Here is a 57,671-nt window from a genome sequence, read left to right as displayed (position 1 = left end):
ATCTGTCGACAAGTTCGACGGCTGCTCGCTCCACGATCCGGCAGCAGTTATAGCCTGTACCCATCCGCAACTGTTCACGACCCTTTCCACTCCTTTGCGGGTATCATGCGAAGGCGAAACATCAGGCGCAACTCTCGCGGCACCTGACAATAAACGCCCCCCGGTTGACGTCTGTATCAACGTGCAGTCAAGTGAAGTAAAATATTTATTTCTCAACCGCTTGGCTCTCCTGCCTTAATTCCGCCGCCTGGCCGTGTTGTTGATTTCTGGGTCCGAGCACATCCAAGAATTTCACTTTGTTGGCGCGCCCTCACATGGCCATTGTTCGGCCCGCAAGAAAAATCAAAAAATGGGCTTTTTTCCCTTGTTCTCGGAGCCACTGCGCGGATATACCGATCAACGGAGACGTGGCCGAGTGGTCGAAGGCGCTCCCCTGCTAAGGGAGTAACGTGCAAGCGTTCGAGGGTTCGAATCCCTTCGTCTCCGCCATCTTACATTTTTGTTTGATTTGAATGGGCCGCTTTAAGCGGCCCTTTTCTTTTGCCTGCTTAGACTTAAGTCCTTTCACTGTTTGCATTGAGTTTCTTTCGCTTACCTCTATATTCACTCCTTGAGTGGTATAGAATGTGGTATTTCTCAGATGGCTCTTTCTGGCAAGCTAACCAAAAAACTGGTTGAGAACCTCAGCGCTGGGCGTCACGGTGACGGCAACGGCCTTTATCTTGTTGTGGACCCGTCTGGCGCGCGGCGTTGGATTGTGCGTGTGGTGGTTAAGGGTCAGAAGAACAAGAAAGGCGCTCCGCTACGAACAGATTTTGGTTTGGGCGGTGCTGGCATCGTCACACTGAATCAGGCGCGGGAGCGCGCACTAGAATATCGACGAATGGCCAAGCAAGGGCTGAACCCGCGCTTTAGTGCCCGTCAAGAAGTCCCGACTTTTGAAGAGGTGGCGCAACAGGTCCATATTGATCGTATGCCGACATGGAAGAATGCCAAACACGGGACGCAGTGGATCAATACATTGCGTGATTACGCTTTTCCCAAGATTGGCCTCATGCCCATCGATCGTATTGATCAGCCAGAAGTGATGATGTGCCTTGAGCCGATTTGGACGGAAAAGCACGAGACCGCCCGACGGTTGTCACAACGCATCAAGATTGTTTTGGATGTGGCCAAATCAAAGGGCTTTCGATCCGGTGAAAACCCTGTGACGGCCATTAAAAACGCACAGGTGCTTCCAAAGGTAAAAGCCAAGCCCAAGCACCATTTGGCGATGCGCTGGCAGAAAGTACCTGCCTTCTATGCGGATCTCAAAACCAAAAACGCGATGTCGGCCAGGGCTTTGATGTTTACCTGTTTGACAGGATCAAGAACCGGCGAAGTTTTGGGTTTGCGTTGGGAAGAGCTGGATCTGACAGATCAGCTGTGGATCTGCCCTGCTGAACGGATGAAGACCAGCGAGGAGCACCGCGTTCCCCTCACTGGCGAGATGCTCTCCATTATTGAACCACTAAAAGACATGCAGTCAAAGTACGTGTTTGAAGGGCAGAAGCGCCACCACCCTCTGTCCAATATGTCTATGCTTATGCTTCTGCGCCGCATGAAGGTTGAAGGCGTCACCGTGCATGGCTTTCGCTCAACCTTCCGCGATTGGGCCGCTGAGGAAGCCAATGCGCCGCGAGAGGTTGCCGAAAAGAGCCTGGCCCATACCGTGGGCTCAGATGTTGAACGGGCCTATGCACGCTCGGATCTGTTAGAGAAACGCCGTGAGTTGATGCACATGTGGTCGCAATACGTAACATCACGGAACATCTAGAAAGATTAAGCATGAACACGGTCCCCATCAATGAACCGGAACTGAACTGCCTTGAACTGTTCCGGATGGCATTGAGCGAAGACACGCAAGAAGCTAGGATGCGCGCGATTGCAGTCATGAGGCACGAAGTGGTGAGTTTGGGCCTGGAAAGCTTCTCTATTGGGGCTGGAAAGTCTTCGGGTGGGAAAGTCCGCCCGGAGTTTGTTCAATGGGTCGCCGAAACATCGAAGGATCGATACGAGGCGGCTCACGGTTTTTCTGAGATAGCACGGCGGTATGAAGCCAAGAACGAACGAAAGCTCAACGTTGCTGAGCACGTTGGAAAGCTGGTGTGGCATTCCATTCAGGAGCAGGAGTTCAAGGGTCTTCATGTCGCCGGTGGAATATTGGAGAAAGTTCGGGATGTGGCCAAACAAGAAGGAATCCACGGGGCTCGAGACAAAGACGTTGTGAGCAAAACCTGGGTTACTTACCGAGGGGTCGTTCATTTGGGTATGGCAATGGACTACTGCGAAGATAATCCAGACCCTGGCCTAAATGTGCTGCATGTGGCGGAACGAATCCGCCAAGGTCTGAGCCAAAATTTTCCCAAAAAGACACGGGAGCCTTATGTGGCTCCGGATGGTCAAATTTCTTTTCATTATATATCAAACACTTAACGTATCCGACTTGCAAATCGGAGACTATTTCTCTTCTTAGCTTGGGCTCACTTGATGCGTCGTAATTCAAAACGACGAAAGGAGCACCAACAGTGCCCAACATCTTTGATAACGACCGAAGCTACCTCTTGGGTGATCCAGAACTCGACATCCTTGGGGACCGCGAGAAGCTTGCCCAGTGGCGACATAAAAATCTTGGTCCACCCTACTATAAGCTCGGGCGTAAGGTGATTTATCGCGGCTTTGATCTAAATGCTTGGGCGGAAGCAAATCGGGTCGACCCAAGCAAGGGTGGAGATCACTGATGCCAAGCTTGTTTGGAAATTTTTGCCTTGAAGGCAATATCCAAGGCGCTGGGCGCTATTGCGTTCCACGATTTGCGTGGAGGCCAATTCGTGGAAGGGAGTATGCCAGTGGCTCTCAAACTACGCGCCTTAATCCACCTGTCGAAACCTTGCGCATTAGCGGCAATCAAGCCACCCAACAAAGCGGGGTGAAATGATGTCCCGAAAGAGTGACAAACACTCAGATACTTTAGATTTCTTCGGAGACCTTGAGCCTGAACCACTAAGGTCATCAAAGCTGCCGGGCACTCAAAGGAAGCAAGAACCAATTTCTGGAAAATCGACAACTCAGAGACCCGTTTTAAAAGACGCGGTCGCACTACCACCAGCGCAGGAGAGCTATCTCACCGACAAACAGGTCGCCAAACGATTTAGTGTGTGTCGTCAGACCGTGTGGCGCTGGGTGGAGGCTGGCACATTCCCCAAGGCAAAAAAGTTGTCCTCAAAGGTCACGAGGTGGCGGCTGTCTGACCTCCTCGCCTATGAGACCTCACTCACAACCAGATCAAAACCAAAAGGAACTGCCCCTGGCGGTCGTCAAATTGCCAAGAAGGAGAGGCAGCCATGAGTCGTTCGTATCGCAAAGTCCGTTCCAATGCGTCGATGGTCTACTCAGTCGGTGAAATTCAAGAGCTCTACGATGTGTGTCGCAATACGGTGTCAAATTGGGTTGGGGGCGGATTGAACTCTTCTGACTGTGTCTTCCCGCAGCTGTTCCGAGGGGCCGAGCTCAAGCGCTTTCACGCAGAACGCACAGCTCGGAGACGGGAAAATCTCCGGCATGGGGAGTTCAAGTGTCTGGGGTGCGGGCAAGCGGTTTTTCCAGACGTTGGTTCGGTCTCACTAAACGAACAAGTAGGGCGCGCGACCCAAGCTTATGCGATCTGCTGCGACTGTGGCGGTACAGTTATTAAGTTACTAGGGGCGACAGAAAGCGACAAAGTCAAAGACTGCCTCGCGACCAACACCAGCCTTGCTCGAATAGACGAAGGTAAAGAGCAGGCTCCGGCCTGTATTGGGAAAGATTCGAGATCTCAGGATAGTAGATGGTTCACAATCAACGACCGCATCGTCCATGACTGGCAAGCTTATGCGAGGCGCTACAACTCCAAAACCGTGCAGGCTCACCTCATCAGCATCCGCGATTTCGAGCGGTTCTTGGAGGGTCGGTCTTTTGAGAAAGTGACGCCGAAAGATGCTGGTGCGTATCGCGACCACTTAGTGAAGCTTCGGACTTTGCCAAAAGAGAAAGGTGGTCTGAGTAATTCGACGGTGCGCCACAGGGCGTCCCACTTGGCAGCCTTTTTCACGTGGTTGAGAGGGCAGTCGGGGTATCGCCGTCTTAGCACAAGCATTCCAGATTATTTTGCGCTGCCTCGCAGTGCATCAGCACGACCATTAGCAGTAGAGAAGCGTGCTTTCCCATCAATGGAGGAGGCTTGGCGCATGGTGGAGCTGATGCCGAGTCAGAAAGTTGCGCAACGCCGGGATCGTGCTATGGTCTCTTTTGCATTTGTCTGTGGGTTCAGGGCTGGGGCGCTGACTTCGCTGCGCTTCAAACATTTGGATCTGGAACAGCAAACTGTCGTACAGGATGCCAGTGAGATGCGCGCCAAGAACGACAAAAGCTATCGTGCAACATGGTTTCCCAGAACCTATGAGTTCCGCGATGTGTTTCTGGGTTGGGTGCAGGAGCTAACGCATCTGGGCTTTCAGCAGCAAGATGCCGTTTTCCCTGAGATCAAAGATCTTGGGCCGCGTTTTCCGGGTGCCTCCGCTGTCACCCCCTTAGCGACAAGCAGAGCACTACAAGCTGCCTTTGCACGCGCTTCAGAGCCTCTTGGTGCACACTACTCGCCGCATTCCGCCAGGCACGCCCTAAAGGCGCTGGGCGCACGAATTTGCCGCACGCATGAAGAACGCAAGGCGTGGTCGATGAACCTAGGTCATTCCGATGAGCAAATCACCGAAAGGCATTATGGCAAAATGTCACCAGCCCGTAGCGGTAAGATCATCGAGGCATTGAACTCGACGGTGGCGTTCACAGAAGACGAAAGGGAGATGATCCTTGATTTCCACGAAGGCCGCTTTGTAAGAGGAACGGACGAATACCGGATCGCACGCAAGCTCGCTGAAAAACGGGAGCAAGCTCGAGGGGACGACGATGTCATCGAGTGAGGGAGTGTCGCCCAAAACACAAAAAACTGCCGCGGTTTGGGCTTTCACTTTCACTGCAAATCCTGCATCAATACTGTCCTTCGACAGAGTTTGGGGGGCCACTCGATGACCTCCAGATAGGTGAAACCCGTCTGCCAAGGTTGATTGATGGGCGTCGTCTTATCATTGAACTCGTTTGCCGCCTTGATCACAATGAAGGCGGGGCTGGTGATCAGATCATGCGCCTTCGATACGCGATAGACTGAAGCCTCTGATACAAAATAACTTTCTGCATCGGTGAGCGTCACCGCCAACTCCTGTGGCGATAGGTCGGTCTCCTTCAATGCCAGCTTGATGTCGTTGACGATCTTCTCGGGCGACTTACAACCCGTTCCAAATGCTTGTTTTATGTCCCACTCCCTGGTGGTTACGATGAGCCAACAACACTCTCATAACAAATATCGCTATTTGGACCCGTAAGTACCGACGTTAGACACTCCGTTGATGCGCTGTTGATGAAACAAGGGCCTGAGCATCAGAGAAATACTAAGATCTAAAATACTAAAAAGAGGCATTCGATGAAGAATTCATAAAATTTGGAGAGACGAATATCGCAACCAAACTTGAGATCATGCGCTTCAAGCACCGCTTACAGCTCGCATATTTAGAATGATGAAGGTGTGCACGCGGAAATAACTTTGCACATTACATCGCCAACATTTCGAAACTGGTGTGGAAGAACGCTTGTAAAGTAATAGGAATCTCCCTCCCGCAGTACTCTGGATTGCCCGTCGACAGTTACTTCCAAACTACCTTCAATAATGACACCGCATTCTTCACCTTCGTGGGAAAATGGAGTTCTACCAGAGTCAGCACCCGGCTCATACTCTTCGATAAGCATCTGAAGTTTTCGCCCCGTGCGTTCACCCGCAACCAGAAGGTATGAAACACCAGGTGCCCCCAAATCGCGCAAATCATCTTTAGTAAAAAAAATTCGCTCGTTATCTTTGAGCTCGAAACTAAAGAAGAAAGCCAGGCTTACATCCACCCCGGCAAGAATTTTTTTGAGTAGCGCTACAGATGGCTGAGTAGAGCCAGACTCAATTTGAGAAATTGTCCCACTGCCCACTTCGGCCTTCTTAGCCATCTGTCTTTGGCTTAAACCCTTCACCGTTCGAACCATGCGAAGACGCCGAGCAACATCAAAATCTGTGGTAGTTGATTGAGCCATATTGATTTTCCGCTTCCGATTTGAAGCACTTTACGAAACTAGTTAACTGAATTCAAGGACTTAGAATACTCTAAAAAACCGGCTTTCCAAGACACCTCCACTCTGCAACTTATTGAATAACAGAGAATATTTCTTGATGAGGTGGTTGAATTGTTAGACAATGAAAACAGCGCGGCATCCTTTTGGATGCCCTTTACGGCCAATCGTGATTTCCTTAGGAAGCCCCGCATGATCACTTCGGCTGAGGGCATGTATTACACCAGTTCCGATGGGCGAAAAATTATGGACGGCACGGCTGGTCTATGGTGTGTGAATGCCGGGCACCGTGATCCGCATATTGTCGAAGCCGTGAAACATCAGGTGAATAAACTCGACTATGCACCTAGTTTTCAGTTTTCACACCCTCAGGCCTTCGAACTGTCATCAAAACTCGTTTCGATGATGCCCGAAGGTATGGACCATGTTTTCTTTACAAACTCGGGATCTGAGTCGGTCGATACCGCACTGAAAATTGCTCTGCATTACCACAGGATGCGTGGCGACGGATCAAGAACACGTCTAATTGGCCGTGAGCGCGGCTATCATGGTACAGGGTTTGGTGGAATTTCCGTCGGCGGAATCCTTCCCAACCGTAAGCATTTTGGGACTTTGCTCACAGGTGTCGACCATCTGCGCCATACACATGACCTAGATCGCAACGCTTTCTCTCGCGGTTGCCCCAAATATGGCGCGGAACTGGCCGACGACCTTGAACGTCTCGTTGCGCTGCACGACGCATCAACTATTGCTGCAGTGATTGTTGAACCACTCGCAGGGTCAACAGGTGTTCTCCTCCCGCCCGTCGGCTATCTGAAACGCCTGCGCGAGATTTGCGACAAATATGGCATCTTGCTTATTTTTGACGAAGTAATCACCGCATTTGGCCGACTGGGTACAGCAACGGCTGCCGAGTATTTCGATGTAACTCCCGACATTATTACCACGGCAAAGGGTTTGACCAACGGGGTAATTCCAATGGGAGCGGTGATTGTAAGTGACAAAATTTATAAATCTGCAATGGCGAACGCCGACGCCCCAATCGAACTTTTTCACGGCTACACCTATTCGGCCAACCCAATGTCATGTGCTGCAGCACTAGCGTCGCTTGAATCTTACGCTTCAAACGATTTGTTCCAGCGAGCTGCTTTGTTGTCGCCCACCTGGGAAAAACACCTGCATGCACTCAGCGAACTACCTAATGTCGTCGATATCCGTAACTTGGGTCTTGTTGGCGCAATTGAATTAGCTCCTCGGCAAGGCGAAGCTCCTGGGGCTCGTGCCTATGAGGCAATGCTACGTGCATGGGATGCAGGACTGATGATCCGAGTTACTGGCGACATCATTGCGTTGTCTCCCCCGCTGATCATCACAGAGATCCAAGTCGAAACGCTGTTCGAACAGCTCACAAAAATTCTCAAAGATCTTCCCTAATAAACTCTCGTTCGAGGAATACCCCGATGACTAGCACATCTCAGATCGGTCACTACATTGCAGGTCAGGTCACTGCTCCCGCAAATGAAACTACACAACCGGTTTTCAACCCCGCAACTGGAAAACAAACGGGCAAGGTTTCGTTGGCAACAAAACAGACTGTTGATCTAGCGGTCGCAGCTGCAAAAGCAGCCTTCCCAGCCTGGTCAAATATGCCACCAATCCGCCGCGCACGCCTGATGAACAACTTTTTAGGGCTCGTTCGCGCCAATAAAGACAAAATTGCACGTGCGATCACACTGGAACACGGCAAGGTTTTCACCGACGCCCAGGGCGAGGTTGAACGCGGTATCGACATCATAGAATTCTCCTGTGGAATTCCTCAATTGTTAAAGGGTGACTACACCGAGCAGGTTTCGACCGGTATGGATAACTGGACCACCCGCCAGGCACTGGGAGTTGTTGCAGGTATCACGCCGTTCAATTTTCCCGTCATGGTTCCGATGTGGATGTTTCCTGTGGCAATTGCGAGCGGCAATACATTCATCCTCAAACCATCGCCAACTGACCCATCAGCTTCGCTCCTATATGCGGACCTGATTAAGGAAGCTGGGTTTCCAGATGGTGTCTTCAATGTCGTACAAGGCGACAAAGTGGCTGTGGATGCATTGCTTGAAAATGACGATGTTGAGGCGGTTTCGTTTGTTGGTTCGACACCAATCGCGAACTACATTTACGAAACTGGCGCACACCATGGCAAACGTGTTCAAGCCCTTGGCGGGGCAAAAAACCATATGTTAGTGATGCCCGACGCAGACATGGACAAAACTGCAGACGCCCTGATTGGCGCGGCATATGGGTCCGCCGGTGAGCGGTGCATGGCAATTTCTGTAGCGCTCATGGTTGGTGACGCCGCTGACAAATTGATGCCTGTTCTGCAAGAGAGAGCTGCGTCGCTTAAAGTTAAGAATGGACTCGAACCAGATGCGGAAATGGGACCGATTGTGTCGGCATCCGCTCGAGATCGTATTGAGAGTTACATTCAGTCGGGTGTGGATGAGGGCGCAGAGCTGCTCGTTGATGGGCGTGGACACTTTGTAGAGGGCCATGAAGACGGTTTTTTCTTGGGTGGAACACTGTTCGACAACGTAACTTCAGACATGACCATCTACAAAGAAGAGATTTTTGGCCCTGTTTTAGCCTGCTTGAGAATTAGTAGTTTCTCCGAAGGTCTAAAACTCATCAACGATCACGAATTCGGAAATGGCGTATCGATTTTCACCCGAGACGGGAATGTCGCACGTGAGTTTGGAAAACAGGTTCAGGTTGGAATGGTTGGCGTAAACGTTCCAATTCCGGTTCCAATGGCATGGCACGGATTTGGCGGTTGGAAGAAAAGCCTGTTTGGCGACATGCATGCCTACGGCGAGGAAGGTGTCCGTTTCTACACAAAGCAAAAATCAATCATGCAGCGTTGGCCAGAAAGCATTTCAGAGGGTGCTGAATTCGACATGCCAGTAGCAAAATAGACACCATCAATTGTGGATGACTTCATGTTGTTTGGCGGCTGATAAACCAGACAACATGAGCCCCCCGTTGGACCTAGAGAGTCCAACGGAATAAATCCGCGTGGCCTGGGAAAACGCCTGCTTGGAACTGGCCGCGCAAATCAAAAACGATCTAACTACCGGGCTCAATTTTGCCCATGAAACGGGCGCTCAGAACGCATTGCTCAATGAACTTTAAATGAGTTCGTTGGTCCAAAATTTTGCTGCCCAAATCAATACCGATTGCGCTGAAAACCAGCCGGTCACCAACCTTAGGAGGAAACTATGATTTCGAAAATTACGCGCTGTACTATGGGTGTATTGAGCACCGCAGCGCTTATTGCGTCTGCAGCGTTGGTGACACCAGCCTTCGCAAAAGAACGCTTTATCCTAGCACACGCGATGACTTCGGACCACATTTTCCACGCTATGTCTGAAAAGTTCCAAAGCGAGCTGGGCGAAGATTCAAATTTTGGAGTTGCCTATCACCCTGGTGGAGATTTGGGAGATTGGACCTCCCTTTTTGAACAATCGATGCAAGGTGTGGTGCCTATGACATTGACCTGGGGCGCATCCGAGTTTGACCAACGACTTGACTTGTCTTGGTTGGGATACGTCGTTTCCAACTGGGAAGATGCTCGAAAAGTATACGGCCCAGGTGGCGGCATGCTCGACATCTACAACGATATTTTGCACGACCTTGATGTACATGCCATCGGCATTGTTCCCACCGATTTTGGGTCTGTTGTGATCCGAAAAGGCGTTGGCGCAAAGCCTTTGAACCTTCCTGAAGATGCCGGAAATCTAAAAATTCGTGTTCCACCAGTGTCCATTGCAGTTGATCGTTTCAACAACTTTGGTTTTGGTGCGGTCCCTATTCCCTTAGCCGAAGTTTACACCGCTTTGCAGCTGGGAACAGTTGATGCACGAGCATTCTCGACCGCGGTTGAAACCTACAACACCCGGGATGTTCTTGAAGCCAACATCCTGACCAATGACTACTTCGAAACCGCATTCTGGTTGGTGAATAAGAGCTGGTGGGAAGGTTTATCGCAAGAAAACCGAGTCGCCTTGCAAAGTGCCGCTGACGAAACCGTCCTGTGGTCCTGGGACGAAGCCGAAAGCAAGAGCGAAGAGTTCCTGCAGAAAGTTCGCGATGCCGGTGTTGAAGTAATTGAATTGTCGGACGAACAAATCGCCGCGGCCGCAAAAATTGTCCACGAAACCGAATGGCCAATGATGGAGAAAGTTGTTGGTCAAAGCATTATGGACAAATTGAAAAAGGCCGCGGGCCTTAACTAAATTTCGCAAAAAATTTGGGCCTGCACTTTAGCGGGCCCATTTCAATTCAGGAAAGACAGTATGGCAGAAGACTTAGAACAGGCCCTAGATAACAGCCCATATCCCGGCTCACCGCTCAATCATAAATCAGGATTGACTTCAGCCGATCCACTCAAATATGTGACTGCGGTTCCAGAAGGAAATGTTGGTTTAGCATACCAGTTTTTTCTAAAGTTCGAAGATGTTTACGCTAAAATCTTGTCTCACGGGCTTGCATTTTTCAGTGTGAGTTTAGCGGTACTAATGTTCGCTCAGGTGATTTTAAGATACGGCTTGAACTCGCCGTTCGTCGGTATCGAAGAAATGGCAATCCTATTTGGCGCTTGGGTGTATTTCCCATCAATGGCATATGTTTCCCGTCAGGGTGAACACATTCACGGTGGAATTTTGACACTTGTCGTGAAATCGCCAAGAGCTGTTCAGAAAGTTCGCCTGCTGATGACGGTTTTCAGCATCGCAGCCTGTACTGTCTTTGGATACTTCGCGATCAAGTATGCCTTTTTCGAAATTGAAAAAGGAAGGCTCAGCTCCTACCTGCGTTGGCCAAAAGGCATATGGTCCTTTTCACTGGTGGTTGGATTTAGTGGCACAATCCTTGCTCTAATCATGCAGTGTATCAACCAGCTTGCCGCAATAAAATATAGGGAAATCACGGAGATCAGACCATGACGATCTTCGCTCTAGCCCTCGTTCTAATCGTTGTTCTATTGCTTCTGGAAATGCCAATTGCGTTTGCTTTTGGGATTGGCGCATTGGCCTTTGGCGTTGGTACCGGATCAGATGTTTCGTTTCTAATTCCCTACGCCTATCAAACCACAACAAGTTTTGCCCTGCTTGCCTTACCGCTATTTGTTTTGGCTGGCACGATTATGGCAGAAGGAGGAATTTCAGACAGGTTACTGGACTTCGTAAACGCCTTTGTTGGTCGAATAAAGGGTGGTCTTGGCGCCGTAACAATCCTCACTTGTGCTTTGTTTGGTGCCATTTCAGGGTCATCGTCTGCGGCGATTGCAGCGGTTGGTCAAATTATGATCCCGCGGATGGTAAAAGAAGGATACCCGGTTGGCCACGCAACAGCACTGGTTGCCTGCTCTTCAATCCTGGCCCTGATGATCCCCCCATCAATCCCAATGATTGTCTTTGCCATAACCGGCGGTTTGTCAGTCGGGGCCGCTTTCCTGTCAACCGTGATCCCAGGCATACTGCTTGCATTGATCTACATCTTCCTAAATTTTGTTTTTCTCCGAAAAAACGAGGACGTACAGGTCGAACCCAAGCTTCCGATGCGCGAAGTAAGAACTAAAATCTACCGTTCGGGGAAAGAGGCCTTTTGGGCATTGCTCATGCCGCTCATCATTTTGGGGACAATATACGGTGGTGTTGCGACGCCGACAGAGGCTGCCGCCATCGCTCTCATTTACGCTACCGTGGTCGGTTTCTTTATCTACCGAGGCCTAACACCGGCAAGTTTTTGGAACGGTGCAATACAGGCATCCATAACGACCGGTTCCATCATAACAGTACTGTTCTTTCTCTTCATGATGAGCAGGTCCATGGTGTTGCAACAAGTTCCCGGACAAATTTCAGATTTGCTTCTTGGGCTGTCTGACAACAAAATTCTTTTGCTACTTTTGATCAACCTCGTCCTACTGCTTATGGGTATGATCGTAGACGACATTTCAGGAAGTGTTCTTGCTGCCGTCGTCTTGCTCCCTGTAGTTACGGAACTGGGCGTTCACCCTATACATTTTGCGGCCATTGTTGGGACAAATCTTGGATTGGGAAATGTTTCTCCACCATGTGCGCCAATGCTCTATATGGCGGCCGGTGTCAGCAAAATATCTTTGGATAAATACATTGTTATTACGCTCAAGTTTTTGTGCCTGGGTCATTTGCCGATGGTTTTCCTAGTAACTTTTCTTCCGGAATTGTCTCTTTTCCTTCCCAAAATCCTCATGGGGATTCAGTAACCGGGGGGCAGAAAACTACAAATTTCGCCCGCGCGTAGTTGTGGGGAAATACGAGAACACCTCCCAAATTTATGCATTGGTAAGTTCATGGTCAGCCCACTATTTATTACTAAATTTGAAAGCAGTCACTTGTTCAGCACTCTCAACATAGATGAGTTGGATGAGGTCCATAAAAAAAGAATACTATTGGAGAAACTGGAAGCCAGTGCGCCAAGTGCTCTGATTGCGCGCGCTGGCCAACAATCTTTGATTGGGCAAATTGACCCCAAAATTCTGCCCGAAATTGTGATTTTCCTGGAAGACAGTAAGAACATTGTTTGCGACCAGATCGCAAACATGCCGAGCGTTAGCGTCATTCATGGTTCAACGCCCTCTGAAACCGAACAACAAGCCTTAATTGAATTGGAGCGGCGTCTTCGCCCCAACTCATCCCCACGCATCAACAGTGGATCCGGGCATGGGAGTGTGGTTTTGGTAGGAGCTGGCGTTGTTAACTTGATCACGGCGCTAGAATTAAGACGGGCGAACTATGACGTTACAGTCCTCGACCGTATGCCAGATCCACTTAGCACTGACAGCTTCAACCAATTCGCTACAGGTGCAACATTTGCTGGCATGGATGCCAGAATTTTTTCTCTAAACGAATCCCGCCACCACCTTTTTCGAGGTCTCACATCACCTTCGAAAAACACAAATCCCTTCAGCAAACGAGTGTCCGATCATGGATGGCTCTCACGCGATCTGGATGTGATGGACCAACAGGAAAAATCCTGGGTTAGTCGGCTGGAAAGTGTCCCCAGTTGGTTGGCCTCGATCTATAATAATGACACGATTGCATATAACCGCACCAGTGCTGAAGCCTGGTCAGTACTGTTCTCGCTCTATCCGCAAATCTTGCGGGGGGTCAACTACAACACCACGTTGTTACGCGTTTATCAAACACCCGAGAATTTTGAGAAAGCTCAGAGGTTAGAACGTAATCTTGGAGCCTGCATTGAAGTGATATCGAAGGACCAGCTGGCAAAACGGCAGCCGAGCTTTGCCTCAGCGGCAAACTCAGGTGCCATTGCCGGAGCGCTTCACGTTGAAGGGTTTTCCCTTAACATCAAAAGCTTTTCACGAAACCTAATTAGGCTGCTACTTGCACTCGATGTTGAGTTTCACTGGAACTGCTCACTTAATACCTTGCGAACCGACGCTCAAGGCCGGGTTAGTGGTCTGATGACAGACGACGAAGTCGTGATGGCTGACAATGTTGTTCTTTGCCCGGGTGCCTATGCAGGCCTTTCCTCTAGCGCGCTACCCGCGTTATCAGAAATTGCGTCAATGGCGGGAATGTGGATTACTCTCCCCAACGAAGAAACTCCCTTAACCGCACCGCTTAAAGTACGCAGGCGTGGTTTTGCCGCCTCCGAGGCCGCAGAGGGTGCGAACATCATTCCCGGCCACGATGCACAGTCACGCCCAGTGATTTACTGTAGTTCGGGTCATGGCTTTGTCGGAAGCTCGCCCGAAGCAGCGCGCCAGTCCAATTTGTACGAACTGTTAGAGTGCATAAAGGAAACAACCGCTGAACTCTTTCCCGACAAGTTCAGAGAAGCTGAACGGCGTGGACTGCTTAGCTCCGAGCCCGAATATTGCATTCGCCCTTGGACCTCATCAGGATTGGGGGTGTTCGACACGCGAGAGCTGGCTAATGGCGGTCAGTTAATCCTGACTGGTGGCCACAATACAGGCGGTTTTGCGCAGGCCCCTGCGGTTGCCCGGTCAGTTCTCGCGGCATTAGATGGCACCCCTCATTGCATGGCCAGTATTTATCACCCCGAGCGGGCAAGCGCCCTTCTTGCCTGATCCAATTATTGCGAGAACTCAAATGACTTTGCAGGGAACTTTTCCAACCACGTTATCGAGCCTCATTGACGACGGCCTTACCAAGAGTAGCAGCCCGCTATGGGTTTGCGGTACGCATGTTTTTCAGCGTGATGAAGCGCGTGCAATGATCAATCAATTCAAGAATGCGTTGATCCAAGGTGGACTAAGTCCACAAGACAGGGTCGTCATTCATGGCGTTCCTTCGCCCCATAGCATTGCGTTTACAATCGCCGCGATCCTTGAGGGTTTGGTTGTGGTGCCATTGGATATGTCCATGACGCCATCCCGAAAAACTCAGGCGCTTGCCTTGGCCAACCCAGATGTGATCGTGGATTTTGCACCTGACCAATCGCTTGCCCCCGGCATAAAACGATTTGACCCAGAGCAGACACTGTTGCGCGCGTACGATACGCCGAACGTAACGACACGAGAGCAAGTGGCCGAGACAGAGGCCTGCTATATTTTCTTCACATCAGGTACAACCGGTACGCCCAAAGCCGTTTTAGGACAACGCAACGGCCTTACCCATTTCCTGAAGTGGCAGCGGGACATGTTACTTTTGTCTCCAACAGATCGCGTTGGCTTGCTAACTCGGTTTTCCTTTGATGTTGTACTACGCGACATTCTGCTTCCACTGGTATCTGGATGTACTAGCGTCATACCGGAAACTGACCGGCAAATGGATGCCCGGTCCATGATCGAATGGATTAGAGATAACCGCATCTCCCTCATGCACTCTGTTCCTTCGGTTGCCAATGCAATGTTGTCATCTTCTCCACAAATGGATTCAGTGACCACTCTCAGACACACGCTTTTTGCGGGAGAACCACTTAATAATGGACTTGTCGAACGGTGGCGTGAGCGGTTTCCCCAAACTGAAATTCACAACCTTTACGGCCCTACAGAAACGACTCTCGCAAAGTTCCATGCCCGTGTCCAACAACCAGCTCGACAGGGAATTCAAGCATGCGGTCATCCCTTGCCCGGAACTGAAGTGTCAATTTTGTCTGAGAGAGGTCAGCGTCTGCAACCGGGAGAGCTAGGCGAAGTTGCAATCCGCACACCGCACGCGAGCCTTGGCTATTTAGACAATCAACATAGCTCTGGGCTCCGCAGCATTATGACCGAAATCGACAGTAAACAGTTCTATTTAACTGGTGATTTGGGCTTTCTTGACGAAAATAGCACCCTGCACCTGCGTGGGCGAAAAGATGATCAGGTCAAGGTAATGGGCGTTCGACTTGAATTGGCGGGAATTGCCGCCTCTATCGAACTTCACCCTGCAATAGATAAAGCCATCGTCTTGGCAGAAGAAGACGGTTCAGGACACAAGCGCCTATTGGCATGGTATCAGGCAAACACCAAAGCACACTTACCCCCATCTGATCTCCGCGCTTTTCTAACTGACCACCTTCCACCCGCAGGAATTCCGGGTCGGTTGATCGCCTGCACAGACATTCCTCTCAATTCAAATGGAAAAGTTGACAGAGCGCGATTACCAACACCATGCGAGGACTCCTACGTTTTACCAGCCAGCGGCACCGAAACAATAATCGCAGAAGCCATTGCTCTAGAATTAGGAGTGTCACCTGTTGGTGCGATAACCGATTTTTTCGCCTTGGGTGGCGACTCCTTAATGGCTGCGGCAATCAGTGCCAAAATTTCGGTAACCACCAAGCGACATGTGACACCTAGCATGTTCCTTGAAGCCCCTACCCCAAGAGAGTTGGCGCAACTAATAGATAGCCGTGACGCTGATGTTTCAACTGTTCTCCCGACAGCGCCAGCCACACGTACGTTCGCCTTAACACCACAACAGACACGTTACTTACGCACCTTTGTGGCGGCCGGAAATCGCAACTGGTGCAACATGGTCGCCGTCTTTGAACTCCCAGATCACGTTACAGGTTTTGAGGTTTACAACGCCCTTCACGATATTTCTCTGCATCATGACAGTCTCCGGCTGGCATTCGAAATAGATGAACATGGTGTCACTCAGCAAAGTATCCGCCCCAATTCCTGTTTTGCGCTGAACGAACAGGATCTATCCAATCAACGGGAAGCGGATGTTGAGGCTCAAATTTTCAGACTCAAGATTGAGGAAGCCGAAAAGCCAATTGATATCTATTCCGAACAAGCACTTTTTCGCGCCCAATTACTGCACTTACCGCATGGACGACGGAAGCTTTTGTGGAACGTCCATCATTTAGTTTGCGACGGCACAAGCCAGGGTATTTTGGCCAAACTGTTAAACGAATGGCTAACTAACAGCCGCAGCTTTCGCGATCAGCATGCAGATCTACCTTCGTTTCGCGACCTAGCCTACACGGTGAACAAGAATGCGAAAATGCAAATTTCGGACCACTTTCCAAACTTGCTAAAGCAGCCCTCTCTGTATCGGCACATCTATTTCCCGAACACTCAATCGGCTACTGACACACAGAGATGTCAGGCATTTGAAGCCTCCATTTCCGCCGAAACAATGGGCGCTGTGCGCAGCACTGCAAAATCATTCAAGTGCACTCCATATGTGGTTCTACTGGCGGGCTATTTTCAGGCCCTGTCCTCTCTGACAAAGCAGAACGATCTAGCCATTGTTACGCCCTTGTCAGGAAGAGAGCACCCTCAGGCTCGTGATATGATCGCCGACCTCATTAATCTCATCCCTCACAGAATTGCTGATATCGACAAGTTGGATACGCCAGTGCTTCTCCAACGTGTTCGAAATCTTGTTGCCAGTGGTGCTTGCCATCAAGCTGAACAATTTGACCAGGTCGTGGATGCATTAGCCTTACCTTTTCCAGCCGACCGCAACCCATTGACCGGCCTCTCATTGAATTACATGCCGCAGCGAGGTGAAGGCCTCCCTGCAAGCCGGGTTCATGAAGATCGCGGATACAAACTGAAATACGACGTTCTGTTCCTGATGAGGGATTACAAGAACTGTCTGAATATCGAGATACAATATCGCGCGGGCCTATTTGATCGCGCCGATATTGAAGAGTTTTTTGACCTTTACGAACATACTCTTAGGGAGATTTCCAATGACGCATGATACCGGCGAAGGTGCGCCAATTACCGAATACATACTTCTGCTTACCCTTGCCGCGCTTTGGGGTGGATCGTTCACCTTGATCAAGGTGGCGTTAGAAAACTACCCGCCGATGACAATCGTATCCTCGCGCTTACTCATCGGTGGATTTGTCCTTGTCTTAATCGCAATGATAAGGCGGGACGTCTTTCCTAGCACAGGCAAGCGCTGGCTGGAACTGCTCATACAAGGAACCTTGCAAGGTGGCCTTCCTTTTTTCCTGATCACATGGGCGGAAAAATACGTAGCTTCGAGCGTCGCCGGGATCGTGAACTCGACTCCACCTATGTTCGTGTTTTTGATCACAGTGTTTATCCTTCGCACTGTAAAATTCGACGGCTTTAAACTGCTTGGCATTCTTTTTGGAATGGCTGGAGTTGCCATAATAGCAACGTCTCGTGCAATCAGCGTTGAAGACAGCAGCGTTCTTGCGGTCCTTGCGGTCCTTGCTGCCAGTTGCTCATATGCGGTCGGAGCGATCTATGGCCGTCGCTTTGGGGACCAATCTGCATTCATCACCGGCGGGGTCTCTCTACTGCTTGCAGCAGTGTTGACAACACCTGCTGCCATGTTCTTCGAGGCTCCGCTTTCAATAACCCCCGAATTGAAACCAACGCTTGCGCTTCTTGCTTTGGCCTTTTTCTCCACCGCATTGGCGAGTTTGATTTTTTTCCGCCTCATAAAAACCCTCGGGTCCCTTGCCACGACGTCCAATGCCTATTTACGAGCTTTATTCAGTATGGCCCTTGGGGCGGTTTTTCTGGGCGAAGAGCTGGGCACATCAGTTCTTCTAGCATCACTTTCAATTTTCCTAGGTGTGTTTTTGGTCACCGGTCAGTTTCGCAAAAACATTTATGACCGCATGTTCGGAAAGGCCCTAAAAAATGTCTAGCTTTGATTTCTATTTCGCCCGCTCAGGCAATAGTCTGCGGGCCGCCATTGCGCTTGAACTTGCGGAAGTACCAGTTCGACGCCACCTGCTCGACTTAAGCACGGCAGAACACAACAATGACTGGTTTAAAAAAATCACTCCTGCTGGTCATGTGCCGGTTTTGCATATCCATCAAAAGGATGGACGAGATTTAGTCCTGACACAGTCAGGAGCCATCATGGACCACGTTCTGGGGGAGAGGCGACCAGAGCTCTGGCCTGAGAATACCCTGGATCGGGCGAACTGTACTGCAATGGTTCATAACGCTATCAGCGATATCGCAGTTCAAAACACTCTCGCACGTTACCTTGCGCACGAACCAAACGCCGCAAATCTCGTGCTGGAGCGAATGTGGACCTCTCTCTATGCAGCCTTTGGACCTCTACAGAACGCGCCCTATCTGTGCGGCGATACCCCCACTATCGCTGACTTCGCCCATTTTCCGGTGGTTTATATGCGAGCACCACACCTGCGGTCCATTCCACGGGCGGCACATGTGATCAAATGGCTTGATCGAATGGCGCAAACCGATCCGGTCGCAACAGCGATTGAATACGCTGGCGTTCAGATAAAGGGGTAGTTTTGTCATGAAACCAATAAGAATAGCGATCATCGGCGCTGGCCCATGGGGTTTGGCAGTGCTCGACCGTTTGATAACACACGCACGTGCTGACCAGACGATATCGTTCCGGGTTAAAATCTATGATCCCAGTCAGCCAGGCCCAGGTATGCATGACCGCAGCCAGCCAAATCACCTGCTTTTGAATACTGTCACCGAGCAAGTGGACAGTTTTTCCGCCAAACATTTTGGCACACCCGCGTTGCCTGGGGCTATGACATTTCTGGAATGGGTTCGCTCCCAATCCGACCCAGATTGCCCAGCGCAAGGATTTTTACCCCGGCGCATTTTTGGAGCCTATTTACGCTTTGTCTATGACACCCTGAAAAACTGCATGCCAGCCAACATAGATCTGGAAGAACACCGTTCGGCAGTCACACGCATCGACACACAGGCTGACAGTCTTTTTTGGTTGTACGACACCGAAAGCAGTGTTGGCGAATTTGATCATGTCTTTGTTTGCACCGGTCATGGAATAGAAACCAAAGAGGCAATTGAGTTTCGCGACGGCAGCTTAGCCCCCTACCCTATTGCAGATTTTTCGAAACAGGTTTCATCAGCAAAAATAGTTGGCATTCAGGGAATGGGTTTGACTGCAGTCGATATCGTTTCCACGCTAACGGAAGGCCGTGGCGGACGGTTTCATGAAAAAGATGACGCCAAACTTGTATATGAACCCTCAGGAACAGAACCCATAATGTACTGCTTCTCACGAAGCGGTACGCCTTTTAGCTGTCGACCGGCAAGCTCCCCTGATCTTACCAGCAGCTCCGTCCCGCTTTTTTGCCGGTCAGAAATGTTGCCCAAAAATCGCGCGTTGGACTTTACCCAAGATGTGTTGCCGCTGTTGGTTGCAGAGATGTGGTCCGCTTTTGCACTACGGCATGTATCCCTAACGAGTGGCGTTGTTTTAGCCACCACCCTGCAATATCAATTGTCCAAACACCTACCAGAGTTTGCAACTGCAATGGCACGAGAAATCGTAGGCGAAGCCGGGCGTAACTTTGATCCGGAAGCTTTGCTTCTGGGGGCCGGTCCTTCAGAAAATGACATCGGCGCACCAACCGCTGTATCGATCAAAAATCACCTAAAACACGACGTTGCAGAGGCCCAAAAAGGGGAAAGCAACAGCCCCTATAAGTATGCAATCGAAATGCTGCGAGTGAACCGTGACTTTATACGTGATGCCGTCAGCCATGGCCGTTTGACCTCTGGATCTCGTGTTATGTTCTTCTCCCGTATAGCACCACGAATTACACAGCTTATTGTTGGCCCTCCCCTTTCTAGAGGACGCGAATGGCTCGCACTCGCCGAAGCTGGTTTCTTGCGATTTGACCTAGCAATGAACCCCGTGTTGGAGCGCGACAACTGGTATGGACATTGGATTGCACGCTCTGACGGGAATAACGGTAAGCGTGTTGTACATCTACACAAACTCATACGAGCTCATATGACAGCAGCGGCCCACCCAAACGATTTATTGCAAAATCTAGCGGCCAGTGGGCTCTGTGCACGTACAAATACATTGGGACTACGATACTTCCATACTGATATGAATGACTGTCCAATCGACTCTACAGGCCGCCGGGTATCTGGGATCACAATGCTTGGGGTGCCCACAGAAGGCTCGACATATTTCAACAGTTACCTTCCTTCGCCTCGTAGTCGTGCAAGAGCCTTCGACCAAGCAGATAGAGCTATCGAGATGCTCTTGCGCAACGCAGCAATGAATGAGTCGGTCGCTGCGTAACCAATACCGGGCGTGACTGTGCATTTTCCTGAAGTTACGACACGGAATTTCAACGAACACGGCGCGAGAGAAATCTTCAGGCGCCGTGTTCCTAGCTTGATCTGTATTGAATGGCTGCTAGCCACACCCAGTGAGCTGGCCCAAATTACAGCGAAGGCGTTTAACGAGAGATGGTCATCGTGACTGATCGGGACATACGAAGGTTAGTGCGGAGGTTCTTGTGGTCGCGCTCGAAGCAAATTTTGCTGAAGCAAAGTCAATGTTTTAGAAATATTGACTTCTCTGGACTTCAGCTTGTTGATCATTTCGAGGGCAACACTGTGTTCGCATTGGTCGGCTTTAAGAATAGCCAGCATCTCCAGCGCTTTTGGGTTTCCAGGAGAAATGAAGCAGACCAGCTCTAGTATATTGGTAGCCTTTTCTGTCTGGCCGTAAATATACTGAAGCGATGCCAACGCTACCAACAATTCAGCCTCTAACAACCTATCGCCAGTATTGAATTCTGAAGTGGAAATAGCAGTAGAGTTCATCTCGCTACCTGATGCCTCAACATGATTTCACTATAGGAAAATTGTGTGCTGAATTTTTTGATTTCTTCGAATCCTTGTACCGCAGAGGGCAATCCAGAGCTTTCTAATTCGACATTCCAACGACCTATGATCAATTGCAGTGCGTCAATAACACTTTCAGGAGAATTTGACTTTAGAATCTCTATATTGGCGATTGCTTGCTCCAAGTAACGTGGCTCACTAACTGCAAAACTACGTTCGAGCTGCAATTCCGGAGGGCGCAAGCCTGGGCCATCGTAATATGCGGTGAACACTGTGGAAGTGTTCACCGGCTCCTGCGCAGCACGGACGTCCCTATCTATTTTCCGATCAGCACTCGAAAAATTCGGATGATGTGAAATGCTCTCGGTGGTTTTATTGATCGGCATTACTTTTGTTCCCAAATGAAACTTCTATCAGCTCGTCAACATTCTGTAAAATAAGTGATTTTTCACGAATGTCACTGAGCTTCCAGTTTTCAACGATGGTATCCCCCATTTCAACTTTTTGGCCATCAAGGAGGATTACAAATTTCTGAGGCGCCTGCGTTACGAGGCTGATCGCGGGAAAATTTGTTAGGACAGGAACACTTCTAACGTTGTAGATCACCGGGAAATCCGCCAGCACGATTTCAATTTCGCTGCGCGCGGTCTGCCACTCCCCCAAGTCATTTCGGCTAATTGTCCCTGAAATCTCAACAACTGAATCCGCGCGCGAAGTAACCTCTACTCTCTCCGAAAGCCCCGCCTTAGCGAGAACGGCCTCCACTATAGCAGAGGCATCCTGAAAACCACCATCCGAACTCGCATCGCCTTGAACAAACTGGGATGTAGAAAACCGTTCTGTGGGAACCAAATACATCCAACCTACGATGAGGGTCATGACCATCAACAAACTTGCCATCAAAACGACAGGTACGCTCGCTTCAGTGTCGGTTTCAGAAAACTCTGAAGACCGAGATACACAAAGCACATCCCCATCAATTTTCAACTTGCATGGAAGCCGTTTGGTCGCGGCTTCGGATGTTACCAGTAGATCATCAAGGTACACATCCTTGCGATCCGTCGATGCGGAAACGAGTGTTACATTTGCCACCTGTCCAAACGAAACATCAACAGAACCTTTTTCTCCGTCCTTAGGTAAAAGAAAAAGTTCGTCTGTGACACTGTCCCCAATGCGAAAGGCCTGCTTTGTGAGCTCGACTTCACTCCCTGCCTGCAAACCAGAGACGACACTAATTGTAATTTGTGGTGGCGGTTGCACACTTAGCGAGGTGCGAATGCGGCCAAGTCTTTCTTGCGCATATACCGCCAACATCTTTAGGCCGTCTAACATTCAATTAGCCTGACTTCAGAATATGTGTCAGGTCTTTTTGAGCAGTCTGTGCGACCCCCCAAGTGATCTGCCATTCGGTCAGGTCTTTTACGACAGACATCATTTCATTTGCGGTCTGCGAAATTTCATTCGCCTTTCCATCAACCGGACCTGAAGCTGGCCCATCGGAAGGTCCTGAAATAAAGTCATTTTGTATGTCCATCACTTCCCGTTGGGCAGCACCTGAAATCGGATCCGAAGGTGCGCTCTGTTCAACGGGACTAGATGAAAGGCTATGTATCGCAACATTCATGGCATCACTCATATCCCGCGCAATCCCCTGATTTCGCGAAGCATCATCAACAAGACTCTCAATAGAAACAGCCGTCACCTGCTTCTCTGCCAGTTGGTCGCCTATTGCGCTGACTTCATCTGCCATGAAATCCCTTTCCTCTTACGAAATGTAAATTATTCGTCTTTGGCGAGCTCTCGCGCCTTACTAACGAGCTTGAACATTGACTGCTGCATGAAGACCTCGAGTATTTCATCAAGTTGCTCTTGCAAGCCGGCATCATCCACTACCGGGAGACTGCTCGTCGGCGTTTCCGTTACTCCATCACTTTCCACATGCTTTCCTTCGATTGTTTGCAGCAAAGTAAAGAACCCGGCTGAAAGAAGATGCGCCCGAAAGTTCTCCAAATTTGTCATCATTGTCTGAGTAGCGTTTTCACCCTCAATAGTTAAATGCCAACCATTTCGAAGAAAGCATTCTCATCTACCTAGGTTCATAGGCACTACGTACCACCTTCCGAGACCTTCACTCATCATCATCCGGGTGAGAAAAAGCCATCCAAGGTAGTCGTTGCAATTTATCGCAACCGAAAAATTGTGAACATTTTAAACAACGTTTCAAAAGTATTAAGAGGATGAGGAATATTGTTGTTCCGCTTTGCTTGCCGCTCCAAGGTTACAAAAGTTGTCGCACTCGGAATTTCATTGTCCATGGGCACTTCTGTAGCTGCCATTACGTCACAAGAAGAATTGCGCGGCGCCACGGTGCAAATCAAAGTCATAGACTCGCGCGTTCAGGAACTTTTGCAGTTAGTTTCGACACTTACCGAAGAACAGGTAGAAATCTCTTCGGCTGTAAACACACGCCTGACATCGACAAATTACCACGGAACCATCCGCGATGTTCTCACGCAGCTGTCGCGCGAGGCCAAGATCGAATGGTTCCAGTTTAACGGAATTTACTATGTTTCAGACACCTCTGAAACCACTTCACGCATCATTCGGCTTTCCAAGATGTCATATGACGAGGCCGCCAGATTATTGAGCGAGGCGGGAATCACGGCCAGTAGTCTGAGAAAAATTGAAGTCGCCGACGGCGCTGCGATTGTTCTAACCGGACCACCAAAACTAATCGCGTTTGGCGAGGCCATTATTCAAAGTCTACCAGCGGACACCGTCCCTCTCAAAAAACAGTCTCTAATTCGAATTCGCCGAGGGACCGAAATTGAAATTGAACCCACTCCAGCACAAGGGACTGACGCCACCAATGATCAACATCTGGTGAATGGCGGCGATAGTTAGAAATGTAGCCATATCGAATTCTGACAACAAAAGTCAGATCTTGCGCCGTAAGGCGCAGGCGGCCTGCACAAAACAGGCCTTACTAACCTCTTACGAGGAGCATCAATAATGACATGTATGAAAGGAATAAATATGCCCGCACCAGTAACTGCAGACACTTCATCAGTGACGTCCTCAGCCCAAGAACTCAAGGACGTGACCGAAGCGATGAGTAGAGCTCTAATTGACGCAGAAAAAATTATGCAGCCAGCTAAAACAGAGAAACAGGTCGCTGGTAAAGGCGCCTAATTCTCAAAAATGCGCGGCGATGTTTTCACCGCGCATTTTGCCCAGATGTAGCATCTCGTAGACGACCAAAGGCAAGCATAGATAATGAGACGAGATCTGTACCTGGTAACCATCTTGATTGCGACCCTTTCGCTTATTGTAGTGCCGATTCATCAGTCAGTGATTGATGGGTTGCTTGCTCTAAATCTTTCACTTTCGGTTGTTTTGCTAATTGTTGCGATCTATCTGAAACAACCATCCGATTTTTCTACATTTCCGTCGGTTATCTTGATTGGTACGGCATTTCGGCTAGCGCTTTCTATCGGAACTACGCGCCTCATATTATCTGAGGCAGACGCAGGCTCCATCATCGAAACCTTTGGCAATTTTGTTGTTGCTGGTTCGATTATGATTGGGCTTGTCATTTTTCTTATCATTACCGCGGTGCAATTTCTGGTTATCACCAAAGGCGCTGAGCGGGTAGCCGAGGTGGGCGCTCGGTTCACGCTGGATGCCCTGCCCGGCAAGCAGATGACAATCGATGCCATGGTCAAGGCTGGTGACATCGAACCAGAAGAAGGCAGCCGTCTAAGGGCCCAATTGGATAAAAACAGTCAGTTCTTCGGCGCGATGGACGGCGCGATGAAGTTTATTAAGGGAGACGCAATTGCCGGCATCGTGATCATTTGCATCAATCTGATCGGCGGCATTGCTGTTGGCATGAATGTTCATGGCCTCAGCTTTTCAGATGCAGCCGCGACATTCTCCTTGCTTACTATTGGCGATGGTCTGGTCGCACAGATCCCCGCCTTGCTCATGGCGATGAGTGCAGGGATTATTGTTACTCGCGTTACCGACAGTGAAAACATAGATCTTGGTTCCGACATATCACGAGAGCTGTTTTCAGACCACAGAGTGCCAGCCATGTCTGGTGCTATAATTCTTTTACTTGGTTTGATCCCCGGCTTTCCTCTCGCAATTTTTTCAAGCTTTTCAGTAGTTTTGCTGACCATGGCGCTGTACATGAGGCGGCGCGCAGCGAAAGAAGAAAAACCATTGGAAGAAAGTCGGGAAGAAATTTCCGAAGATGTTGAAGGTCGTCCTGAGGAGAATAATGAACCCCTGCGAGAGCTGCCTCAAAGCAATCGCTTCCAGGTGCTTCTTGGTTCTGAGATCACCTCAGGTCTCAATATTGACTTGCTAAACGAGTCCTTGCTTGATCTCTTTTGGACGTTGTTTTCGACACGTGGCGTTCAATTTCCCATTCCAAAATTAGTGCCAAATGCTGCGGTGGCAGGGAATACCTGGGTTCTCCAATTGGATGAAGTCCCAATCCAAAAAGGAACCCTTGATACGGCCGATATTCTAGTCGGGACCTCTGATAGGCAACTGTTAGAAGACAGTCTGAACCTTTCAGAGTTACAGAGCGCGCCCGAAGAAGTCCTTACGGGAATTTGGGTGCCGCGCAGGCATTCGCAACAGATTGAAAGCATGGGCCTGAGCTACATGGAGCCAGAAGCTGTGTTATCCTTAATTGCCTTTCGCAAGTTTGAGCAAAACTTGGGAACACTGTTTACGCTGGATGATTTTTACACATACCAAAAATCACTACGGGCCGCGGATCCAGAAACGATGTCGGTCATTGAAGGTGATATTCTGCAACCACAACTGTTCAAGATGTTAAGTTACCTGGTTGAAGATGGGGTTCCTCTTAGGCCGTTAGAGTTGGTAATTTCATCCCTTCACTATTGGATCCATACGCTCGATTCCCCGACCCCAATCATGCTTGCCGAATGCCTGCGCGGATCCTTGAGACGTCAGCTTTGCTATCGATTAGCGGGTAAGGTGGGGGCTATTGGTATGGTAATTGTCTCGCCAGAGTTGGAAAAAAGAGCGCGTCGCGCAATCCAACAGGACGCCGACCAATTCTCAGAGCTATCAAGCAAAAGTTTGGTCTTTGACGCAGAAACGACCGAGGCCGTTATTCCGCAACTAAAGGATATCGCCAGCGGTAGCAAAGACGGTGCTGCTCAACCTACTGTCATGGTGGCCGCTGATCTGCGAAGACGTATGCGAAATTTTCTAGCCGAGAACAACATACACTTACCTGTACTGGCTCCTCATGAACTAGCCAACGAGGTTCCGTCATTTCCAATCGGCATTATAGAGGCCGAAATACCCGTAGAACGCCTGATAAACACCTAAAGTCCGGCAGTTTGCACAGGTGTCTTATCAACACACGCTCAAATACTAAATCCATACCGCTCAGCCCAAAGCATGATCCTGCCTAGCTCGGTGTTTCAGTCCGAAAAGGTACGGAGCCGTCTACGTAAATGAGGGATAGTTCAGTGTTCGCCACCGAGTGACTGGAAGCACATTTTAATGAATTCTTAACACCGGGGGAGAAATTGTGCGAATCTACAAAATAGCAAAATTAGCTTTGGGAATACTCTTCTTGATTTCCGTAATGGGATGTAAAGAGACGATTTTTTCCAAACTTGAGGAACGCGAAGCAAGCGAAATGATTGCTGTGCTGTTCGGGAGTGGTGTGGAAGCCACCCGGATTCAGGATAAAGACGGCGCTTATTCCGTTCAGGTGAACTCTACACTGGTTCCGCAGGCAATAACACTCCTTCTTGAACGCGGTTTACCCCGCGAAAAGTTCGATTCACTTGGTGATATTTTCGGGGCAGGAAACATCCTAGGAACCCCTTTCGAACAGCAAGCGCGTTTTGTTCATGCAATGAACCAAGAGCTGTCAAACACAATCAGCAGCATTTCTGGAGTTCGTTCAGCAAGGGTTATGCTTGCTATCCCGCAACCCAAACGTTTTGAGAAGACAGCAAGGGAAGCAAATGCTTCGGTGACAGTCGAATATGAGGAATTTGCCGCGTCCGAAGAGCTTATTGGTAAGATAAAACTGATTGTAGCAAACAGCACGCCAGATCTTCATTATGAAAGCGTCGTGGTCGTAATGTTCCCCTATGGCGGAGCGTCGAGACAAGCCGTCGCTCTCTCACCAGAGAACGAACAAACAACCGCAAGTGTGGTTAGTGCCGACATCTTAGGCATCAAGAATATTCAAGATTTTGTCGACCGGCAGGTCGCGCTCTTTATCTTGCTTAGCCTTCTCACAGGAACGTTAGTTTGGGTATGTGGTGCAAAATTCATCTCCAGAAGAGCTAGGCGTTCCCCACCAGTTGTCCGCGTACGCAACGATCCAACGGGCCGTAATTCATGATGCCCATTGCCGAAAACTCTTTCGCCGTTCATCCTGAATGGCTGGTGACCATGGTACCTGGGATCACGGACAAACGCCTGCGTTCAGAAATATTTGAAGATGAAGCCTTCTTCAAAAGGTTGCTGTCAGAGCAGCACCCTCTTCTTGCCTTTCCTGACTTGCAAACTGAAGAAAAGGTAAAGCAGATTACTGATGTCGTCAGTTCGGCTATTACCGAAAAAAACCTACGACGTATCGGTCTCTCCTGGCTGGCTCCTCGACTAATCCTCTGCCTGTTCACCCGCGAAACGAGAACAATCTGTGGGAACTTGTCAGTACAAGATCTAGATTTGGTCAGGAAATTCCATGACCACGTCGATCCCTCAGTTATTCCAACAATCCCGGATGTTCAAAGCATTGAGCGTGAAGGCGTTCATTGCTTTTTAGCCTGGGCAAAAGGTTTTCCGGCGCCGGTTGCTGAACACTTGAAACTGCTGGTCTCGCCAATTTCACCCCAATTTTCTTCGAATATTGAAAAACGCAAAATGCTGTTCGAGCGGTTTTTGCGCGCAGTACCGGAGGATGACTTATCATGAAGAATTGGAGCGAGACTAAACCGCGTGCAGAGTTGTTGAACGCCCAGGATTTTGATGAAGCTTTGAGCATTGAAACAAAGCTCAAAGAAAGGGTCACCTCAATCTTGTATGCGGCACACCTGAAGGCTGATCAAATTCTCGAACAGGTCGACGATGAAAGGCATCAACAACTAAGAGAGCTTCAGGAAACCACAGCCGGGTATAAGACTGCCGCTCTGGAAAACCAAAAAGCAGATGCGTTTGCTGAATTGCTCAGCGTTTCTGCTGACATCAGGTCGGAGTTTGAGGCTATGACCCCCTGGTTGATCGACTTGGTTGGAACTTGCTTGCGACGTTTGATCGGAGAATTGGATGATGCGGAGTTGATTTCCCGCATGGTTCATGAGGCTTTGAAAGTAACAAGTACCACATATGAGCAAGCTCTGACCGTTCATCCAGATCAGGAATCACGAATTCTAACTGTTATGTCCACATTCCCCGAACGTTTCGGCGGAGTGACTTCAATTGAGACTTGTCCTGATATGAAACCGAATACAATCCGCATCGGGTGCGAGACAAGTGTTGTCGACGTTGCGCTGGAGGCGCAGTTGGAAACTCTGGTTACGCTATTCGAGCAAGCTCCATCCAACGCGCTGAGTTCAACATGACAAAGTTCTCAGGACGCCTCCATACGATATCTCAGATGGTTAGTTCGCAACCGCTTTATAAGGTGATGGGGCGAGTAATCGAAGTTGGAGGCCTTACTATTGTCGCCGCAATTCCCGACGCGCGCAAAGGGATGATTTACCAAATAGATCGTAAGAACAGCGCCCCAGTTTTGGCTGAAGTCACAAAACTTGAACCTAATCGAGCGACCCTAACGCCCTATAGCGAAACAACAGGTTTATCTGTTGGAGCATTAGTTAGGTTCTCAAGCGAACAGCCAATAATTTCGGTAGGCTTTTCCCTGCTTGGCAGAATTGTAAACCCGTTTGGTGAACCAATGGATGGGCTGCCACTGGAGCTAGAAACAGAAAGAACACGTCATATTCGCCCAAAGCAGGGCGCCGCCGTCGAACGCCCAGTGATTACGAAACAATTTCATACAGGATGCCGCGCCATCGACGGTACCACAACAATAGGCGTTGGCCAACGTATGGCAGTGTTTGGAGCACCTGGCACAGGGAAATCATCGCTTTTAGAGATGTTGGCCAGCAATTGCGAAGCAGATGTGATTGTGGTTGGTCTAGTTGGCGAACGAGGCCGAGAAGTTCGTGAGTTCTTTGAGCAAGTGAACAAAGTCGGTAAGGCCCACCGACTGGTAATCGTCGCCGCCACTTCAGATCGACCCGCCATCGAGAGAGCAATTTGCGCACATAGTGCAAGCTCCATTGCTGAGTATTTTCGCGACCAGGGAAAATCAGTTTTTTTAGTAGTGGATAGCCTTACCCGAACAGCGCGCGCACTGCGTGAAATTGGACTCGCCAATGGAGAAGCGCCCGTTCGTCGGGGCTTTCCGGCCTCAGTATATCCTGCACTTTCAGCTGTGATCGAACGCGCTGGTCGATCTAATTCAGGCGACATAACCGCCCTATATTCAGTCTTAACAGAAGGTGACGCGGAAACTGACCCGATTGGCGAAGAAGTTAAAAGCCTAACCGACGGTCATATTCTACTAAGCAGGGAGCTCGCCAATGCAGGGCATTTTCCCTCAATTGATGTTCTTGCAAGCCTAAGCCGAACAATGAAACGAATTGTCACTGCGCCACACCTGGAAGCGTCACAAGAGCTACGAAAATTGCTGGCCAAATATGAAGAAATCGAACTCCTGCTCAAGTTGGGAGACTACGAATTTGGCTATGACCCAGTCGCCGATAAAGCCATCCAACTCCGTGATGAGATCAATTCATTTATTCGGCAAGCATCGGACGAATATTCCAACTTTCCAGAGACAGTAGTGAAACTAAGAGAGCTGGTTTCATGAAACGTCCAGAACAGATGTTACAATTACAGGCTCTCAATGAAATGCGTGTGCAGCACGCAAAGAACAAGCTATATCGCGCTTCAGTCAAAAAACGCCGTGTAGCCCAAGCCCTGGACAGTTTCACTCAAGAATTACAAAGAAAACAAAGCGGCATTGGCGAGTATGCTAGGCAGCGTTTTATGCAAATGCCTGATCAAGATCATAGACTGTCTTCATTTCAAAGCATTGCGTATGGGGTGTTTCAACGGCGACAAGAGCTAACGCACATCCAGCATAACATTGAACACAAGGCACTGGAGCAAGAGCACGTTGAGGGTGAGTATCAAGAGCAAGCCAAGCGGTATAAATCCAAATTAGAAACCCAAAAGACCGTTGATCGTTTTTCAGTTCAGATCCTAAGGCAACGAGACGAGCTAGTCGAAATGGAGGCCGAAGACGACATTTACCCGACCTTGCGAGGTCAAGCATGAAGGAGCATCTCGATAGCGTAGAGCAGCGCACCGCGCCATCGACTCAACCAGGGCATTTTTGGGCTGCTGTTCCACACCTTGATCCTGCTCAGGCGGAACTTGAGAACGCACGCGTCAATGCAGGTGGTGAGTTTCCACTTCTGTTTAATGGTAAATCGCTAACCCTACGGTACCTAAAAAAAGCCCCAGCTTGTGAGTTTTCCGAAGTTGCCGAGATTTGGCTTGGAGATCATCTGCTCGAAGTTTATTTTTCAGATGGGGCACTTGATCGAGCGCTGGATTTTGCTGGGTATCAACAAGTGGTTCAAACCCTCTCACCACAAGTGGCCGGTATTGTTTTAGACAAACTTATAAAACTGCATATGCAATCGCTAGAAAGCTCTTTTCAGGGCAACAGTCTGGTTATGAGCTACCTTACTGATCAAGAAGAAGTCCCAGATAACCCCCTCTATTTTTCCTTAAAGGCAGAAGACGATGGTAGCTCCATTTTTTTTGCAATTGACACGGACACGACAACAAAAATCAAAATGCTAAGTGAATTTCTCTCGCCGAAGAACTCTCCTGAATTAGGTGGAGATTTTTGGGTAGATCTAAGTGCTCGGGCCTCTGGGTTTCACCTTGAATGCACTCAGCTAAAAGCAATGAAAGCCGGCGATGGGCTAATGCTCCCACATGGGTGGGCCCCGGACCGTGACAACACTGTAGCGCTAAATCAGCAGTTCGTAACACCGGCAGAACAAAAGAGGCAAAGCTTTACTTTGCAGTCCGATTTTTCAAAAGCCAACAAACTTATACACAGGTGGTTAGGAAGCATGAGCATATCCCAAGACGATCTAGAAGTGGAAATTTCCGTCGAAATCGCCCGAGGTCGAGTGTTGGCAAACGAAGTGGAGAATCTTGGAGAAGGAAGTGTATTAGACTTGGATATCCTTCCCGATGACACTGTTCTTCTGCTGGCAGGTGAGCGCCCGTTGGCCCAAGGGAAACTTGTAAGGCTGAACGATCGTTTTGCGATCAAGATACTTAAATGCCTGTAAAGCGTTAAAGTAATTTAGGATGGACACTTCACCCCTGCTAATTGGCTTTGCTTTCGGGTTTTCGCTTTTCGCATTTGTAAGCATGACCTCGTTTATAAAACTATCTGTTGTTCTAATGATCACGCGACAAGCATTAGGTATGCAACAAGTCCCTTCCAACATGATCGTAATGGCGCTAGCCGTATTTCTATCCATATTTGTTGCTTGGCCAATCCTGAATCTGGCCGTTTCAAACGCAATACTGGTTGATATTGATGTATTGTCGGCAAGTTCAGTCCAGGAAATATGGACCGCTGTCATTAGTCCATTTCACGCCTTTATGACCGAACGAATTGATCCCGAACAAGCAACGTATTTGGCATTGATCGCGACCGAACTTTGGGCGGATGCTGGAATCGTTGGACAGGAAACTGACTTAGTTATCGTGATACCATCTTTTATGGTGTCGGAACTAACCAGCGCTTTTGAAATTGGCTTCTTGATCTATCTGCCATTTGTAGCAATCGATCTGACGGTTACCGGGATCCTCATGGCTCTGGGTATGCAGATGGTACAGCCTAATATCATCTCGGTTCCTTTCAAATTGCTCGTCTTTGTTTTTGTCGACGGCTGGAGCAAGTTGGTTGAGGGGCTCATCATGACTTACATAGGTTGAGTTGATGGATCAGTCTGTGTTGCTAAGTCAGCTTCTGACCTTCATGACCGCAGTTGCGGTTCTGGCCGGGATACCTTTGGCAGTTGCAACTGCTGTTGGGATAATAATTTCTTTCATTCAGGCAATAACACAGATCCAGGATCAAACCCTGTCGCAAACCTTTAAAATCGCAGCAATTGCGGTTGTGTTGATCTCTTTCGCCCCATTCCTAACGGCCCCCCTTCTCAACGCGACAGCGGAAATATTCAATTCGTTCCACTCGTTGGCACCATGAGCGAAAAAATTGAAACACTGATTGGCCTGCTTCTACAGCATGGCTATCAGATAGCCATTCCGCTGATGCTTCTAACTCTGCTACGCCCCTGGGCGATGCTTTACACCTTTATCGGTTTCCAATGGGCGCTCGGTAGATCGGCTGGAATCCGATCCATTATGGCAATTGTTATTGGCCTTCCCATGATTCTGGTTCACGGATCCACACTGGAGGCCATCGTTCTGCAGCCATCAGTGTTGCCGTTTTTTGGTATCGTTTTAGCGGAATTGACCGTTGGCGCCTGCATCGGCATCCTCGCTTCACTGCCCTTTTGGTCTCTCCAATACGCAGGGGCAATTTCAGATCAGATGCGTGGTGAAACTGATAGCGGAATACAATCGCCAGCAGGTGGCAGCATAACCACATTTGGAAACCTGTACCTCGTCATTGGATTTTTGGCTTTTGTAACATTGAACGGGTTTTCATGGCTTTTTGGTACCCTACTCAGAAGTTATCAGATTTGGCCGACGGGCCGAAACATGCCCGAGCTATCAACCTCCTCGCTTTGGTACGTCATCACATTATTCGGCGAGTCCATTTCATATGCGGTCACAATAGCGGTTCCTGCCCTTGTGGTTCTTCTTGCAATCGAACTGGTTTCGGGCATCTGTGCGCGCTTGGCACCGCGATTTGGGTTCTACAATTTGGCCTTTCTGATTAAGAACCTATGCGCCATTCTAATACTGCCTTTTCTGGTCATGCTTGTCTGGAAGAGTGCAGGCATCCAGATATTCAATAATTTTCAGGACATTGATGCGTTAAAGTTTCTGATTGATGAGTGAATCAGAGGAAAAAAAACACCCCGCGAGTCAGCAAAAGCTCCGAAAGAAACGCAAAGAGGGTTCGGTTCCGCAAGCCACTTCATCGGTTGGCGCGCTCTCCGCAGCGGCCCTTTTGATAATACTGCTTTCGCTAACAGCTTCACTGTTTCATAGCGCGGTAACCTTGTTGGAACTTCCCGCACTGCTCATTAGCGATCATATCGAAGACACAATCCAAATGGCTTTTGTGCTTGTCTGGCAGCAAATGCTAAAGGTGCTCCTGCCTCTTATCCTGGCCACACTATTCATTGCGATTGTTGGGTCACTCGTCTTCAACGGTGGCATTGTTTTCGCGATGAAGCCCGTTGTGCCGGACCTGAAAAAGGTATCGATGACGTCCGGGTTCAAACGTGTCTTGGGAAAGCGGGGCTGGATAGAAACTGGCCAAACATTTGTGATGCTGGCCACGTGGTTATGCTTCGCCACATTTGTAATGTCGCTACACCTGCCAAACCTGTTTATCAGCAGCGAATGCTCCAGTGCCTGCCAAAGATCCATCACATTCCCGCTGTTTATAAGCTTGATCCTTGGCGCGATATTTTGGTTTCTTCTGTCTGCTGGCTGGAACCTCGTTATCCAACGCGGCCTTTTTCAGCATGAACAACGCATGACGGAAACAGAGGTCAAGCGAGAGCGTAAAGATCAACATGGCTCTCCAGAAATGCGGAAGTACCGGAACATTGCGAGACACGAGGTGATGTCGTCTCCGGGTACCCGCTTCTCACACCACGACGCGACAATTGCTTTCGTTTCAAACATCGGCGTGGTCGCCATCAACTTTGATCCTCCGCAGCAGGGGCTTCCCCGTTTGGTGGCAAAAGCACGTGACCAAGACAAAATGGACACCCTGCTACTTGCACTAAAGGCCTCGGGCACACCCATTTTTGAGAGCTATGATCTGGTTGCCAATGGTCTGCGCAAATCGAAATCTGACGTCTTTGATGTCCAGCATTTTCCGGAATTTGCCCGCTACTACGCCATCCAGCTTAAATCCAAGGGTCTTGGCGGTCCGTTGTAACCTCTCCCGATACCTGCATCGGCTGAGTACTACGGAGATCTGATGCGGGGCCTTCCGCAATTAACCGAGGGGTCACCGGCACTCGTCTTGGTAGCGAAGCCAATTCAAGGTTTTCACAAAACATCACATTATGGCGATCAAGGATAAGGCTGTGCCATCAGTTCAATGTGTATGAATGGAAATGACAGATGAACCAAGTAGTCCGAAACGGAGAGACCTCGCAGCCCGAAGTGATGGCAAGGGGATCCACCAGCCAATCTCAGGAAGAAGCAGCGGCAAAACTGAAAATAGAAATTGATCAGGCGACGCAAAGCGCAAATGGCGAAGGGGGATCTTCCAAAGCAAAGGTCATTTCTTTTTCGGGGACTGATGTGCAGTCAGAAGACGGTTCGCCCCAGTCGCCACCTAATTTCAATTCCTTTTTGCGTGAAGCACATGCGGCCTTTAGCCCGCAGGGACGTTTCAAGAGCGTGCTGTTGTCAGGGCACCGCTACACGGACTGGGAAGATTTGGTGAATAGCTTAGATGCAGATGGGATACATTTTTCGAAATCAGGGATCACAGAGAACATAGGGACATCAACAACCGCCGCCATTTTGACCTTTTTGTCAGATCCCACGCCCAACGTAAGCGCCAACCAATTGAAAGATCTGACGGACAGCGGCGTGATTAAATTTGAAAACGGCTCACTTCACATTGACGTGTCAAAGGCTGGACATGCTCAATTGGAACGCCTCGTTGTTGAAACACAGAAGTTAGACGACGGAACAAGCAACGCCGAACATCTTAACAAAATCGACCCATTCCTGCGCGGCCACATCAGCATGCAGGCCAAAAAAGCCCTTGGCCTTGACCAAGTAACTGAGGGCGATGGGGGAGTGGTTTTAAAAATGACCTTACCCGAAGGGACAAACATCTATGATCCAGGTCAAATAACCAAGGCGCTCAACGACGGCCTTATTGTTGTCGACAAGGATGGGTTCAGTATTGGTTCGACGTTAAGATTGCCTGTGAACCAAGAAAAACGCGCCCGTAAAACGGGCACTCTTAACGCTCGAATGGACGTTCTTAACGACTTATACAGCGCTGCCGGAAATATTCACGACAACTCAGGAGTGACCGGAAGCTCAACAACGTCTGACAACACTTTGGTAAACTCCTCCAAGCAATTTTTCACAGACTATTCCACTTTCGGGGCGAAACTAAACGAGTATGTTCGCCTTGCTGAACACTCAGAGGTTCCAGTCGGAACTGGCGAAAAACTGAGACTTAAGGAAATCATGAAACTTGCAGACGGCGAAATTCGAACGGGCCTGCGACAGTTGGTGGAATTGGGTCAGCAAAATGCACTGAACGTAGCAAATGATGTTCCTGAAATTCCACCAGAACCTTCGCTTTTTGGTGCGATTTTTGGCGTATTCGCCTCGGCCGGATTTGTAACTTCTGGTGGAGCAACGTTGCTGAAAGGGATTGATTTCGCGTCGTCCACAGGAATGGCTGGCTCGCTTTCCTCCCTTGCGTCATCATCTTCGGGGCTGTCCAACTGGTTTGGCGGGGGCGGAACCATTAAAGGTCTTGAAGACAAACTGCGCGCTGATTTTGGGGAAGAGACTTTTGAAACCGCTGGTCAGGCGGTCCATGGGTTTCGACGGGCAGCCAGGTTTTTTGCGGAAAATGACATGGCCAAGGAATTTGTAAAAATTAAGTCCTGGGGCAAAGGGACCAAGGAAATTGGGATGCGAACTTTCCAGGAAGGTATTGCATCGCAAGTCTTGTGGGATTTCACCCAAAATGGGTTCTATAAGGGGAACCTCAAACGCCCGTCTGCTGGAATTACCCGTGATCAATTTATGGAGCACGATGACAATTTTCGCCTGTTGGAATCTATGGGATGGAATGTTGAATTTAGAGGGACCAGTCACAACTGGTTCAAGGAAGATAAGAAGCGTTACGCCCAGATAAACGAAAAAATTAGAAATGGCGAAGAGTTGAGCAAGTATGAAAACGCGTATTGGCGAAATGAATACGTTCAGATGTACATGTGGAGGGACAAAGGCGTTGGCTTGGCAAACGAAAAGTACTTTGATGGCTCACGTGGGCGGCAACTTCGAACCGGCGATCCAGACTCTCACCATACCAACTATAAATCCTTTAATAAGGATGTTAAAAGCGGATATGCGCAAGAGCTGCTGGACAATGATGAGCTTGTGAATGATGCTATGCGCTTTGACACGGCGGACTTATTCAACCCTGCACTTACCCCAAAACCCGCAGATCCCCCTTCGTAACCAAAACGAGGCAAGCGGCCCAATCACATCTGGACGAAGAACCCCTGAGCTCTCGCTAACGTGCACAGGTCAATGGGCCGTTTGTTTTAAGAGATAAAATGGACACCCTGCTACTTGCATTAAGGGCCTCGGGCACACCCATTTTTGAGAGCTATGATCTGGTTGCCAATGGTCTGCGCAAGTCGAACTCTGACGTGTTTGATGTCCAGCATTTCCAGGAATTTGCCCGCCACTACGCCATCCAGCTTAAGTCCAAGGGTCTTGGCGGTCCGTTGTAACCTCTCCCGATACCTGCATCGTCTGAGTACTACGGAGATCTGATGCGGGGCCTTCCGCAATTAACCGAGGTGTCACCGATACTCGTCTTGGTAGTGATGCCAATTCAAGGTTTTCACAAAACATCACATTATGGCGATCAAGGATAAGGCCGTGCCACCAGTTCAATGTGTAAGAATGGGAATGACAGATGAACCAAGTAGTCCGAAACGGAGAGACCTCGCAGCCCGAAGTGATGGCAAAGGGAACCACCAGTCAATCTCAAGATGAAGCGGCGGCCAAACTCATGGCCGACATTGATCAAGCTAAACAAAGCATCGGCAACAAGGGGAAACCCAGTGCGACGAAGGTAGTATCTTTCTCTGGTACTGATGCAATGCCAGTACCAAATTGGCCTGAAGTGCCCCCAGTCGCCGATTGGCTTGCAGAGATAGCCGGACCTAAAGACTATTCCATCGACGATCTCTACGCTGCGACATTCTATGATGTAATGGACGCCAATGCTAAACTGAATTGGGTACAGCCTACTGGGGATACTGGGGATGTGCCGGATTTTATTTCCTCCACGATCAAGGGGCTTCCGGTGATATACCATGGGCTCTACCTCAGTTCCTTGCTTGGATCAGATGGTCAGGCGAATGGTGCAGCTTTGAAAAAGTTGGTGGATCGTGGAGTAATATCCGACCCTACAAAAGGTTCGCTCACCTATGATTTGAACAAATTCTCAAACAAAGAAGTTGAACTGCTGCTACGAAACTCCTCGTCAATGAAATCGGGCTCAACCTCTTCTGAGAGTTTCAATTCTAATTTGAATAGGTGGCGCCAAGAAACCAATGAGGGTGTCATTCCAATCGGCGAAAGATTTCACTCTAAGTTGAGTGAGGAGCTTGGGGTGGACCAATTGAATCATGGGATATTGGCTGAGATCCTCGATACATATATTCCACGAGGGAAAACTCTTTATTCCCAAGGCGTTATTAGCACGCTCCTTGATGAAGGTCACATTGAGATCTTTAAGGGCCGTGTTTTGCCATCCAAAGCCATTGAAAAAGAAGTTTCCAAGGACAGGTATGACCTTTTGCAATTAGTACATTCCGATGCCGGAAACATACACGACGGCTTGGGCCTATCCGGGGATTCGCAAACTTCCGACAATAATCTTGCGGATTCAGCAGAACAGTTCTTTATGGATTTCTCTACTTTTGGTGCGTCTCTTGGCAAGTACATTGATAGTTTTCAAAATTCAAGCGTTCCTATTTCAAATGCTGAAAAGAACCTGATGAATGACACCATGGTGGATGCAAACAATGGTATTCGCATGGGCCTAGAACAGTTGGTAAAACTGGGACAGCAGAATGCCCTTAACGTTGGAGAGGATGCACCAACCATTGAGACTCCGTCGCTATTGGGGGCAATGCTTGGCGTGATGGCCTCAGCCGGATTTGTAGCTTCTGGTGCAGGAACTCTGAAGAAAGGAATTGACTTTGCGTCGACCTCTGGAATGGCTGGCTCGATTTTCTCCCTTTCGTCATCATCTACTGGGCTGTCCAACCTGCTTGGCGGCGGCGGAACCGTTGAAGGTCTTGAAGACAAACTGCGCGCTAAGTACGAAAAAGGAACATTCGAAAAAACAGGTTTGGCGGTTTTAGGATTTCGTAAGGCACATGACTTTTTGGGACGAAACGGGTTTAGGGATCATGTCGACACTATTGAATCCTGGAATAAGGGGACGCAAGAAATTGGAATGCGAACATTTCAGGAAGGTGTCGCCTCAAACACCTTGTGGGGTCTCAGTCAGAACGGAATTGGCAGGTCGAATCTCGATGGCTCAAAAAAGCAGATTAGACGACAGGATATTCATGAAAATACTGACACCTTAATGTTGTTGAAGGATGCAGGTTGGGACTACAAGATTATTCCCCTCCGCGCTTCCGATACTTGGAAGCAATCCGATTGGGAAACTTCTCCTTCTTGGATGCCGGCTAAACCATTTGATAGATTTGAGGACGCTGAAAAGCACATCCTTCAGAATAAGGGTACGCCACGTCACTACGAAATTTATGATAGTGAGCATGTGCAGCTCTCAATCTGGCGTAAAGATGGTTCTGGGCTTGCAAATGAAAAATTCTTTGACGGCACTCGCGGTCATCAAATTCGCACCGGCGAGATAGGCTCAAACAAAACCAACTATAAGTCGTTTAATAGTGATGTTGAGAGTGGATACGCACAGGAACTATTCGACGCAAAACAACTTGTGAAAGACGCTCTGTATTTTAATCTGGCAGATCTTTTAATGCCGTCAGGTACCCCTGTACAAGCAGATCCCCCTTCGTAACCAAAACGAGGCAAGCGGCCCAATCACATCTGGACGAAGAACCCCTGAGCTCTCGCTAACGTGCACAGGTCAATAGGCCGTTTGTTTTAAGAGATAAAATGGAAACCCTGTTATTTGCATTAGAGGCTTCGGGCACACCTATTTTTGAGAGCTATGATCTGGTTGCCAATGGTCTGCGCAAATCGACATCTGACGTGTTTGATGTCCAGCATTTTCCGGAATTTGCCCGCTACTATGCCATCCAGCTTAAATCCAAGGGTCTTGGCGGTCCGTTGTAACCTCTCCCGATACCTGCATCGTCTGAGTACTACGGAGATCTGCTGCGGGACAGTCCGCAAACAACCGAGGGGTCACCGACACTCGTCTTGGTAGCGACGCCAATTCAAGGTTTTCACGAAACATCACATTATGGCGATCAAGGATAAGGCCGTGCCACCAGTTCAATGTGTATGAATGGGAATGACAGATGAACCAAGTAGTCCGAAACGGAGAGACCTCGCCGACCGAAGTGGCGACAAAGAGATCCACCAGTCAATCTCAGGGCGAAGCCGCGACAAGACTGATGGACGAAATCGACAAAGCAAAACGCCATTTAGAGATAAGAAGACCTAAAACAGGACCTTTCGAAGATAGTAAAATCTATCTAACAAAGGATATTTACAACTTTCCCTACACTGGTGTGATGGATGGTTACGACCGACTATTGGAGGCCGGGGCTAAGTTTACAAAGCCGAGCCACGACATCCAGAAAATTGTGGGGCAAAAGGAATGGATACAAAATGGCCTCTATATGACCACACTTTTCGGTTCGGATCGTGGCGTTACAGGGGACAAACTTAAGAGTCTGGTGGACCGGGGCGCCATTTCCGACCCAAGCAAAGGGCCAATCACTTTTGACCTTAACAATTTCACAAATGATGAGGTCGAGCTTTTAGTCCAAACGTCTGTTGCGATGGGCAAAGGCGGCGGGCCAGGCGGGCACAGAACGGCTTCTGGGCAGTTTAATGATCGTATGCGCCAGAATGGTTTTGGTGATTTCGATTCCAAAATCGTACACTTTGATTGGAATTTTCGCGAGAACATTGGGGCGCTGGATATTTCACATGGCAAACTGGGTAAGGCGATTGATAACCATGTCCCCAGAGGGAAAACCCTTCATTCAGATGGTGTTATCAGCGGTCTTTTGGAACAAGGTCACATTGAAGTGCACCAAGGTCGAATTTTGCCCTCGAAAGTAATCCTTCAAGCGATTGCAGATGGTAAAATTGATGACCGAGAGGACGAGTTGGCTGCCGTTTCACGCAAAGCAGAAAATATGTTTGATGCTATCGGCTTTAGCGATAGCTCAACGGTATCCGACCAGAACCTTGAAGTCTCCATGGATCGTTTCACTGACAACTATGTTGAACTGATGAAGAGCATAGGAACCTATACTGATCTTGTCGAAAGAGATGGCGTCCCCTTAACAGAGAATGAAAAAGACCAACTGGTCCGCGCGATGGCATCAGCCAAAAAAACGTCTGAGAAAGCTGGCTTGCATCTCATGGAACATGCACAGCAAAACTCAATCAATGTTTCAGAAGATTCACCCCAACGTCCAGAAACAGGGAGCACATTTGCACTGTTCGCTAGTCTTCTTGCAGGTGCCGCATTTTCTTTTGCGGGCGGCGCCGGCCTTGGCCTTACAGCTCTGGGTGGCGTCGCTGCGGCAGGCAGCAGAGGAAAATATGCAATGGCGGTAGCACGTGACAGCGTGAATTTGTTAGGATCAGTTTCTTCTCTCAGCGGGTCCTCTGCAAACTACGTATACGCAAAAAACCACAGTGGTGTGAAAACCCTGGAGGACGCCATGCGAAGAGAATTGGGTGATGATTTCCTGGTCTCCGTTGGCGAAGCTATGATTGGAGCCAAGAAAGCAACCGACTTCTTCAACAAAAATGGCATGTCCGATGCTAGTACTGACTTTGGCAAAACGAACAGAGGCGTCCAAAAATCGCTGGAGTACTCGGTTCGTGAAGGAAACTCAGCCAATGCACTATGGCACCTAACACAAAAACCCAAAATCAATAAATTCGAAAACAAAGAATACCAGAATATTGTTCACGATTACTCCAAGAATTATTTCTTAGGTGCGCATTACTATTCTAATCAAGAACATTTTGAGGCGCTGAAAGCGTCGGGGTGGGACGTTGATGTAAAGGTCGAGACTGGTCGCCGTGACAGTATAGTCTATCCAGCGTGGTTAGGAGATAATGATGACGATCCTTCGGAATTCATCGCCCCTCTTGATGCCAATCTAAAACAAAAGATGTTGAATGACCCATCCAGCGTCAAATACGAAGACCTGAACGAGGACCAGCGTTACTTGGTAGCAACCGCCCTGTACCAAGTTGTCATCAAACAGAAACCAGGCCAACATTTGACCAAGGTTAAAGATGGAACTCACCTAAGGACAGGAACAAGACAAGGAAGAGACGGTATTCAAGACCTACGTGATGATGTCAGAAACAACTTTTCTCATGGAGTTCTTAGCCGTGAAAAACTTGAAAAGCTAATAGAGGATGCTTGGGTACAGGCGCAACCCCCTGACTTGATTCCTTGAAAATTAGAACAAACGGCCATCCAACGTTAAGTCAACACGTACACTAGATCCCCTCTGTGTTCTTGCTGCCTTACACGGGTCAATAGGCCGTTTGTTTTAATCTGGGTTTACCCCCTACCCGGCATCCCACGTACTACTCAATAGTTCGCCGGTTAACGTCGCTGCTGATAGGTAGCGACGCGCAGAACTGTTTTGCAAAAAGTGATCCACCCTCGCAGGGCTTTTGATGGAAGTTGGAAAAACCCATTTTCAGCTTCACCTGCGAGGTCCACGCAATGAATGACGTAACCAGTATCAAAACAAATGACGCAGCCAAATCAGGCAGCTCGGTCGAAGAGGCAGAACAGGATCTGGAACGACTGATCAACGATGAAAAACAGGTTGACGCAGAACCAACCAAGCAGCCCAAAGTCCAGTCGCACGCTGCCACCACTGACAAAGATCGCTTCACACCAAAAGATCCCGAGTCAACCGAAGAACCTGTTCCCCTGACCTGGAGTAAATTAGCGGGCGATATCATCAACGCAGCAAATGAGAAGAAGTTTGAGGAAGTCCTGACAACAGACAAAAGCTTTCGAAACTGGGAGACCGTGATTACGAGTCTTGAAAAAAAGGGACTGGAGTTTTCAGATACGGGCGCAACTGGGTCTGGAAAACGCGCGGTGACAACTGCCGTTTTGACCTACCTTTCTGAACCCGGATCCGAAGTGAACACCAGCCAACTGTCTGAACTGGTCGACCAGGGCGTTGTGAATTACCAAAAAGGTAAACTTCATGTCGACTTCACCAAAGCCGAGCCAGAACGATTAGGGCGCTTCGTCCACAATCTTCAGAGATTACCCCAGGGAGAGAGCGGTTCGTCTTACTTGATGGATTTAGCCGCTCCCATCGGGAGGGCATCCGCGAATTGACAAGTGAAACCCTTGGGCTGGACGCTCTGACAAAGGGAGATTCAGGTGTAATTATTAAAGACAAACTACCTGATGGAGAAAGCATTTACGACTTTACGAATTTCAGTAAGGCCATCAAGAATGAAGAAATATCAGTTTTAAGGGGCGGATTCGAAATTGGACCAGAATTGAAACTGCATGTAGTAAACGAAACGAAGCGCCGCGAAACTGAGGACCTGACCGATCGGAAATTGCTTCTCGGCGAGCTCTACAGCGATGCCGGAAACATTTACGACAACACAAGCGTCAACGGTGATTCTGCTACGTCAGACGATAACTTGCTGGCCAGCTCTAAACAATTTTTCAATGACTATTCAACGTTTGGGGCAAAGCTAGGTGACTATGTTCGTGCGGTTGAAGATTCAGAATTTCCAATCACTGCAGAAGAAAAAGAAAAACTTGTGGAGATCATGGGAAATGCCGATGGTGAAATTCGAAGCGGTCTGCGGCAACTGGTAGAATTGGGTCAGCAAAATGCACTGAACGTCGCAAAGGACGCACCTGAAATTCCGCCAGATCCACCGCTATTGGGTGCAATAATTGGTGTAATTGCTTCCGTCGGATTTGTGGCATCCGGTGGTGCGGGGCTGGCGGCAACGATTGGTTTTGGTTCAGTCACAGGTATGGCCGGGTCTTTGTCTTCCCTTACAGGTTCTGGGTTAGGATTGGGCACACTTCTTGGGAAAAAGTCATCTGTTAAAACCATCGAGGACAAGCTCAGGGCAGATTTTGGAGGGGACCACACCTTTCAGGCTGCCGGGTTAGCCGTTCAAGGTTTTCGAGAAGCCTCGAAACTCTTCTCCGAAAACGGGATGCGTGACCAGACCGAAACTCTTTCTGCATGGGGCAACGGAACCGCTGAAATTGGCATGCGTACGTACCAAGAAGGTGTCGCCGCAAACGTTTTGTGGGGCCTTACCCAGAAGGGGTTCGGACGGTCTAACCCTAAAAAGCCAAAGGAACAGATTAGGCGTCGGGACATTTTAGAACATATCGACGCCCTCAACTCATTGAAAGATGCTGGCTGGAACTACAAAATTGTTGGCCATCGCAGAACAGACGACATCTCAAGGTCAAGCGATGGATCTGTTGACATAAACTTCGAAGATTATGAGTGGAAGGTTTCTCAAGACACGGCTAGCCCATTTGAGCGCACTCGCTACCTTGACGAGCACGCGAATCTCTCGATCTGGCGTGAAAACGGCTCTGGACTTGCGGTCGACAAAATTTTTCAAGGTCCGCGTGGCTACAAGTTCCGAACCGGAGGGCTAGCTCGCAAATCAGACTCGTACTATAAATATTTCAACGAAGACGTGAAAAGTGGATATGCTCAAAATCTTCGAGACCCCACTAAGCTTGTTAACAGTGCAGTCAGGCGAACAATTCCCGGTCCAATATTCCCATGAGCGGCCCTGCGTGAGTTGTCCAGTTTGAAATTTAAAGCAGGGTTAGTCTTTGCCCCATCGGACTGACAGCCGCTGGAGCCGGTGGGTGGCGGCAATGTTCTTGCTTAGCCAAGCGACCCTAGCTTTGAATTTCTAAACCTCAGACACCTCCTTCAAATCAGCCAAAGTACAATCTGCCTGCTCTGAATTCAGAGCAGGCTTTTTGCATTTCAGGGCTTCAGTTCGCGCAGTATCCAAGCTACGGGTTCCTCCATCTGTTCAACCACCTCTCAAAAGAACCGAATCAAGCCACGTTCCGAACGACACGATCCCCCATGCCTGTTCTTTTCACGGTGATTTCCTGCTTTCAATCCGAAGCACTTCACATATTAATTAGTTAATTTCAGTCAGTTGAGAATCTGCAGAAAACCTGCCCATGACCCCAAAAATATCTGATATTTAACTGGGCATGGGTACTTTCACAGAAGATCGAAATCCACCCTTGAACAGGGTCGCATATAACGCGCACCCCACGACCGTTTTGAGCAAAAACAGGTTTTTGCAACAGGTGTTAGAATTGCACATTATCACGGTACGCTGGTTTTCAAAAATTGGATTTAGAATGAACAATCTGTGGGGGCACCCCTTAGAGGGGAACTAGTAAATGACAAAAAATAAGAAACTAATACGTGTCGTTGTTGCAGATAGTCATGACATTATTCGAACAGGTATCGCCAGTTGTTTGGAAGAACAGTGCCCGGTCACAATTGTAGGCCAGACCTCCAGCGGATTTGATACGCTCAACACCTGCCGACGCGAAGATCCGGACCTGTTGATCATGGATCTTTCGCTCACCCGGCCGACAGGTATGGAAACCTTTGAAAAGCTTCGGGAAAAAAACAGAGACCTTAAAATTCTTCTGATGTCGTCCGACGCGGACCCAGCCAGCGCATTTCATGTTTTGGCTAAGGGTGCCGTTGGTCTAATGCCTAAACAGGCAACCTGCGGCCATTTTGCACATGTTGTCGGATCCATTATTCAGGGGTATTCTTGCATTCCCCTTGAATACCTGAGCCAAATTGTTGATCTGCAGCAACGGGCACACAGGACAGGCAATCTGTTTGGTCTTTCTCGCCGAGAAATTGAAGTGCTTGAAGCCTGTTCAGATGGGGCAAAGTCAAAAGAAATTGCCCAGCGGTTATCTATCAGTGTGCGAACGGTAGAAAGCCATCGCAATTCCATCTACAGAAAATCTGGTCATCGTTGCTTGGAAACACTTGCCCAAACCCTAGACTACCCTCCCTGTGTCGCTGAATAGAACTGTAGGATCATGACAGCATTCAAGAATTTACGATCGGATTGGTTATCAGATGCAATCTCTATTCCAAAGCACTTGTTTCGTTAACCGGGTGAAGGCGCAGATTTGAATTTTCAACGACAAATACGCAGTCGATTTGGTAGTTTTCACAAGTCATCTCAGTACTTTCCGTATTATTCTTGCCCCACCTCGGTCGCTAACCTGGGAGGAAAAGGAAGAAGAAGATGCAATTCTCTTTGAATGTTCGAGGCGATCAAATCGGCACATACTCCAACTTATCGGGAAGTGGAAATGGAACGGGACGCGTCATAACACTACAAGACGTAGAAGCCTTTGGCTCCAGTTCTGATGTGTACACGATCTTGGTCGAGCAAGTATCTGCTGGTGCAGAGGAGTTCGAAAATGGGCAATGGATTACCATTTTCGATGCCGACAACAATATCGTTGTACCCCGCATCAATGTTCAGCCTGACGAGGAACAAGGGCACTCGGCTGGTGATGAACATCTTGTAATCAATTCAATGCGCGTCGTCATCGATCTTGGTGGCGTTCCGTCTGGCCCCCAAACTGTTCAATTTTCCGAAGCTGACCAAAATGCAGACTTAGCTGTTGGCGACAACGATGGAAATCTTGACTTCATGGATTTTCCCTGCCTCGCGCTTGGGTCCTTAGTCGAGACCGAACACGGTATTGTACCGGTAGAGGAGCTACGAGCAGGACAAAACGTGCTGACGTCAAACCATAAGCAAAGTCGCATCAAATGGATCGGGAGCAGAACAGTGCAATTTCCCAAGAATGGGGACTATTCCACTCGGGCCCCAATCTTATTCAAAGCTGGATGCCTTGGGGAAGGAAATCCAAATGATGATTTAGTTGTTTCTCCGCATCATAGGTTTCTACTAACTGGCCAAGTTGTTGAAGCGCTATTTGGATCCAGTGATGTGTTGGCACCTGCAAAGGGTTTGATAAACCTTCCCGGAGTGCGCCAGATGATCGGGAAAAGAAAGGTTACCTATTATTCCGTCCTTTTGGAGCACCATTCAATTGTGAAAGTAAACGGCACACTTGTTGAAAGCTTCTTCCCAGGAAAACAAGGCATGTCGACTTTGGACGCTGAGCAACAACGCGAGATATGTGAAGTCGTTCCAGGCATCGTCCAGTGGGGGGCAACGGCTTATGGATCAGTGGCAGCAAAAGTTCTATCAGTAGCCGAAACCAGAAAACTCACATTGGTTGCCGATGCAAAGACGCTTACAACACGGTCAACAACACGCCAGCTTCAAGCTGAAGAAATCCCCATAACCCAATATGACGATCTGTCCCGTTTTAGTAGTCAAGTTTGAAAGCTAGTGTATGGTTGACGTTTGGCTCATCGGGGCGATAGGCGCTCGGGCGGACAGCTATTCAGATCATATTGAAAATATTTGCTATTGTTGGAATAGTTGAATCTGCATTCCCATGTGCGCTTGAGGTGCTGAAATGGATAGACGTAGCAAAATCGGATTAACGTAGTTTCATGTGATTATGGGGCGCCTAGTACAGAACTGGACCAAGCTGAGATTTGATGTGGTACTTTATGAGGTATTCCTGCGGCGCATCTTGATTTTACTGTTATAAAACACCTAATTAAGGAGTTCTATCGGCGGACTTCGTCTCCGCCAGAAACCCTAAATTTTCTCAATTAATACATATGGTTAGGGCTTATTGCCGTCTTGACGCCCCCCAATTTGACCGCCATTTTGAATTTGTTAACTTGCTGGTTTGATACGAAATCTTTGAAACGGTCGTTCTCGAAATCACAAATGGCAACTTCGATCTTTTCCCAGCTCAGAAAGGTTGGTGGGGCAGCGCATTGGCTTGGGCCTTTAGCTTTTGTTGCTGTGACGTCTTTATATACAGCGTCTTATAGCACGCTGACGCATTAGAGCGTATTGGTTGTGGTTGGAGATGTACTAGCCGTTTCGCTGTGCTGCGTCTGAACGACCATATGCACCGGGGTTTTAGTATTCAGCCAACCATCCCAGCCAGTGTACTTTTTTGCGAGCGATACCAAGCTTGGTCATACCCGACGCCCACACCTATTGCCTGCACAAGTGCCTTGGTGAGCGGCAGGTATTCAGGCATTGGCTTGATGTGGGCGCGGATCTGTCAGGGCGTCATAGTCATAAGTTATCCGACGCGTGCAATCCGCGCACGTTCGGTAAGGTCACGGAATAAGCCTTGGTGCGCCTTAAAGTCTTTGTCGGTAAAGCGAATGCGGTACATGCCCCAACGAGAATTGTATTCCAGCGCGTCTATCCGCACCGGGCTGGCGCAATAGACCGGCTGGTTCACCAGAGCGTCTAGAATGATGCGGTTGCCTTTTGCTATGATGATCTCATGCGAACGGCCATCAAATCCTATGATCTTGTAACGTGCTGGCGCGGCGTTCGTCGGCAGGTCTCGCCAAGCTTTTACGCGCAGAGCGTTTTGTGGCGGGCGGATCGTAGTAGTCTTTTTTGATGAAGTCATAGTTCGGTTTCCTGAATTGAAACCGGAACGGATCGGGGATATAGTTGCAACTGCTACAGTCGCATCGAATAGAGCCGCCGCCCATTCCGAAGGTGGCGGTTTTTCGTTATGCGAAGTTAGCTTTGGCAGTTTCCCAAGCCTCAATATCCGACAACTTCCAGCGTGTGCAGCCGGGGGTCAGGCGGATCGGCCTGGGAAACGTCGGGTCAGTCTTAAGCCACCGGCGTGGGGTGAGATGGTGGACGTTGTAACGTTCGCCAATTTGGCGGTCAGTGAGATAAGTTGCAAGCATTTGCACCTCCATAGGTTTTCTATGGGATGCATTCTGTTGCAGTGGCTTGTATAGATATAGATTTGAAATCAACCGCTTAAGCTGGTTTCAAAAATCGCCTTTCAGCCTATCCGGCTTTCCAACACCACGTGAACTGCTTAAGCGGTTTCGCCGGAAACAGTGCATGATATCTGGCTTGCAGGGGGCCACCAGCTTCGCGGCGCCGGATTTCCCCTAGGTACTCCCGCACTTGCCCTTGGCCTTGACGCCACAAAGAAGGGGCGGTTTCGACCGCTTCCAACAGCGCAAGCTGGGCAACAGACATTTTGGCTTACAACCTCGGCGTCTTTTTTCAGGGCGTGGACCTCCCGGAAGAGATTGCTGACTGGTCGCTCACCAGCATCCAAAGCCGACTTATCAAAATTTGTGCAAGGGTCGTGCGCCATGCACGCAAGATCACCTTCCAACTCGCCGAAGTGGCGGTGAACGGCAAGGTATTTGGGCAAATCATCGCCGCCATCCGCAACATCAAGCTGTCGCCGAGGCCTGCATGACGTCCAACCGACTGGAACCCAAACAAATGCGGCTCCAGAACTGTGAATTGAAGGCACCCAAACGGGCAAAAAATCAGCAAAATCGCGTGGATGAAACCCGCGACTCCTTCAAAATCGCCGGTTTTGTTGGACACTACGCTGGCAACCTTGAAAACACCGGCACAATCCTTCAAAGCCCACACATCATCAAATTACTTGGGAGATATCCGTTCAGCCAAATCAAAGCATTTTTACGCAAGACGTCAGCACGCACAAAAGAAGCGCTGGACGACGCAATAGCCCAAGCTATCGATATCGTCACACCATTCAATGCAAGAAACTAATTCACATCATGCGGCTATGAGGCAGATACTATGTGGTAGGAAACTGCTCTAATCGTCTTGCGACTGCGTCCCAAACGGCGGACAATCGACGTGATGCTTTCACGCGCAGAAAGACCTCGACAGATTTCTTCTCTTTCACTGATCTGTAAATCAAGGTAAGCAAGCATGGTAACGTTCCTGTTCCTGAGGTTTTGTCACCATTGCTCTTAGCACATCAGCAACGGAACGTTACGCTTCATCTGTGAATCTGTCATGATTTTTAATGAACACGTAATCTACCCTAACTATCTTAAATAGGCGTTATAAATTTGAATAGAAATCTCTTACATGTATACTTTTGATCGTGCCTTTTTCCAGGATCCCAGCTTACCTTATTCCTCCATCAGCTGGGCTTCTGATCTACCAATACCTGACATAAAGGACGCTCAACTCGCAGAGCGTTTGTTGAAAGCCTATGATCATACTATGGAGTTTGAGTCAAGTTTAGCCATTAACAATTCGGAAAAAATCGATAACGTTGACCTGTGGAATGCAATTTTACGTGACCACATGAACCCTCTTTGGACCGCAATTCAAGATAGAAATGCAAATGATCTTGCAAAAGAACTTAGGGAATTTGGCAAAAATTATACTTGGTTTGGGGGCATAAACTTAGGTTTGGATGGTTATTGTCACTGGGAGCCAACTGAAGAATTTGCCTCGCATCTTTATTGGGATAAGCTAGTTACCTTTGCCGTATCACTTGGAATTTTACCAGTTGAAGGTGTTGAAAACGGTCCGTCGGGAAATTGGGGCTCTAATCTAAAAGAAAATGATCCCGCCGAACTTCTGTCGAAAATAGAATCGAAAATTGGATTTCCCATCGCTAGACGTGAAGTTGCTCTGCCTACGTTCGGGTTATCAATCGATGACAGACTAATACATTACAGGCATATAAACGCGGCTTATGTGGCAAACCGTATACTTAACCTCACGCCAAAGGATACGGGAACGCCTTCAATCGTAGAAATAGGCGGTGGGCTTGGTTTAATTGCTGACTATTGTTTACAAGCCCGCCCATGCTACTACCGGATATATGATTTGCCCATTACCAATCTGTTAGCGGGTTGGTTCCTATTGAAATCTACAGGCGAAAAAAATATTGAACTCTTCGGTGAAAATAGCCCACTACAACACAAGATTTCTATTTTACCAGGTACGTCTTTGCAGCAGGGTGATTTTCAAAACGTCGATATGTTTGTGAACTTAGATTCTTTCCCTGAAATACATCGCGAAAAAGCTACACCCTATTTAGAAGAAATGAAATCGTCGAAGTTAAGTGCAAAGTTTTTAAGCGTCAATCACGAGCACCTTTTACCCTTTTCAGAAGACGGTCACCATCTAAGGGTTATGGATCTAATCGACGAAATTGGTGGATTCCAGAGCATTGCACGATCGCCTTATTGGCTGCGAACAGGTTACGTAGAAGAGTTGTATGAACGCACATGTGAAGCGTCTATGAAAACTGAAAAAACTATGTCAATTTTGGAAAAGATTAAGCGGTACTTACGCTCGTAACGATTTACGAGCCAATGAGTCTTCCTGAAAATATTTTCGAAAGTAGGTTTCTTTTTTGGGGGGGTTTCACAAGTAAGCCTTGACCTGTCGGCAGGCTAAGAATTGAGACTCCCCATTTCTCTGTTAGGCTATCCATCGCATATTTTTGATGGTGATAGCCATAGTATGCGTAGTCATCAAGCAGCACCATCGCGCCGTCTGAAAGTTTTGGCCAAAGGTATTCCAATGCAGCAACCTCTGGTGTCGCATTGTTCATGTCAATGTGGAGAAAGGCTACTTTATCAGAGCTTATTTGCGTCAGCGTTTCCGGCACACGACCTTCCACAATTACGGCACCCGCCCATTCTTTAAAATTTTCTCTAACTTGTTCTGCGTTACTCACGTAAAAACCAGAACTTAACATGTCCTTATTTTTGTCAATGAAGCCTTCCAGAACCTCCTCTTCCAGCAACTGCTGTTCGTCAGCACCGCAATAGGTGTCAAGCAAGTAATACTTTCTGGACGTTTCGTTCCAATTAAGATCCGTCATAATAGCGGATCCCATGAAACCAACGTTCACACCGCACTCGACATAATCACCTTCAACATGATACGCATGCCGTGCGGCCCACAAACACGTATGTACTCGCCAGTGCCAATTATAATTCAACCCGCCCGCAGCCTTAACACCACGATCATAAGCTTTAATGAACTTAGAATCCTGCATGAAATCGTGGTTATGCAAGCTACGAAGACCATCTTGATCGTAGAACTGTGGTTCGTTGGGCATAGAGTGAAGTCCTATTAGCTAACACGCTCGGTAATACCCCCATTTTTGGCAGGGTTCGCTCATAGAATTACGCGGCAAGTTTCATTGCGGGTGTGATGCCACCCAAAGCCATATTGGGTCGGTCGTTATTATATGTCCACAGCCAATCAGTGGCTTGCTCCAATGCCTCCTCAATTGTTTCAAAATATTCTGATCCAACCACTCGTGGCGGACCGTTCGGTTGTAGCGCTCGATGTAAGCGTTTAGCTATGATGATCTCATGCGAACGGCCATCAAATCCTGTGATCTTGTAACGTACTGGCGCGGCGTTCGCCGGCAGGTCTCGCCAAGATTTTACGCGCAGAGCGTTTTATGGCGGGCGGATCGTAGTAGTCTTTTTTGATGAAGTCATAGTTCGGTTTCCTGAATTGAAACCGGAACGGATCGGGGATATAGTTACAACTGCTAAAGTCGCATCGAATAGAGCCGCCGCCCATTCCGAGGGTGGCGGTTTTTCGTTATGCGAAGTCAGCTTTGGCAGTTTCCCAAGCTTCAATATCCGACAACTTCCAGCGTGTGCAGCCGGGGGTCAGGCGGATCGGCCTGGGAAACGTCGGGTCAGTCTTAAGCCACCGGCGTGGGGTGAGATGGTGGACGTTGTAACGTTCACCAATTTGGCGGTCAGTGAGATAAGTTGCAGGCAGAAGTTCTTTCAAATTACCTGCCCAACGCGCCGGGTTGTCGCCCGTGCGATGCCCTGCCACGGTTGCCCAAGACAGAACGGCCTCGATGCGCCCCGAAGGCGAGATGCGGTTTCGGTCTTCTCTGTCCAAATGGGTTGCAGCACGCCAAGCACGTCTTGCACGGCGATGTCTTGCACCAGCATCTTTCCAAAGGCGGGCTTGGCGTAGGTTTCAAGCGTGTTCTGCCATTGCTGGCGGTGCTTCGCATTTTTGAAGGCGCCCAGCTTGGCGGAAAGATAATTGTCAACTGCATCCGCAAAAGTCAAGCCGCGACGCTGGGCCGCTGCAAGCGCGGCCTTGGCGGCTTTGTCCTCTTCTATGGGGTCAATATCCTGGCTAATCTTGTCGCGAGCGTCACGGGCCTTTTCACGGGCTTGGGAGAGCGTGACAGCAGGGAAACCACCTAACCCAATATCGCGGCGCGCGTCCCCAACCTTCACTCGCAGCACCCAAGAACGTCCCCGCTTGGGGGTCAACTGCAGGTGAAGGCCGGGAACACCGCCCACCGAAATCAGCACGTTTCGACTCCCGCCGGGGTGCACAAGGTGCTTCACATCCAAGGCGGAAAGTTCATCTGTGACTTTTGGCATCTAGCTACCCAACAACTTACCCCACATAAACAGGGTAACTGGCTGCATATGATTGCACAAGATTACACGACACGTTGATGAAGGTAATTTTAAGTTTCGCCTATTTGCAAAAGGATAGAGTTCCGAATGCGTTTGATCGCATGTTCTTCATTGCGGGCTTCGTCTCCGCCACCATACATTAGGTTGCTTTGATTAAGTCGCCTTGGGCGGCTTTTCTGTGCGTCGGCAGAGTTTTTGAGTCCCAAAGGGGGTCTAGGTGTGCCGAATAAGATGTGAAGTTTACATGTCGCCCCGCCCCTGCACTGTCCCTCGCATTATTGATAGCGGTTTGAATTTGGTGAGCCTCCCCCTTTGAAAGGGTCCGCCCCTATTGCTAGGAAAGCGCAAACCCATTGATGGCAATTAGGAGACCAAGGCCGGAAGAGACCTTCATCACAGGTGCCATGCGCATGGTTCGTAGACGACAAAGCGGACGTCTGTTCGCTGGCAAAGTTACATCGTGATTTTAGAGGTCAGACAGAGAAATACAGGTGTTTTGCTCTAGTTGCCAATCTCATTGGGGATGACGGGTGCTGGCAGGCAACCCGGTAAACCTGCGGGCAAAACAACTCGGGCTCCTGCATTATAAAGGCGCGCCGCAACGCGGGGGCTGTCTGCAGCAAGTGTGATGCTAATCGGACCAACGGCAAGGATAGACATATCCGGATCGAGCTGATCCACAAACTCAGCAGACGGCAGCAACACGACATAGGCAGGTGCCGCATCAGTCATCAAACTGACCGCCAAAAGTATACAAAGCCAGCCTAATCCCAGGAGTGGCACAGCCAACAGGATCTGCTTAATAGTCATGGATGTGCTCTAGTCGCAGACCGGCTTCATCCAGTCCCCGCAATACATCTGCCAACTCGCTAACCTTCACCGAAATCAGGTGGCGATAATCACCATATCCCTGCCGAGCGAAGCTGTAGAGCGCTGGAGTATTGGAAGGATTAGGAGAGAGCGCTGTGAACAGGATGTCGTCATTTCCAGCAATCTCGACGAACTCAATTCCCTCCTGGGCCATTCTGACAAGGATAGCCGTGAGAGCCCGGTAGCGCGGGGTTTCGATGACAATACCATCTGGCAGCACCTTGATGAGCTTCACGTCTTTGAAAGTTGCGAGTTTGACGGGATCAGTGCCGGTCAACACCATCCGCAGAGTCAGTTCGTCCCCGCCAGTTTGTGCAACAGCAGACGCAATCACATTCGCGTAAGCCGCCTTTGCCTGATACTCGAGGCCAAGTGCCAGCTTGCGCTCCGTATCACGAACAGTCCTGCCGTCCACTGCAGACAGTGCCTCAGCATCTTCCCGAAAGTCCCACTTATACCACGGCACTTGCTGCAAAAAGAGAGCATATGCAGCCGCTTGCTCAGCAGAAAGTTCATCTGTGGCTGCCCGCTCGGCACCACGCATCCATGTTGTCACTCGACCAATCGTTTCTTCGTATGCCGCCTTCAACGCGAGTTCGAGCGTAAAGCTTGATCCGATTACATAGACCATCTGTTTGGTTGCACTGTCGATCCCGCCATGTGCGGCTGACTTTTCCGTAAGCGCGCAAAGCGAAGACCAGTAGCCGACAATGCCGCTCAAATATCCATACTCATGCGGATCACCGTTCTGGATTACTCTTCCGTAATCGTCATAAGCGTGGACGATGTGCCACTCCGGGTAGGTCATAAAGGTTCGGGATTCTATTCGGTGGTATTCAACCGGGATCAAGGAGGCATATTCTTCCCCAAGCGCCTCCCCCTGGCAGCTTGTTTCCACGTAGACAATTGGAACGGCCAGAACCATCGCCAGCAAGGCTAAGGCCAGCAGGCCGCGCTTTGTCCAACGCCAAAGGACGTTCACGCCCGTCGCTCGATGAAGAGGCCCGAAACAAGCGCAAATCCACCAAGTGCCAGATGTGGTAGGTTCGCAAGACTGCGTCCAAGCGACAGTTCCATGCCCAGAGAGGCATTCGTGAAGATGCCCATATCCAGAAAACCATAACCTGTGAAGAAACCAAAGATGCCGTCACCCAAGTATGCTGCACCGAAAAGGACAAGGAAGATCCTCGCTGCGTTGCGCGACATCAGACCCGCGATTAACGCCCAGAGAGCCGAAGCCACATGTAAAGAATCGTCGTATAAATCCAAAGCGAAGATGCCAAAGGCCAGTCCATTTTCGTCGGTCAAACCGGGAATGTAGTTGATCGAGGCTGCGATCATCAGAGCTACGAAATAGCTAATTGAGATTTTCTGAAGTTGGCTCATAGCACTCTCAAATATGTGTCCCAAAAATTATTCCGCAGGATGAGGTCAGGGTCTATGCGGCGTTTGGCATCCACGAAAGCAGGCACCTGCGGATATGCAGCTACCAATTGGTCGACCCGTGCGTGTGGGCGGTACGGCAGGTAAAAAGTGCCGCCAATAGCCACTATTCTACCGATCAATATCTCAGTCATCCGTGCCATGTCGGCTTCTGCGCGCTCTGTTAATTCTTGGCTGAAGGACATGACCGCCGCAACGCGCGGTTTAGGCGCATAAGACAGGGTGCTTTCCGCATCAGCTGCCACATAGCGCAAAGTGACATTCAAAAACTCCTGGTAAGAAGCTGGGATGACCTCTTTGCAAACCGTCAGAAACTCATTGAAGCTATCGAAATCAACAAAATACTCATGGAGTATGTCAGTCCGGTCTGGGTTTCGGTCATCAAGCGTTTTTACAGGCTCGTTCATCAGTCCGTTACGTGTAACATCTCCACCACCGAGGCTTGGTCCGATGACTGTCTCGTTCCACCAGCGGAAATCCTTCATCGGCTCATTACCGAGCTGGGCCCGGTAGATACGGCTTGCCAATATTGACATCCAACCTGATCCGCCCACTGGCGGAAGGTTTTCCTGATCTGTTGTTTTCCGATAAGTAACCAGTAATGCCTCCTCAAAAAATGCAGAACGTTCCACATTGAGGCGCCCATAGGCCATTGTGACTTCCGAATCCTGCAGGGCAGCCTGGTAGGCCCTGCTAAATTCGTCTGCCGGCATGATTTCATAGAGAGGATAGAGCCGTGCATTGGTCTCCATCTCTACTTCCAGATCCACGATCGAGCCAATCAAGCCGTAGCCGCCCATAGCAAGCCCAAATAGCTCGGAGTTTTCCGTCCGTGAACAGGTCACAAGTTCTCCGGATGGCAAGACCATGTTGAGGGAACGCACCGTCGACCCCATTGGGCCATAGGGTACTGGCCACCCATGCGCGTTCACGCTGTAGGTCGCAGCAACTCCAAAATCGTTGTTCGATTGCATAACTTTGGGCGAATAGCCAATCGGATCAAGGGCGGAAATCACCTGGGACCAGCGCGCGCCAGCATGGACACGATACACGCCTGCGTCCGTGTCCGGATCGATCACGCCGTTATCGAAAGTCATTGCGTTTCCATTCCTTGGAATGGCTTGACCACCCATGGAATGACGCGCAGCGCCAATGTTGAAGGGTCGTCCATCTGCCTTCGCCTCACGCATCTCTTTGCGCACTATCTGGATCAGGGCTTCGCCTGGGTCCTCTTTAATCACGATATGCTTATGAACAGGTGTTGCAGAAAGACCGCTAGCATCGTTGAGGATACCACTTCCCGATGAGGGCATAATCCGTTTGACCCCATCAAACACAGGTTGCTTAACACTAAACTGGTTGGCCGCGACCCATCCTGCTGCTCCACCAGATCCGAGCAGGAAAGCTCGGCGGGCAAACTTTTTCATCTAGTCTCCATTCAACAGTCGAACTTCAAATAACGACCGAATGAGTTTCCATGTAGGTAACAAGGATACAATTTATACAATATTGGCCAATTGCTTTGAGCCGACAAGTCATGAAATCCACGGTCGACGTCGACATGTCGGACACTTGGAATGAACTTGAGGTCCTTCTCCACTTTGTTTCTAGGCAGTTTTTTAATATCGGCACTCCCTTCGAACGGCAGCAAGGCGTAATCTGCACTGCGAAATTTGATCTTGCTACAAAGGGCTGATTGTGTTGAAAAACTCTGTTTTTGGCTCAAGTCGGGATCATTTTTGGCCACACAGGTCGAGTAGTTTATTTTGGCGAGGGGGCGGCCAAAACTGATCTTTGGCCTTGCTGTGCCCCTTCACGTTCTCGGAGCCGTATTCCAGTCTGACTTTCGCGCGCCACCAGAAGTCGGTGGAAAATCAACATTTTCGCAAACCGGAGTTTTTCAACACAATCGGCTGCAAACTGTCATTCGCTATGCATCACACCAACGCCTGCTGAACCAATTGAGCCGTCATCCATTGTTGCTGATCCAGCAGAAAACTTCGACCTCATCACGAAAGATGGCGTGATCTACAAAAACACCTTGGAATAGAGCCTTTCAATTCAGCTTTGAACTGATGTCTAGGATACAGACACCAGCCATTCGTCAGAGTGGTCACCAACGGTAGCCTTGGGCCGATTCTGTGGAAAAACATCGTGTTGCTGGCGCAGAAAATGAGGGACTGAACGTCGCGCGAGCGCCTTTCTTTTCAGGCTTCGCTCGTTTGCTGCGGTGCAGGAAAGATCTTGGCCAGTTT

General features: G+C 49.1%; 54 protein-coding genes, 1 tRNA gene and 3 pseudogenes (1 of these 58 running past the window's edge). 42 read left to right on the top strand and 16 right to left on the bottom strand.

Annotation, left to right across the window (positions count from 1 at the left end):
* From FEE96_RS22995 to FEE96_RS22965, 7 genes are all read left to right on the top strand, one after another.
* On the top strand, positions 1 to 238 hold the final stretch of the coding sequence (locus FEE96_RS22995) for a nucleoside hydrolase (protein WP_138165477.1). 686 nt of this gene lie to the left of the window's left edge; the window shows 238 of its 924 coding nt (coding positions 687–924); its start codon lies beyond the left edge, outside the window; it ends in the stop codon at positions 236 to 238.
* Positions 239 to 401: 163 nt separating this feature from the next.
* Positions 402 to 489, top strand: a tRNA-Ser gene (locus FEE96_RS22990).
* Positions 490 to 640: 151 nt separating this feature from the next.
* Positions 641 to 1,816, top strand: a complete 1,176-nt coding sequence (locus tag FEE96_RS22985) for a tyrosine-type recombinase/integrase (protein WP_138165476.1) — start codon at positions 641 to 643, stop codon at positions 1,814 to 1,816.
* A 98-nt stretch (positions 1,817 to 1,914) separates the two neighbouring features.
* Positions 1,915 to 2,475, top strand: a complete 561-nt coding sequence (locus tag FEE96_RS22980; RefSeq protein ID WP_138165475.1) for a hypothetical protein — start codon at positions 1,915 to 1,917, stop codon at positions 2,473 to 2,475.
* Between the two features lie 92 nt (positions 2,476 to 2,567).
* Entirely contained in the window at positions 2,568 to 2,780 is a 213-nt protein-coding gene (locus tag FEE96_RS22975) for a glutathione S-transferase family protein (RefSeq protein WP_138165474.1), read from the top strand.
* A gap of 193 nt (positions 2,781 to 2,973) precedes the next feature.
* Positions 2,974 to 3,387 (top strand): helix-turn-helix transcriptional regulator, encoded by a 414-nt coding sequence (locus tag FEE96_RS22970; RefSeq protein ID WP_342770995.1) that lies wholly within the window; start codon positions 2,974 to 2,976, stop codon positions 3,385 to 3,387.
* Between the two features lie 113 nt (positions 3,388 to 3,500).
* Positions 3,501 to 4,997: a tyrosine-type recombinase/integrase gene (locus FEE96_RS22965; RefSeq protein WP_246079587.1), complete on the top strand. Its 1,497-nt coding sequence runs from the start codon at positions 3,501 to 3,503 to the stop codon at positions 4,995 to 4,997.
* A 98-nt stretch (positions 4,998 to 5,095) separates the two neighbouring features.
* Here the strand turns inward: FEE96_RS22965 and FEE96_RS23720 are convergent.
* Both FEE96_RS23720 and FEE96_RS22955 read right to left on the bottom strand, forming a co-directional pair.
* Positions 5,096 to 5,332: pseudogene (locus tag FEE96_RS23720) on the bottom strand (helix-turn-helix domain-containing protein); the annotation flags it as partial.
* A 308-nt stretch (positions 5,333 to 5,640) separates the two neighbouring features.
* Complete coding sequence (locus FEE96_RS22955) at positions 5,641 to 6,207, bottom strand: cupin domain-containing protein (protein ID WP_138165472.1); 567 nt, start codon at positions 6,205 to 6,207, stop codon at positions 5,641 to 5,643.
* Between the two features lie 186 nt (positions 6,208 to 6,393).
* Here FEE96_RS22955 and aptA point away from each other — a divergent pair, with 186 nt between their 5' ends.
* The 10 genes from aptA to FEE96_RS22905 all read left to right on the top strand — a co-directional run bounded on the left by aptA (position 6,394) and on the right by FEE96_RS22905 (position 20,798).
* Positions 6,394 to 7,677 (top strand): omega-aminotransferase AptA, encoded by a 1,284-nt coding sequence (gene aptA, locus FEE96_RS22950; protein WP_138165489.1) that lies wholly within the window; start codon positions 6,394 to 6,396, stop codon positions 7,675 to 7,677.
* A gap of 26 nt (positions 7,678 to 7,703) precedes the next feature.
* A complete protein-coding gene (locus tag FEE96_RS22945) occupies positions 7,704 to 9,206 on the top strand; it encodes a CoA-acylating methylmalonate-semialdehyde dehydrogenase (RefSeq protein ID WP_138165471.1) in 1,503 nt (500 codons plus the stop codon).
* Positions 9,207 to 9,509: 303 nt separating this feature from the next.
* A complete protein-coding gene (gene dctP, locus FEE96_RS22940; RefSeq protein WP_138165470.1) occupies positions 9,510 to 10,526 on the top strand; it encodes a TRAP transporter substrate-binding protein DctP in 1,017 nt (338 codons plus the stop codon).
* Between the two features lie 60 nt (positions 10,527 to 10,586).
* On the top strand, positions 10,587 to 11,234 hold the full coding sequence (locus FEE96_RS22935) for a TRAP transporter small permease (RefSeq protein ID WP_138165469.1): 648 nt from the start codon (positions 10,587 to 10,589) through the stop codon (positions 11,232 to 11,234).
* Positions 11,231 to 12,535 carry a TRAP transporter large permease gene (locus FEE96_RS22930; protein ID WP_138165468.1) on the top strand — a complete coding sequence of 435 codons (1,305 nt, stop codon included), beginning with the start codon at positions 11,231 to 11,233 and terminating at the stop codon, positions 12,533 to 12,535. The genes FEE96_RS22935 and FEE96_RS22930 overlap by 4 nt, the downstream gene beginning before the upstream one ends.
* 186 nt (positions 12,536 to 12,721) lie before the next feature.
* On the top strand, positions 12,722 to 14,386 hold the full coding sequence (locus tag FEE96_RS22925) for an NAD(P)/FAD-dependent oxidoreductase (protein WP_212744821.1): 1,665 nt from the start codon (positions 12,722 to 12,724) through the stop codon (positions 14,384 to 14,386).
* Between the two features lie 22 nt (positions 14,387 to 14,408).
* Positions 14,409 to 17,462: an AMP-binding protein gene (locus FEE96_RS22920; protein ID WP_171021802.1), complete on the top strand. Its 3,054-nt coding sequence runs from the start codon at positions 14,409 to 14,411 to the stop codon at positions 17,460 to 17,462.
* Positions 17,452 to 18,390: a DMT family transporter gene (locus FEE96_RS22915; RefSeq protein WP_138165465.1), complete on the top strand. Its 939-nt coding sequence runs from the start codon at positions 17,452 to 17,454 to the stop codon at positions 18,388 to 18,390. The genes FEE96_RS22920 and FEE96_RS22915 overlap by 11 nt, the downstream gene beginning before the upstream one ends.
* Positions 18,383 to 19,009 carry a glutathione S-transferase family protein gene (locus FEE96_RS22910; protein WP_138165464.1) on the top strand — a complete coding sequence of 209 codons (627 nt, stop codon included), beginning with the start codon at positions 18,383 to 18,385 and terminating at the stop codon, positions 19,007 to 19,009. The genes FEE96_RS22915 and FEE96_RS22910 overlap by 8 nt, the downstream gene beginning before the upstream one ends.
* 7 nt (positions 19,010 to 19,016) lie before the next feature.
* Positions 19,017 to 20,798, top strand: coding sequence for an FAD/NAD(P)-binding protein (locus FEE96_RS22905; RefSeq protein WP_138165463.1), 1,782 nt, complete (start codon positions 19,017 to 19,019; stop codon positions 20,796 to 20,798).
* 203 nt (positions 20,799 to 21,001) lie between these two features.
* On the opposite strand, the gene FEE96_RS22900 is transcribed toward FEE96_RS22905, so the two are convergent.
* The 5 genes from FEE96_RS22900 to FEE96_RS22880 are packed head-to-tail and all read right to left on the bottom strand — an operon-like array spanning position 21,002 to position 23,368.
* Positions 21,002 to 21,328 (bottom strand): hypothetical protein, encoded by a 327-nt coding sequence (locus FEE96_RS22900; RefSeq protein ID WP_138165462.1) that lies wholly within the window; start codon positions 21,326 to 21,328, stop codon positions 21,002 to 21,004.
* Positions 21,325 to 21,735 (bottom strand): hypothetical protein, encoded by a 411-nt coding sequence (locus FEE96_RS22895; protein ID WP_138165461.1) that lies wholly within the window; start codon positions 21,733 to 21,735, stop codon positions 21,325 to 21,327. Before FEE96_RS22895 ends, FEE96_RS22900 begins: the two co-directional genes overlap by 4 nt.
* Positions 21,722 to 22,681: a hypothetical protein gene (locus tag FEE96_RS22890; RefSeq protein WP_138165460.1), complete on the bottom strand. Its 960-nt coding sequence runs from the start codon at positions 22,679 to 22,681 to the stop codon at positions 21,722 to 21,724. Before FEE96_RS22890 ends, FEE96_RS22895 begins: the two co-directional genes overlap by 14 nt.
* Positions 22,682 to 22,685: 4 nt before the next feature.
* A complete protein-coding gene (locus FEE96_RS22885; RefSeq protein ID WP_138165459.1) occupies positions 22,686 to 23,099 on the bottom strand; it encodes a hypothetical protein in 414 nt (137 codons plus the stop codon).
* Between the two features lie 29 nt (positions 23,100 to 23,128).
* Positions 23,129 to 23,368, bottom strand: a complete 240-nt coding sequence (locus tag FEE96_RS22880) for a hypothetical protein (RefSeq protein ID WP_138165458.1) — start codon at positions 23,366 to 23,368, stop codon at positions 23,129 to 23,131.
* A gap of 294 nt (positions 23,369 to 23,662) precedes the next feature.
* Between FEE96_RS22880 and FEE96_RS22875 the strand changes: the two genes are divergently transcribed.
* The 22 genes from FEE96_RS22875 to FEE96_RS22775 all read left to right on the top strand — a co-directional run bounded on the left by FEE96_RS22875 (position 23,663) and on the right by FEE96_RS22775 (position 47,110).
* Positions 23,663 to 24,253 carry a hypothetical protein gene (locus FEE96_RS22875; RefSeq protein WP_138165457.1) on the top strand — a complete coding sequence of 197 codons (591 nt, stop codon included), beginning with the start codon at positions 23,663 to 23,665 and terminating at the stop codon, positions 24,251 to 24,253.
* A 132-nt stretch (positions 24,254 to 24,385) separates the two neighbouring features.
* Positions 24,386 to 24,541, top strand: coding sequence for a hypothetical protein (locus FEE96_RS23635; protein WP_171021800.1), 156 nt, complete (start codon positions 24,386 to 24,388; stop codon positions 24,539 to 24,541).
* Positions 24,542 to 24,625: 84 nt separating this feature from the next.
* Positions 24,626 to 26,725: a flagellar biosynthesis protein FlhA gene (locus tag FEE96_RS22870; RefSeq protein ID WP_138165456.1), complete on the top strand. Its 2,100-nt coding sequence runs from the start codon at positions 24,626 to 24,628 to the stop codon at positions 26,723 to 26,725.
* A gap of 205 nt (positions 26,726 to 26,930) precedes the next feature.
* Entirely contained in the window at positions 26,931 to 27,761 is an 831-nt protein-coding gene (locus tag FEE96_RS22865; RefSeq protein ID WP_138165455.1) for a hypothetical protein, read from the top strand.
* Positions 27,758 to 28,336 carry a hypothetical protein gene (locus tag FEE96_RS22860; protein WP_138165454.1) on the top strand — a complete coding sequence of 193 codons (579 nt, stop codon included), beginning with the start codon at positions 27,758 to 27,760 and terminating at the stop codon, positions 28,334 to 28,336. The genes FEE96_RS22865 and FEE96_RS22860 overlap by 4 nt, the downstream gene beginning before the upstream one ends.
* Positions 28,333 to 28,983 (top strand): HrpE/YscL family type III secretion apparatus protein, encoded by a 651-nt coding sequence (locus tag FEE96_RS22855; RefSeq protein WP_138165453.1) that lies wholly within the window; start codon positions 28,333 to 28,335, stop codon positions 28,981 to 28,983. Before FEE96_RS22860 ends, FEE96_RS22855 begins: the two co-directional genes overlap by 4 nt.
* The gene (locus tag FEE96_RS22850; protein WP_138165452.1) at positions 28,980 to 30,299 is read left to right on the top strand and encodes a FliI/YscN family ATPase; all 1,320 of its coding nucleotides are present in this window, start codon (positions 28,980 to 28,982) and stop codon (positions 30,297 to 30,299) included. Before FEE96_RS22855 ends, FEE96_RS22850 begins: the two co-directional genes overlap by 4 nt.
* Entirely contained in the window at positions 30,296 to 30,769 is a 474-nt protein-coding gene (locus FEE96_RS22845; RefSeq protein WP_138165451.1) for a hypothetical protein, read from the top strand. The genes FEE96_RS22850 and FEE96_RS22845 overlap by 4 nt, the downstream gene beginning before the upstream one ends.
* Positions 30,766 to 31,806, top strand: coding sequence for a FliM/FliN family flagellar motor switch protein (locus tag FEE96_RS22840; RefSeq protein WP_138165450.1), 1,041 nt, complete (start codon positions 30,766 to 30,768; stop codon positions 31,804 to 31,806). Before FEE96_RS22845 ends, FEE96_RS22840 begins: the two co-directional genes overlap by 4 nt.
* 19 nt (positions 31,807 to 31,825) lie before the next feature.
* The gene (locus FEE96_RS22835) at positions 31,826 to 32,461 is read left to right on the top strand and encodes an EscR/YscR/HrcR family type III secretion system export apparatus protein (protein WP_138165449.1); all 636 of its coding nucleotides are present in this window, start codon (positions 31,826 to 31,828) and stop codon (positions 32,459 to 32,461) included.
* A 4-nt stretch (positions 32,462 to 32,465) separates the two neighbouring features.
* Positions 32,466 to 32,735, top strand: a complete 270-nt coding sequence (locus FEE96_RS22830) for an EscS/YscS/HrcS family type III secretion system export apparatus protein (protein ID WP_138165448.1) — start codon at positions 32,466 to 32,468, stop codon at positions 32,733 to 32,735.
* On the top strand, positions 32,732 to 33,556 hold the full coding sequence (locus FEE96_RS22825; RefSeq protein WP_138165447.1) for an EscT/YscT/HrcT family type III secretion system export apparatus protein: 825 nt from the start codon (positions 32,732 to 32,734) through the stop codon (positions 33,554 to 33,556). Before FEE96_RS22830 ends, FEE96_RS22825 begins: the two co-directional genes overlap by 4 nt.
* Positions 33,549 to 34,613, top strand: a complete 1,065-nt coding sequence (locus FEE96_RS22820; protein ID WP_138165446.1) for an EscU/YscU/HrcU family type III secretion system export apparatus switch protein — start codon at positions 33,549 to 33,551, stop codon at positions 34,611 to 34,613. The genes FEE96_RS22825 and FEE96_RS22820 overlap by 8 nt, the downstream gene beginning before the upstream one ends.
* 188 nt (positions 34,614 to 34,801) lie before the next feature.
* Positions 34,802 to 36,901, top strand: a complete 2,100-nt coding sequence (locus FEE96_RS22815) for a hypothetical protein (protein ID WP_138165445.1) — start codon at positions 34,802 to 34,804, stop codon at positions 36,899 to 36,901.
* A gap of 98 nt (positions 36,902 to 36,999) precedes the next feature.
* Entirely contained in the window at positions 37,000 to 37,179 is a 180-nt protein-coding gene (locus FEE96_RS22810) for a hypothetical protein (RefSeq protein WP_138165444.1), read from the top strand.
* A gap of 188 nt (positions 37,180 to 37,367) precedes the next feature.
* Positions 37,368 to 39,512, top strand: a complete 2,145-nt coding sequence (locus FEE96_RS22805; RefSeq protein WP_138165443.1) for a hypothetical protein — start codon at positions 37,368 to 37,370, stop codon at positions 39,510 to 39,512.
* Positions 39,513 to 39,610: 98 nt separating this feature from the next.
* Positions 39,611 to 39,790: a hypothetical protein gene (locus FEE96_RS22800; RefSeq protein WP_138165442.1), complete on the top strand. Its 180-nt coding sequence runs from the start codon at positions 39,611 to 39,613 to the stop codon at positions 39,788 to 39,790.
* 188 nt (positions 39,791 to 39,978) lie between these two features.
* Positions 39,979 to 42,114, top strand: coding sequence for a hypothetical protein (locus tag FEE96_RS22795; protein WP_138165441.1), 2,136 nt, complete (start codon positions 39,979 to 39,981; stop codon positions 42,112 to 42,114).
* A 275-nt stretch (positions 42,115 to 42,389) separates the two neighbouring features.
* Entirely contained in the window at positions 42,390 to 43,025 is a 636-nt protein-coding gene (locus tag FEE96_RS22790; protein ID WP_138165440.1) for a hypothetical protein, read from the top strand.
* Positions 43,022 to 44,470: a hypothetical protein gene (locus FEE96_RS22785; protein WP_138165439.1), complete on the top strand. Its 1,449-nt coding sequence runs from the start codon at positions 43,022 to 43,024 to the stop codon at positions 44,468 to 44,470. The genes FEE96_RS22790 and FEE96_RS22785 overlap by 4 nt, the downstream gene beginning before the upstream one ends.
* Before the next feature lie 643 nt (positions 44,471 to 45,113).
* The gene (locus FEE96_RS22780) at positions 45,114 to 45,767 is read left to right on the top strand and encodes a response regulator (protein ID WP_138165438.1); all 654 of its coding nucleotides are present in this window, start codon (positions 45,114 to 45,116) and stop codon (positions 45,765 to 45,767) included.
* Positions 45,768 to 45,991: 224 nt separating this feature from the next.
* Positions 45,992 to 47,110, top strand: coding sequence for a Hint domain-containing protein (locus FEE96_RS22775; protein ID WP_138165437.1), 1,119 nt, complete (start codon positions 45,992 to 45,994; stop codon positions 47,108 to 47,110).
* 826 nt (positions 47,111 to 47,936) lie between these two features.
* Here FEE96_RS22775 and FEE96_RS22770 read toward each other — a convergent pair.
* Both FEE96_RS22770 and FEE96_RS22765 read right to left on the bottom strand, forming a co-directional pair.
* Entirely contained in the window at positions 47,937 to 48,278 is a 342-nt protein-coding gene (locus FEE96_RS22770; protein WP_138165436.1) for a hypothetical protein, read from the bottom strand.
* Between the two features lie 106 nt (positions 48,279 to 48,384).
* A complete protein-coding gene (locus FEE96_RS22765) occupies positions 48,385 to 48,570 on the bottom strand; it encodes a helix-turn-helix transcriptional regulator (RefSeq protein ID WP_212744820.1) in 186 nt (61 codons plus the stop codon).
* Positions 48,571 to 48,842: 272 nt separating this feature from the next.
* Here FEE96_RS22765 and FEE96_RS22760 point away from each other — a divergent pair.
* The 3 genes and pseudogenes from FEE96_RS22760 to FEE96_RS22745 all read left to right on the top strand — a co-directional run.
* A pseudogene (locus tag FEE96_RS22760) lies at positions 48,843 to 49,103 on the top strand (transposase); the annotation flags it as partial.
* Positions 49,100 to 49,426: a hypothetical protein gene (locus tag FEE96_RS22755; protein WP_212744818.1), complete on the top strand. Its 327-nt coding sequence runs from the start codon at positions 49,100 to 49,102 to the stop codon at positions 49,424 to 49,426. The pseudogene FEE96_RS22760 and the gene FEE96_RS22755, both read left to right, overlap by 4 nt.
* 327 nt (positions 49,427 to 49,753) lie before the next feature.
* A complete protein-coding gene (locus FEE96_RS22745; RefSeq protein ID WP_138165432.1) occupies positions 49,754 to 50,983 on the top strand; it encodes a class I SAM-dependent methyltransferase in 1,230 nt (409 codons plus the stop codon).
* A gap of 4 nt (positions 50,984 to 50,987) precedes the next feature.
* Here FEE96_RS22745 and FEE96_RS22740 read toward each other — a convergent pair whose 3' ends face one another.
* From FEE96_RS22740 to FEE96_RS22705, 7 genes and pseudogenes are all read right to left on the bottom strand, one after another.
* Positions 50,988 to 51,752: a TylF/MycF/NovP-related O-methyltransferase gene (locus FEE96_RS22740; protein ID WP_138165431.1), complete on the bottom strand. Its 765-nt coding sequence runs from the start codon at positions 51,750 to 51,752 to the stop codon at positions 50,988 to 50,990.
* A 67-nt stretch (positions 51,753 to 51,819) separates the two neighbouring features.
* Positions 51,820 to 51,995: pseudogene (locus FEE96_RS22735) on the bottom strand (integrase core domain-containing protein); the annotation flags it as partial.
* Between the two features lie 448 nt (positions 51,996 to 52,443).
* Positions 52,444 to 53,064 carry a tyrosine-type recombinase/integrase gene (locus FEE96_RS22725; RefSeq protein WP_138165429.1) on the bottom strand — a complete coding sequence of 207 codons (621 nt, stop codon included), beginning with the start codon at positions 53,062 to 53,064 and terminating at the stop codon, positions 52,444 to 52,446.
* Positions 53,065 to 53,604: 540 nt separating this feature from the next.
* Positions 53,605 to 53,913 (bottom strand): hypothetical protein, encoded by a 309-nt coding sequence (locus FEE96_RS22720; RefSeq protein ID WP_138165428.1) that lies wholly within the window; start codon positions 53,911 to 53,913, stop codon positions 53,605 to 53,607.
* Positions 53,903 to 54,955, bottom strand: coding sequence for a hypothetical protein (locus FEE96_RS22715; protein WP_138165427.1), 1,053 nt, complete (start codon positions 54,953 to 54,955; stop codon positions 53,903 to 53,905). Before FEE96_RS22715 ends, FEE96_RS22720 begins: the two co-directional genes overlap by 11 nt.
* Positions 54,952 to 55,359, bottom strand: a complete 408-nt coding sequence (locus tag FEE96_RS22710) for a DUF4383 domain-containing protein (RefSeq protein WP_138165426.1) — start codon at positions 55,357 to 55,359, stop codon at positions 54,952 to 54,954. The genes FEE96_RS22715 and FEE96_RS22710 overlap by 4 nt, the downstream gene beginning before the upstream one ends.
* Positions 55,356 to 56,843, bottom strand: a complete 1,488-nt coding sequence (locus FEE96_RS22705; RefSeq protein WP_138165425.1) for an FAD-binding oxidoreductase — start codon at positions 56,841 to 56,843, stop codon at positions 55,356 to 55,358. Before FEE96_RS22705 ends, FEE96_RS22710 begins: the two co-directional genes overlap by 4 nt.
* Between the last annotated feature and the right edge of the window lie 828 nt (positions 56,844 to 57,671).

The organism is Parasedimentitalea maritima (genome assembly GCF_005771405.1).
Taxonomy (GTDB): Bacteria; Pseudomonadota; Alphaproteobacteria; order Rhodobacterales; family Rhodobacteraceae; genus Parasedimentitalea; species Parasedimentitalea maritima.
This window is presented reverse-complemented; position numbering and strand designations above follow the sequence as displayed.

Coding starts and splice junctions, on each gene's coding strand:
- FEE96_RS22985 (WP_138165476.1), top strand. CDS start 641: ATGGCTCTTTCTGGCAAGCTAACCAAAAAACTGGTTGAGAACCTCAGC.
- FEE96_RS22980 (WP_138165475.1), top strand. CDS start 1,915: ATGCGCGCGATTGCAGTCATGAGGCACGAAGTGGTGAGTTTGGGCCTG.
- FEE96_RS22970 (WP_342770995.1), top strand. CDS start 2,974: ATGATGTCCCGAAAGAGTGACAAACACTCAGATACTTTAGATTTCTTC.
- FEE96_RS22955 (WP_138165472.1), bottom strand. CDS start 6,207: ATGGCTCAATCAACTACCACAGATTTTGATGTTGCTCGGCGTCTTCGC.
- aptA (WP_138165489.1), top strand. CDS start 6,394: ATGCCCTTTACGGCCAATCGTGATTTCCTTAGGAAGCCCCGCATGATC.
- FEE96_RS22945 (WP_138165471.1), top strand. CDS start 7,704: ATGACTAGCACATCTCAGATCGGTCACTACATTGCAGGTCAGGTCACT.
- dctP (WP_138165470.1), top strand. CDS start 9,510: ATGATTTCGAAAATTACGCGCTGTACTATGGGTGTATTGAGCACCGCA.
- FEE96_RS22935 (WP_138165469.1), top strand. CDS start 10,587: ATGGCAGAAGACTTAGAACAGGCCCTAGATAACAGCCCATATCCCGGC.
- FEE96_RS22930 (WP_138165468.1), top strand. CDS start 11,231: ATGACGATCTTCGCTCTAGCCCTCGTTCTAATCGTTGTTCTATTGCTT.
- FEE96_RS22920 (WP_171021802.1), top strand. CDS start 14,409: ATGACTTTGCAGGGAACTTTTCCAACCACGTTATCGAGCCTCATTGAC.
- FEE96_RS22915 (WP_138165465.1), top strand. CDS start 17,452: ATGACGCATGATACCGGCGAAGGTGCGCCAATTACCGAATACATACTT.
- FEE96_RS22910 (WP_138165464.1), top strand. CDS start 18,383: ATGTCTAGCTTTGATTTCTATTTCGCCCGCTCAGGCAATAGTCTGCGG.
- FEE96_RS22905 (WP_138165463.1), top strand. CDS start 19,017: ATGAAACCAATAAGAATAGCGATCATCGGCGCTGGCCCATGGGGTTTG.
- FEE96_RS22900 (WP_138165462.1), bottom strand. CDS start 21,328: ATGAACTCTACTGCTATTTCCACTTCAGAATTCAATACTGGCGATAGG.
- FEE96_RS22895 (WP_138165461.1), bottom strand. CDS start 21,735: ATGCCGATCAATAAAACCACCGAGAGCATTTCACATCATCCGAATTTT.
- FEE96_RS22890 (WP_138165460.1), bottom strand. CDS start 22,681: ATGTTAGACGGCCTAAAGATGTTGGCGGTATATGCGCAAGAAAGACTT.
- FEE96_RS22885 (WP_138165459.1), bottom strand. CDS start 23,099: ATGGCAGATGAAGTCAGCGCAATAGGCGACCAACTGGCAGAGAAGCAG.
- FEE96_RS22880 (WP_138165458.1), bottom strand. CDS start 23,368: ATGACAAATTTGGAGAACTTTCGGGCGCATCTTCTTTCAGCCGGGTTC.
- FEE96_RS22875 (WP_138165457.1), top strand. CDS start 23,663: ATGGGCACTTCTGTAGCTGCCATTACGTCACAAGAAGAATTGCGCGGC.
- FEE96_RS23635 (WP_171021800.1), top strand. CDS start 24,386: ATGCCCGCACCAGTAACTGCAGACACTTCATCAGTGACGTCCTCAGCC.
- FEE96_RS22870 (WP_138165456.1), top strand. CDS start 24,626: ATGAGACGAGATCTGTACCTGGTAACCATCTTGATTGCGACCCTTTCG.
- FEE96_RS22860 (WP_138165454.1), top strand. CDS start 27,758: ATGATGCCCATTGCCGAAAACTCTTTCGCCGTTCATCCTGAATGGCTG.
- FEE96_RS22855 (WP_138165453.1), top strand. CDS start 28,333: ATGAAGAATTGGAGCGAGACTAAACCGCGTGCAGAGTTGTTGAACGCC.
- FEE96_RS22850 (WP_138165452.1), top strand. CDS start 28,980: ATGACAAAGTTCTCAGGACGCCTCCATACGATATCTCAGATGGTTAGT.
- FEE96_RS22845 (WP_138165451.1), top strand. CDS start 30,296: ATGAAACGTCCAGAACAGATGTTACAATTACAGGCTCTCAATGAAATG.
- FEE96_RS22840 (WP_138165450.1), top strand. CDS start 30,766: ATGAAGGAGCATCTCGATAGCGTAGAGCAGCGCACCGCGCCATCGACT.
- FEE96_RS22835 (WP_138165449.1), top strand. CDS start 31,826: ATGGACACTTCACCCCTGCTAATTGGCTTTGCTTTCGGGTTTTCGCTT.
- FEE96_RS22830 (WP_138165448.1), top strand. CDS start 32,466: ATGGATCAGTCTGTGTTGCTAAGTCAGCTTCTGACCTTCATGACCGCA.
- FEE96_RS22825 (WP_138165447.1), top strand. CDS start 32,732: ATGAGCGAAAAAATTGAAACACTGATTGGCCTGCTTCTACAGCATGGC.
- FEE96_RS22820 (WP_138165446.1), top strand. CDS start 33,549: ATGAGTGAATCAGAGGAAAAAAAACACCCCGCGAGTCAGCAAAAGCTC.
- FEE96_RS22815 (WP_138165445.1), top strand. CDS start 34,802: ATGAACCAAGTAGTCCGAAACGGAGAGACCTCGCAGCCCGAAGTGATG.
- FEE96_RS22810 (WP_138165444.1), top strand. CDS start 37,000: ATGGACACCCTGCTACTTGCATTAAGGGCCTCGGGCACACCCATTTTT.
- FEE96_RS22805 (WP_138165443.1), top strand. CDS start 37,368: ATGAACCAAGTAGTCCGAAACGGAGAGACCTCGCAGCCCGAAGTGATG.
- FEE96_RS22800 (WP_138165442.1), top strand. CDS start 39,611: ATGGAAACCCTGTTATTTGCATTAGAGGCTTCGGGCACACCTATTTTT.
- FEE96_RS22795 (WP_138165441.1), top strand. CDS start 39,979: ATGAACCAAGTAGTCCGAAACGGAGAGACCTCGCCGACCGAAGTGGCG.
- FEE96_RS22790 (WP_138165440.1), top strand. CDS start 42,390: ATGAATGACGTAACCAGTATCAAAACAAATGACGCAGCCAAATCAGGC.
- FEE96_RS22780 (WP_138165438.1), top strand. CDS start 45,114: ATGACAAAAAATAAGAAACTAATACGTGTCGTTGTTGCAGATAGTCAT.
- FEE96_RS22775 (WP_138165437.1), top strand. CDS start 45,992: ATGCAATTCTCTTTGAATGTTCGAGGCGATCAAATCGGCACATACTCC.
- FEE96_RS22770 (WP_138165436.1), bottom strand. CDS start 48,278: ATGACTTCATCAAAAAAGACTACTACGATCCGCCCGCCACAAAACGCT.
- FEE96_RS22765 (WP_212744820.1), bottom strand. CDS start 48,570: ATGCTTGCAACTTATCTCACTGACCGCCAAATTGGCGAACGTTACAAC.
- FEE96_RS22755 (WP_212744818.1), top strand. CDS start 49,100: ATGACGTCCAACCGACTGGAACCCAAACAAATGCGGCTCCAGAACTGT.
- FEE96_RS22745 (WP_138165432.1), top strand. CDS start 49,754: ATGTATACTTTTGATCGTGCCTTTTTCCAGGATCCCAGCTTACCTTAT.
- FEE96_RS22740 (WP_138165431.1), bottom strand. CDS start 51,752: ATGCCCAACGAACCACAGTTCTACGATCAAGATGGTCTTCGTAGCTTG.
- FEE96_RS22725 (WP_138165429.1), bottom strand. CDS start 53,064: ATGCCAAAAGTCACAGATGAACTTTCCGCCTTGGATGTGAAGCACCTT.
- FEE96_RS22720 (WP_138165428.1), bottom strand. CDS start 53,913: ATGACTATTAAGCAGATCCTGTTGGCTGTGCCACTCCTGGGATTAGGC.
- FEE96_RS22710 (WP_138165426.1), bottom strand. CDS start 55,359: ATGAGCCAACTTCAGAAAATCTCAATTAGCTATTTCGTAGCTCTGATG.
- FEE96_RS22705 (WP_138165425.1), bottom strand. CDS start 56,843: ATGAAAAAGTTTGCCCGCCGAGCTTTCCTGCTCGGATCTGGTGGAGCA.